The sequence below is a fragment of the Haemophilus haemolyticus genome, from assembly GCF_003493685.1.
Taxonomy (GTDB): Bacteria; Pseudomonadota; Gammaproteobacteria; order Enterobacterales; family Pasteurellaceae; genus Haemophilus; species Haemophilus haemolyticus_O.
This window is the reverse complement of record NZ_QQJW01000015.1, coordinates 1-44,951: the sequence shown is the minus strand read 5'-3', so window position 1 is coordinate 44,951 and position 44,951 is coordinate 1. Positions and strand designations below refer to the sequence as shown.

The 44,951-nt window shown below is 42.7% G+C and carries 70 protein-coding genes, 1 other RNA gene and 1 pseudogene; 34 read left to right on the top strand and 38 right to left on the bottom strand.

All coding sequences use genetic code 11. From position 1 onward, the window contains the following. From DV434_RS09830 to DV434_RS09790, 9 genes are all read left to right on the top strand, one after another. Window positions 1-404 (top strand): YmfL family putative regulatory protein (locus tag DV434_RS09830; protein WP_239992786.1); only part of this gene is annotated, 404 nt, incomplete at its 5' end. 52 nt (window positions 405-456) lie between these two features. Beyond that, window positions 457-1,176, top strand: coding sequence for a phage antirepressor KilAC domain-containing protein (locus DV434_RS09825; protein ID WP_118785997.1), 720 nt, complete (start codon window positions 457-459; stop codon window positions 1,174-1,176). Next, a complete protein-coding gene (locus DV434_RS09820; RefSeq protein ID WP_118785996.1) occupies window positions 1,176-1,925 on the top strand; it encodes a replication protein in 750 nt (249 codons plus the stop codon). The genes DV434_RS09825 and DV434_RS09820 overlap by 1 nt, the downstream gene beginning before the upstream one ends. Further along, window positions 1,922-2,542 carry a replication protein P gene (locus DV434_RS09815; RefSeq protein WP_118785995.1) on the top strand — a complete coding sequence of 207 codons (621 nt, stop codon included), beginning with the start codon at window positions 1,922-1,924 and terminating at the stop codon, window positions 2,540-2,542. The genes DV434_RS09820 and DV434_RS09815 overlap by 4 nt, the downstream gene beginning before the upstream one ends. Further along, window positions 2,539-3,120, top strand: coding sequence for a DNA N-6-adenine-methyltransferase (locus DV434_RS09810; RefSeq protein WP_118785994.1), 582 nt, complete (start codon window positions 2,539-2,541; stop codon window positions 3,118-3,120). The genes DV434_RS09815 and DV434_RS09810 overlap by 4 nt, the downstream gene beginning before the upstream one ends. After that, window positions 3,110-3,529, top strand: a complete 420-nt coding sequence (locus DV434_RS09805) for a recombination protein NinB (RefSeq protein ID WP_118785993.1) — start codon at window positions 3,110-3,112, stop codon at window positions 3,527-3,529. The genes DV434_RS09810 and DV434_RS09805 overlap by 11 nt, the downstream gene beginning before the upstream one ends. Window positions 3,530-3,617: 88 nt before the next feature. Further along, window positions 3,618-3,902: a DUF1364 domain-containing protein gene (locus DV434_RS09800; RefSeq protein WP_118785992.1), complete on the top strand. Its 285-nt coding sequence runs from the start codon at window positions 3,618-3,620 to the stop codon at window positions 3,900-3,902. After that, window positions 3,899-4,264, top strand: coding sequence for a RusA family crossover junction endodeoxyribonuclease (locus DV434_RS09795; protein ID WP_118785991.1), 366 nt, complete (start codon window positions 3,899-3,901; stop codon window positions 4,262-4,264). The genes DV434_RS09800 and DV434_RS09795 overlap by 4 nt, the downstream gene beginning before the upstream one ends. Further along, window positions 4,257-4,982, top strand: a complete 726-nt coding sequence (locus tag DV434_RS09790) for a TIGR02642 family protein (RefSeq protein ID WP_118785990.1) — start codon at window positions 4,257-4,259, stop codon at window positions 4,980-4,982. The genes DV434_RS09795 and DV434_RS09790 overlap by 8 nt, the downstream gene beginning before the upstream one ends. A 73-nt stretch (window positions 4,983-5,055) precedes the next feature. Here the strand turns inward: DV434_RS09790 and DV434_RS09785 are convergent, their stop codons facing one another. Beyond that, complete coding sequence (locus DV434_RS09785) at window positions 5,056-5,697, bottom strand: hypothetical protein (RefSeq protein WP_118785989.1); 642 nt, start codon at window positions 5,695-5,697, stop codon at window positions 5,056-5,058. Between the two features lie 573 nt (window positions 5,698-6,270). Between DV434_RS09785 and DV434_RS10870 the strand changes: the two genes are divergently transcribed. Both DV434_RS10870 and DV434_RS09765 read left to right on the top strand, forming a co-directional pair. Continuing rightward, complete coding sequence (locus tag DV434_RS10870; protein WP_192881523.1) at window positions 6,271-7,140, top strand: P22AR C-terminal domain-containing protein; 870 nt, start codon at window positions 6,271-6,273, stop codon at window positions 7,138-7,140. A gap of 560 nt (window positions 7,141-7,700) precedes the next feature. Continuing rightward, the gene (locus tag DV434_RS09765) at window positions 7,701-7,964 is read left to right on the top strand and encodes a hypothetical protein (protein ID WP_105892471.1); all 264 of its coding nucleotides are present in this window, start codon (window positions 7,701-7,703) and stop codon (window positions 7,962-7,964) included. Window positions 7,965-8,005: 41 nt separating this feature from the next. Here DV434_RS09765 and DV434_RS09760 read toward each other — a convergent pair whose 3' ends face one another. From DV434_RS09760 to DV434_RS09645, 26 genes are all read right to left on the bottom strand, one after another. After that, window positions 8,006-8,851 carry a hypothetical protein gene (locus DV434_RS09760; RefSeq protein ID WP_046067534.1) on the bottom strand — a complete coding sequence of 282 codons (846 nt, stop codon included), beginning with the start codon at window positions 8,849-8,851 and terminating at the stop codon, window positions 8,006-8,008. 56 nt (window positions 8,852-8,907) lie between these two features. After that, a complete protein-coding gene (locus DV434_RS09755; protein WP_005641687.1) occupies window positions 8,908-9,027 on the bottom strand; it encodes a Com family DNA-binding transcriptional regulator in 120 nt (39 codons plus the stop codon). 175 nt (window positions 9,028-9,202) lie between these two features. Then, window positions 9,203-9,691 carry a hypothetical protein gene (locus DV434_RS09750; RefSeq protein ID WP_061723348.1) on the bottom strand — a complete coding sequence of 163 codons (489 nt, stop codon included), beginning with the start codon at window positions 9,689-9,691 and terminating at the stop codon, window positions 9,203-9,205. After that, window positions 9,684-10,307: a hypothetical protein gene (locus DV434_RS09745; RefSeq protein WP_105895016.1), complete on the bottom strand. Its 624-nt coding sequence runs from the start codon at window positions 10,305-10,307 to the stop codon at window positions 9,684-9,686. The genes DV434_RS09750 and DV434_RS09745 overlap by 8 nt, the downstream gene beginning before the upstream one ends. Then, window positions 10,307-11,239, bottom strand: coding sequence for a phage tail fiber repeat family protein (locus DV434_RS10865; RefSeq protein WP_005658749.1), 933 nt, complete (start codon window positions 11,237-11,239; stop codon window positions 10,307-10,309). The genes DV434_RS09745 and DV434_RS10865 overlap by 1 nt, the downstream gene beginning before the upstream one ends. A 1-nt stretch (window position 11,240) precedes the next feature. Then, window positions 11,241-11,825 (bottom strand): putative phage tail protein, encoded by a 585-nt coding sequence (locus DV434_RS09735; protein ID WP_005658750.1) that lies wholly within the window; start codon window positions 11,823-11,825, stop codon window positions 11,241-11,243. Further along, window positions 11,813-12,883 carry a baseplate J/gp47 family protein gene (locus DV434_RS09730; protein ID WP_005658752.1) on the bottom strand — a complete coding sequence of 357 codons (1,071 nt, stop codon included), beginning with the start codon at window positions 12,881-12,883 and terminating at the stop codon, window positions 11,813-11,815. The genes DV434_RS09735 and DV434_RS09730 overlap by 13 nt, the downstream gene beginning before the upstream one ends. Beyond that, entirely contained in the window at window positions 12,883-13,302 is a 420-nt protein-coding gene (locus DV434_RS09725; RefSeq protein WP_005658754.1) for a phage GP46 family protein, read from the bottom strand. The genes DV434_RS09730 and DV434_RS09725 overlap by 1 nt, the downstream gene beginning before the upstream one ends. Window positions 13,303-13,307: 5 nt before the next feature. After that, window positions 13,308-13,832, bottom strand: a complete 525-nt coding sequence (locus DV434_RS09720) for a phage baseplate assembly protein V (protein WP_005658756.1) — start codon at window positions 13,830-13,832, stop codon at window positions 13,308-13,310. 3 nt (window positions 13,833-13,835) lie between these two features. Further along, window positions 13,836-14,264, bottom strand: a complete 429-nt coding sequence (locus DV434_RS09715; RefSeq protein ID WP_118785988.1) for a phage baseplate assembly protein — start codon at window positions 14,262-14,264, stop codon at window positions 13,836-13,838. A gap of 136 nt (window positions 14,265-14,400) precedes the next feature. Continuing rightward, complete coding sequence (locus tag DV434_RS09710; protein WP_118785998.1) at window positions 14,401-14,778, bottom strand: Mor transcription activator family protein; 378 nt, start codon at window positions 14,776-14,778, stop codon at window positions 14,401-14,403. Beyond that, entirely contained in the window at window positions 14,778-15,164 is a 387-nt protein-coding gene (locus DV434_RS09705) for a regulatory protein GemA (RefSeq protein WP_118785987.1), read from the bottom strand. The genes DV434_RS09710 and DV434_RS09705 overlap by 1 nt, the downstream gene beginning before the upstream one ends. Continuing rightward, window positions 15,161-15,535 (bottom strand): hypothetical protein, encoded by a 375-nt coding sequence (locus tag DV434_RS09700; RefSeq protein WP_118785986.1) that lies wholly within the window; start codon window positions 15,533-15,535, stop codon window positions 15,161-15,163. The genes DV434_RS09705 and DV434_RS09700 overlap by 4 nt, the downstream gene beginning before the upstream one ends. Then, window positions 15,511-15,990: a hypothetical protein gene (locus tag DV434_RS09695; RefSeq protein ID WP_118785985.1), complete on the bottom strand. Its 480-nt coding sequence runs from the start codon at window positions 15,988-15,990 to the stop codon at window positions 15,511-15,513. Before DV434_RS09695 ends, DV434_RS09700 begins: the two co-directional genes overlap by 25 nt. A 44-nt stretch (window positions 15,991-16,034) precedes the next feature. After that, entirely contained in the window at window positions 16,035-16,442 is a 408-nt protein-coding gene (locus tag DV434_RS09690) for a hypothetical protein (protein WP_118785984.1), read from the bottom strand. Next, window positions 16,439-16,597: a hypothetical protein gene (locus tag DV434_RS10860; protein WP_192881522.1), complete on the bottom strand. Its 159-nt coding sequence runs from the start codon at window positions 16,595-16,597 to the stop codon at window positions 16,439-16,441. Before DV434_RS10860 ends, DV434_RS09690 begins: the two co-directional genes overlap by 4 nt. Further along, entirely contained in the window at window positions 16,594-16,815 is a 222-nt protein-coding gene (locus DV434_RS09685) for an ANR family transcriptional regulator (protein ID WP_112082759.1), read from the bottom strand. Before DV434_RS09685 ends, DV434_RS10860 begins: the two co-directional genes overlap by 4 nt. Further along, window positions 16,815-17,336: a host-nuclease inhibitor Gam family protein gene (locus DV434_RS09680; RefSeq protein ID WP_118785983.1), complete on the bottom strand. Its 522-nt coding sequence runs from the start codon at window positions 17,334-17,336 to the stop codon at window positions 16,815-16,817. The genes DV434_RS09685 and DV434_RS09680 overlap by 1 nt, the downstream gene beginning before the upstream one ends. 3 nt (window positions 17,337-17,339) lie before the next feature. Beyond that, window positions 17,340-17,540, bottom strand: coding sequence for a hypothetical protein (locus tag DV434_RS09675; RefSeq protein WP_118785982.1), 201 nt, complete (start codon window positions 17,538-17,540; stop codon window positions 17,340-17,342). After that, on the bottom strand, window positions 17,533-17,736 hold the full coding sequence (locus DV434_RS09670) for a hypothetical protein (protein ID WP_005640647.1): 204 nt from the start codon (window positions 17,734-17,736) through the stop codon (window positions 17,533-17,535). Before DV434_RS09670 ends, DV434_RS09675 begins: the two co-directional genes overlap by 8 nt. Window positions 17,737-17,744: 8 nt before the next feature. Beyond that, window positions 17,745-18,917, bottom strand: a complete 1,173-nt coding sequence (locus DV434_RS09665) for an AAA family ATPase (RefSeq protein ID WP_118785981.1) — start codon at window positions 18,915-18,917, stop codon at window positions 17,745-17,747. A gap of 61 nt (window positions 18,918-18,978) precedes the next feature. Then, on the bottom strand, window positions 18,979-20,799 hold the full coding sequence (locus tag DV434_RS09660; protein WP_118811595.1) for a DDE-type integrase/transposase/recombinase: 1,821 nt from the start codon (window positions 20,797-20,799) through the stop codon (window positions 18,979-18,981). Between the two features lie 9 nt (window positions 20,800-20,808). Then, window positions 20,809-21,789, bottom strand: a complete 981-nt coding sequence (locus tag DV434_RS09655) for a hypothetical protein (RefSeq protein ID WP_046067731.1) — start codon at window positions 21,787-21,789, stop codon at window positions 20,809-20,811. Between the two features lie 9 nt (window positions 21,790-21,798). Beyond that, window positions 21,799-22,098 carry a helix-turn-helix domain-containing protein gene (locus DV434_RS09650; RefSeq protein ID WP_005661855.1) on the bottom strand — a complete coding sequence of 100 codons (300 nt, stop codon included), beginning with the start codon at window positions 22,096-22,098 and terminating at the stop codon, window positions 21,799-21,801. After that, on the bottom strand, window positions 22,095-22,247 hold the full coding sequence (locus DV434_RS10855) for a hypothetical protein (protein ID WP_005661856.1): 153 nt from the start codon (window positions 22,245-22,247) through the stop codon (window positions 22,095-22,097). The genes DV434_RS09650 and DV434_RS10855 overlap by 4 nt, the downstream gene beginning before the upstream one ends. An 84-nt stretch (window positions 22,248-22,331) precedes the next feature. Beyond that, window positions 22,332-22,565 carry a DNA-binding protein gene (locus DV434_RS09645; RefSeq protein ID WP_032827590.1) on the bottom strand — a complete coding sequence of 78 codons (234 nt, stop codon included), beginning with the start codon at window positions 22,563-22,565 and terminating at the stop codon, window positions 22,332-22,334. A gap of 64 nt (window positions 22,566-22,629) precedes the next feature. On the opposite strand from DV434_RS09645, the gene DV434_RS09640 reads away from it, so the two are divergent. The 10 genes from DV434_RS09640 (at window position 22,630) to DV434_RS09600 (ending at window position 27,272) form a co-directional block, all read left to right on the top strand. Then, window positions 22,630-22,914 (top strand): hypothetical protein, encoded by a 285-nt coding sequence (locus DV434_RS09640; RefSeq protein WP_005661862.1) that lies wholly within the window; start codon window positions 22,630-22,632, stop codon window positions 22,912-22,914. Between the two features lie 193 nt (window positions 22,915-23,107). Then, on the top strand, window positions 23,108-23,473 hold the full coding sequence (locus tag DV434_RS09635) for a helix-turn-helix domain-containing protein (protein ID WP_046067732.1): 366 nt from the start codon (window positions 23,108-23,110) through the stop codon (window positions 23,471-23,473). A gap of 29 nt (window positions 23,474-23,502) precedes the next feature. Beyond that, window positions 23,503-24,366, top strand: coding sequence for a hypothetical protein (locus DV434_RS09630; RefSeq protein ID WP_046067733.1), 864 nt, complete (start codon window positions 23,503-23,505; stop codon window positions 24,364-24,366). Window positions 24,367-24,376: 10 nt separating this feature from the next. Further along, entirely contained in the window at window positions 24,377-24,598 is a 222-nt protein-coding gene (locus tag DV434_RS09625) for an excalibur calcium-binding domain-containing protein (protein ID WP_046067734.1), read from the top strand. A 21-nt stretch (window positions 24,599-24,619) separates the two neighbouring features. Beyond that, window positions 24,620-25,672 carry a hypothetical protein gene (locus DV434_RS09620; protein WP_005661870.1) on the top strand — a complete coding sequence of 351 codons (1,053 nt, stop codon included), beginning with the start codon at window positions 24,620-24,622 and terminating at the stop codon, window positions 25,670-25,672. Between the two features lie 84 nt (window positions 25,673-25,756). Next, on the top strand, window positions 25,757-26,305 hold the full coding sequence (locus DV434_RS09615) for an N-acetylmuramoyl-L-alanine amidase (protein WP_105872564.1): 549 nt from the start codon (window positions 25,757-25,759) through the stop codon (window positions 26,303-26,305). A gap of 3 nt (window positions 26,306-26,308) precedes the next feature. Continuing rightward, the gene (locus tag DV434_RS10850; RefSeq protein WP_162836964.1) at window positions 26,309-26,449 is read left to right on the top strand and encodes a hypothetical protein; all 141 of its coding nucleotides are present in this window, start codon (window positions 26,309-26,311) and stop codon (window positions 26,447-26,449) included. A 1-nt stretch (window position 26,450) separates the two neighbouring features. Further along, window positions 26,451-26,807, top strand: coding sequence for a hypothetical protein (locus tag DV434_RS09610; protein ID WP_005661702.1), 357 nt, complete (start codon window positions 26,451-26,453; stop codon window positions 26,805-26,807). Continuing rightward, window positions 26,791-27,018: a DUF2644 domain-containing protein gene (locus DV434_RS09605; protein WP_005661700.1), complete on the top strand. Its 228-nt coding sequence runs from the start codon at window positions 26,791-26,793 to the stop codon at window positions 27,016-27,018. The genes DV434_RS09610 and DV434_RS09605 overlap by 17 nt, the downstream gene beginning before the upstream one ends. Next, window positions 27,015-27,272: a DUF2681 domain-containing protein gene (locus DV434_RS09600; RefSeq protein WP_005661698.1), complete on the top strand. Its 258-nt coding sequence runs from the start codon at window positions 27,015-27,017 to the stop codon at window positions 27,270-27,272. Before DV434_RS09605 ends, DV434_RS09600 begins: the two co-directional genes overlap by 4 nt. On the opposite strand, the gene DV434_RS10845 is transcribed toward DV434_RS09600, so the two are convergent. Beyond that, the gene (locus tag DV434_RS10845; protein ID WP_005661696.1) at window positions 27,235-27,396 is read right to left on the bottom strand and encodes a hypothetical protein; all 162 of its coding nucleotides are present in this window, start codon (window positions 27,394-27,396) and stop codon (window positions 27,235-27,237) included. The two genes, DV434_RS09600 and DV434_RS10845, sit on opposite strands and share 38 nt — an antisense overlap. Here DV434_RS10845 and DV434_RS09595 point away from each other — a divergent pair. The 6 genes from DV434_RS09595 (at window position 27,389) to DV434_RS09570 (ending at window position 32,887) form a co-directional block, all read left to right on the top strand. Then, complete coding sequence (locus DV434_RS09595; RefSeq protein ID WP_005661694.1) at window positions 27,389-27,697, top strand: hypothetical protein; 309 nt, start codon at window positions 27,389-27,391, stop codon at window positions 27,695-27,697. The genes DV434_RS10845 and DV434_RS09595 overlap by 8 nt on opposite strands. Continuing rightward, window positions 27,694-27,996 (top strand): hypothetical protein, encoded by a 303-nt coding sequence (locus DV434_RS09590; protein ID WP_005661693.1) that lies wholly within the window; start codon window positions 27,694-27,696, stop codon window positions 27,994-27,996. Before DV434_RS09595 ends, DV434_RS09590 begins: the two co-directional genes overlap by 4 nt. Window positions 27,997-28,005: 9 nt before the next feature. Further along, window positions 28,006-28,548: a DUF3486 family protein gene (locus DV434_RS09585; protein ID WP_005661691.1), complete on the top strand. Its 543-nt coding sequence runs from the start codon at window positions 28,006-28,008 to the stop codon at window positions 28,546-28,548. Continuing rightward, window positions 28,548-30,044, top strand: coding sequence for a terminase large subunit domain-containing protein (locus DV434_RS09580; RefSeq protein ID WP_005661689.1), 1,497 nt, complete (start codon window positions 28,548-28,550; stop codon window positions 30,042-30,044). The genes DV434_RS09585 and DV434_RS09580 overlap by 1 nt, the downstream gene beginning before the upstream one ends. A gap of 97 nt (window positions 30,045-30,141) precedes the next feature. After that, complete coding sequence (locus DV434_RS09575; protein WP_118785980.1) at window positions 30,142-31,599, top strand: DUF935 domain-containing protein; 1,458 nt, start codon at window positions 30,142-30,144, stop codon at window positions 31,597-31,599. Between the two features lie 13 nt (window positions 31,600-31,612). Continuing rightward, on the top strand, window positions 31,613-32,887 hold the full coding sequence (locus DV434_RS09570) for a phage minor head protein (RefSeq protein ID WP_118785979.1): 1,275 nt from the start codon (window positions 31,613-31,615) through the stop codon (window positions 32,885-32,887). A gap of 261 nt (window positions 32,888-33,148) precedes the next feature. Here the strand turns inward: DV434_RS09570 and DV434_RS09565 are convergent, their stop codons facing one another. Beyond that, window positions 33,149-33,382 (bottom strand): hypothetical protein, encoded by a 234-nt coding sequence (locus DV434_RS09565; protein WP_118785978.1) that lies wholly within the window; start codon window positions 33,380-33,382, stop codon window positions 33,149-33,151. Window positions 33,383-33,447: 65 nt separating this feature from the next. Here DV434_RS09565 and DV434_RS09560 point away from each other — a divergent pair, with 65 nt between their 5' ends. The 3 genes from DV434_RS09560 (at window position 33,448) to DV434_RS09550 (ending at window position 36,192) form a co-directional block, all read left to right on the top strand. Beyond that, window positions 33,448-33,906, top strand: a complete 459-nt coding sequence (locus DV434_RS09560) for a phage virion morphogenesis protein (protein ID WP_118785977.1) — start codon at window positions 33,448-33,450, stop codon at window positions 33,904-33,906. A 235-nt stretch (window positions 33,907-34,141) separates the two neighbouring features. After that, window positions 34,142-35,254, top strand: coding sequence for a peptidase (locus DV434_RS09555; RefSeq protein WP_118785976.1), 1,113 nt, complete (start codon window positions 34,142-34,144; stop codon window positions 35,252-35,254). 11 nt (window positions 35,255-35,265) lie between these two features. Then, the gene (locus tag DV434_RS09550) at window positions 35,266-36,192 is read left to right on the top strand and encodes a major capsid protein (RefSeq protein WP_005640653.1); all 927 of its coding nucleotides are present in this window, start codon (window positions 35,266-35,268) and stop codon (window positions 36,190-36,192) included. A gap of 67 nt (window positions 36,193-36,259) precedes the next feature. Here DV434_RS09550 and DV434_RS10840 read toward each other — a convergent pair whose 3' ends face one another. Genes DV434_RS10840 through DV434_RS09535 form a run of 4 tightly spaced genes read right to left on the bottom strand, consistent with a single transcriptional unit; the run spans window position 36,260 to window position 38,187 of the window. Then, window positions 36,260-36,406 (bottom strand): hypothetical protein, encoded by a 147-nt coding sequence (locus tag DV434_RS10840; RefSeq protein ID WP_192881521.1) that lies wholly within the window; start codon window positions 36,404-36,406, stop codon window positions 36,260-36,262. Window positions 36,407-36,414: 8 nt separating this feature from the next. Further along, on the bottom strand, window positions 36,415-36,927 hold the full coding sequence (locus tag DV434_RS09545; protein WP_118785975.1) for a host-nuclease inhibitor Gam family protein: 513 nt from the start codon (window positions 36,925-36,927) through the stop codon (window positions 36,415-36,417). Window positions 36,928-36,943: 16 nt separating this feature from the next. After that, window positions 36,944-37,270: a hypothetical protein gene (locus DV434_RS09540; protein ID WP_111327794.1), complete on the bottom strand. Its 327-nt coding sequence runs from the start codon at window positions 37,268-37,270 to the stop codon at window positions 36,944-36,946. Then, on the bottom strand, window positions 37,270-38,187 hold the full coding sequence (locus tag DV434_RS09535; protein WP_118785974.1) for an AAA family ATPase: 918 nt from the start codon (window positions 38,185-38,187) through the stop codon (window positions 37,270-37,272). The genes DV434_RS09540 and DV434_RS09535 overlap by 1 nt, the downstream gene beginning before the upstream one ends. Before the next feature lie 33 nt (window positions 38,188-38,220). Here DV434_RS09535 and DV434_RS10730 point away from each other — a divergent pair, with 33 nt between their 5' ends. Next, window positions 38,221-38,721 (top strand): hypothetical protein, encoded by a 501-nt coding sequence (locus DV434_RS10730; protein ID WP_153065692.1) that lies wholly within the window; start codon window positions 38,221-38,223, stop codon window positions 38,719-38,721. A gap of 47 nt (window positions 38,722-38,768) precedes the next feature. Here DV434_RS10730 and DV434_RS09525 read toward each other — a convergent pair whose 3' ends face one another. Together DV434_RS09525 and DV434_RS09520 are read right to left on the bottom strand one after the other, a co-directional pair. Continuing rightward, entirely contained in the window at window positions 38,769-40,739 is a 1,971-nt protein-coding gene (locus DV434_RS09525; protein WP_118785972.1) for a transposase domain-containing protein, read from the bottom strand. A gap of 16 nt (window positions 40,740-40,755) precedes the next feature. Continuing rightward, window positions 40,756-40,965, bottom strand: coding sequence for a helix-turn-helix domain-containing protein (locus tag DV434_RS09520; RefSeq protein WP_118785971.1), 210 nt, complete (start codon window positions 40,963-40,965; stop codon window positions 40,756-40,758). A gap of 192 nt (window positions 40,966-41,157) precedes the next feature. On the opposite strand from DV434_RS09520, the gene DV434_RS09515 reads away from it, so the two are divergent. Continuing rightward, window positions 41,158-41,898, top strand: a complete 741-nt coding sequence (locus tag DV434_RS09515) for a helix-turn-helix domain-containing protein (protein WP_118785970.1) — start codon at window positions 41,158-41,160, stop codon at window positions 41,896-41,898. Window positions 41,899-42,113: 215 nt separating this feature from the next. On the opposite strand, the gene DV434_RS09510 is transcribed toward DV434_RS09515, so the two are convergent. Together DV434_RS09510 and ssrA are read right to left on the bottom strand one after the other, a co-directional pair. After that, window positions 42,114-42,446: an integrase arm-type DNA-binding domain-containing protein gene (locus DV434_RS09510; RefSeq protein WP_118785969.1), complete on the bottom strand. Its 333-nt coding sequence runs from the start codon at window positions 42,444-42,446 to the stop codon at window positions 42,114-42,116. Between the two features lie 197 nt (window positions 42,447-42,643). Continuing rightward, window positions 42,644-43,009, bottom strand: a transfer-messenger RNA (tmRNA) gene (gene ssrA / locus DV434_RS09505). A 173-nt stretch (window positions 43,010-43,182) separates the two neighbouring features. On the opposite strand from ssrA, the gene dinB reads away from it, so the two are divergent. Beyond that, window positions 43,183-44,250: a DNA polymerase IV gene (gene dinB / locus DV434_RS09500; RefSeq protein ID WP_118785968.1), complete on the top strand. Its 1,068-nt coding sequence runs from the start codon at window positions 43,183-43,185 to the stop codon at window positions 44,248-44,250. Between the two features lie 32 nt (window positions 44,251-44,282). Further along, complete coding sequence (locus DV434_RS09495) at window positions 44,283-44,819, top strand: elongation factor P hydroxylase (protein ID WP_118811594.1); 537 nt, start codon at window positions 44,283-44,285, stop codon at window positions 44,817-44,819. Window positions 44,820-44,847: 28 nt separating this feature from the next. On the opposite strand, the pseudogene DV434_RS09490 reads toward DV434_RS09495, so the two are convergent. Further along, window positions 44,848-44,951: pseudogene (locus DV434_RS09490) on the bottom strand (IS1595 family transposase); the annotation flags it as partial.

Sequence of the window (44,951 nt, the reverse complement as noted above, 5' to 3'; positions counted from 1 at the left end):
TTCCTGGGGGGAGAAGTGCGGTAGCTGGATTCCTAGGTTTTACCGAAAGTGAATTAAAGAATCGCCTTTATCAAATAAAGGGCCAACGATTCAAAAATGAAGAATTGATTGCACTGCAACTTGAGTACGGATGCACTGATTTTATCGATGAGCTTTGCCGAAATGCTGGCGGGTGTTTTGTACCGGCACCAGTCGCAAGCGAATTGGATTCGGTAGAAATCTCAACTTTACAACTGCGTGAACTGTCCGCTCGTGGATTGTTGTTTGAGGCGTTAGAAAAAGCGCTGGCGGACGGTGAAATCACAAGCGCGGAAGAAGATTTAATCCGCAAATTATTAAACAAGCATTTATCAGCAACACAACACTCAATCGAGTGCGTGATCTCGCTAAATAAACGGCAATAAAAAACCACGGCGGCAACCGTGGCTAATTAATAAAGTGTTAAACGAGGTAATTATGGCAAATCTAATTGAGATTAGCAACAGTAAAATCAACAATTCTGAAGTTAAAACGGTAAATGCGAGAGAATTACATTCCTTCCTGGAAGTTTCTACAAGATTCTCAGACTGGATTCAAAGACGAATCTCAGAATATGAATTTGTTGAAAATCAAGACTTTGTAGTTTTACTCAAAAATGAGAAAAACCCTATCGGTGGTCGCCCTCAGAAAGAAATTCAGATTTCCATTGATATGGCAAAAGAACTATCAATGGTCGAGCGAAACGAAAAAGGAAAGCAAGCCAGACAATATTTTATTGAGATGGAAAAAGTGGCGAAATCTACCGATCCTATGATGTTATTAAACGACCCAGTTTACTTGCGTGGCGCGCTTGCAACGTACTCTGAAAGAGTGATCGAGCTTACCCCTAAAGCGGAAGCATTTGACCGTCTAGCAACCTCAACCGAGGGCGCGATGAATCTCACTAACGCCGCTAAACACCTACAAATGCAACCGAGAGCATTTACCCAATTTTTATTTGCTAACGGGTGGATTTATAAGCGCACTGTTGGATCTGCTTGGATTGCTTATCAAGACAAATTGCAACGTGGTTATTTAGAGCATAAAGCACACCCTGTCACACAACCTGACGGCACGGAAAAAATCTACCCTCAAGTATTAGTAACTGCAAAGGGTTTAGCCAAACTATCAACAATGCTTAATAAGGCGGTGGCGTGATGAGTAACGATTATTTTATCCCAAATTCTTTCCAGGTCCCGAATGCGTTAGTTGATGACTTAATGGCGGAGCTTGGCGGCGTAGAGCTTAAATGTTACTTGTTTGTTATTCGTAAAACTAAAGGCTGGAATAAGGAATACGATGCAATCTCTTTAACTCAATTCATCAAGTTTACCGGAGCTGGTAAAACCGCAGTGGTTGATGCGTTAAAAAAACTTGTTGATCTAGGATTTTTAGTTAAAAAAACAGGAGTAAGAAATACATCCGTTTACGCAATCAACTTGTTCGGAAAACAGACTGGTTCAGAAAGTGAACTAGTTCAGAAAGTGAACATCACTAGTTCGGAAAGTGAACCAGTCACTAGTTCGGAAAGTGAACACACAAAAAACAATATTAAAAACACTATACAAAATACAAATAAAAAAAATACCAAAAAAAGCGATTTGGATTTACTTGCTGACTTTGGGATCACCGGCCAACTTGCTGACGACTTTATCGTTCTTCGCAAAGCTAAAAAAGCTCCTATAACTGAAACAGCCCTCAAAGGGTATCAGTCAGAGGCTGACAAAGCTGGCATCTCAATTTGTGAGGCGGTGGCAATCGCAATAAAACGAAACTGGCAAGGATTTAACGCATCGTGGGATTGGCGTGATGAGAAACTGCGAACATCCCAAGCGCAAAAAATGAGTTTTGAAGAAAAAAATGCGTTGCCATGGAATCGTCCTGAAGATTGGGAGAATGTACTGTGAACCAATTAACTCATCAATCATTGCATCAAGGTGTATCACCACAAGCGGAGAAATTTATTGATACGTTGTTCGATCAACTTTGCGCTAGTTGCCCTCAGTTGCTCAACCTCACTCCAGAGCGATTGCAGGTAGTAAAACGCCAGTGGATTTTAGGCTTTGCTGAAAATGGAATTACAAAAATAACACAAGTTAAACGAGGTATGGCAGAAATGCGTGCTAAGCCAAATGGGTATTTGCCAAGTGTAGGTGAATTTATTCAAGCATGCAAAGTTCTGGACTACCACGAATTGGGCTTACCGAATGAAGCGGAATTATACCAACGTTATAAAATTTTCTTAGGCTATGCCCGATTCAATCGGGATGAATTTCAATATCGTTCAAAAGTGGAATTTTGGTTGCTTAAAAATCTGTACGAAAAGTGCAAGAAAAAATCGGAAGAGGACACGTTGAAAGCTATTCCGAAATTACTCACAGAAGCGGCAGAAAAAGTGCGGTCGAATTTTTCTTTTGAGGATATTCCGAAAATGATTCCTGAAAAGTCAAGTTTTTACGATAAAGCGAAGGCTGATAAGGCGCGCGATAGCTTGATGGCAATGATGAAAGGGACATTGCAATGACAGAACAACAATTTGATAAAGATACATGGCAAACACCGCACTATGTCTTTAAATGGCTATCTCAACGTTTCGGTTGGTTCGATCTTGATGGTTGCGCAAATGCCAAAAACGCCTTGACATGTCACTATATCGGTGAATCTAACTCAGACAATGATGAGCATCAATCAATTGCAGATGACTTTCTAATGCCGATTGAGCAAATGTTAGATGTATTGTTGGACGAAGTAGCAGAACGTTGTTCGGCTCCGTTAAGAATCTATGTGAACCCGCCTTATTCCAACGTTACACCATATCTACAACGCGCAAAAGAATTATGTGATGCTGGTTATTTAGTCGTGATGTTACTCAACAATGATAAATCTACTCAATGGTATCAAAACCATATTCAAGGCGTGGCGAATAAAGTGATTGATATCACAGGCGGTCGTATTGCATTTATCAACCCTGTAACAGGGAAAGAAATCAAGGGGAATAGCAAAGGACAAATGATTGTTGTATTTGATCCATCAATGGAAGATTTTGTAATGCGTTCAGTAAGTCTTGATTTTGTTAAAAAGTGCGGTGGATATGGAATTTAAAAAACAATTCTTCCTTCGCTCAAACCAAGTGCGGTTGAATTGCATTGAGTTTATCAGAGAACTGCCAACGGATGATAAAAAACCGTTGGTAGTCAAAATCCAACCAATAACACGAAACCTTGAGCAAAACGCCAAGTTTCACGCTATGTGCCAAGATGTGGCGAACCAAGCGGAATTTATGGGGCGTAAGCTCACAATGGAGCAGTGGAAAGTATTGTTTATTTCGGGCCATGCAATCGCCACAAATCAAAAAGCAGATGTTGTGCCAGGTCTTGAGGGGGAATTTGTGAATATCCGTGAAAGTTCGGCTCAAATGAGCGTGAGCAGAATGGCAAGCCTTATCGAGTATGTGACCAGTTGGGGCGTGCAAAATGGCGTGAGATTTAACGATAGATGGGGATTTAAATGAAGCGTTTAAACGATGACGAGGTTCTAGAGCTAAAAATCGTACTTTGGATTGTAGCGGTTTGGGTAATTTTTCAGATGGTGTTTGGATAATGAGTAATTTTAGAAAAGAAGCTAAAGGGAGAGAGTGTCAAGTGCGGTTACCTGGTATTTGTAATCATAATCCTGAAACGACCGTATTAGCACATTATCGTATGGCAGGATTAAATGGAGTCGGTATGAAGCCCGATGATATTTTTGGTGCTTGGGCATGCTCATCTTGCCATGATGAATGTGACCGTAGAACTAGAAAAATGGATGCTGAAGATGTCCGCCTGGCACACGCTGAAGGAGTGTTACGAACACAGCAAATTTTGCGCAAGGAGGGCAAGTTATGAGTGATTGGCTAGAGATTGCCTTACCTTATCCGCCATCAGTCAATCACTATTGGCGACACACAAGAAGCGGACGGCATTATATCAGCGAAGCAGGGAGAAAATTTAAAGCCGAAGCATTGCAAATTTTACAACAATTCGATCCATTTATCGGTGCAGTTGCAGTGCATCTTGAAGTTTATTATCCCGATAACCGAAACCGAGATCCCGATAATATAAACAAAGGGCTTTTCGATAGTTTAGTTGCCTCAGGATTAATACAAGACGACAACAACAAAGTGATAAAAGATTTTCGCAGTAAAAATTGCGGAACCAAAAAAGGCGGAATGGTTGTAGTAAAAATTAGAGGGCTTGAAAATGAGTAAATCAATCGAATTGTTGGTGAAATTACATAATCCTAAATGCGTGAGTGTTGAAACTGTGGGCCGCGGTGGTGCTGCGTTGCTTTATCAAGATCAAATTATCTGCGCTTTTGCCAAAGCAGAAAGCGAATACATGTTCGGCTATCACTTGTTGATGTGTAAATATCGCCAAGATCCATTCTCGCGTGAATTTGTGAATAGTTATATTGAAAGCTGGTGCGAGGATCGCGGATTCCCTGAACACTCAACGGAAGCGATGAAATGCGTAGTTGATATGGTTTGCGATCTGCCCTTACCAAGCCAAATTAAACATATCAAAGCTCTTAGAAAGAGATACCTCCGATCGCAATATGCTTATCTTCCAACGATTGAAAAGGTGAATAAAATTGCCGAAGAAAATGGTTTGTCGATTAATGGTGTGGAAGCTCGTCAATTAAGAGTCCGTGAAATTAATGAATTGAGTAAATCAAATACTTGTCCACGTTGCCGTGGAACGGGGGTAGTCGGTCGAGTGCAAAAACGTGAATGTCCTGAGTGTCGCGGAAAAGGACAGTTACGCGCCAATATCTATCACTTGATGAAGTCCATTGATTGTACTGAAGCCTATTTCAAACGCTATCTCTTGGCATTGGTGGTGGATTTTGAACACCATTGCTATGAGGATATGAGTGGTGCGGAAAGTGTGATTAAGCAGAGATTAAATAAAGAAATTTCTGATTAATTGCAATTCTATTGGATCTTCAACAATGTGTAATGATTCTAGTGGAAATATCTTAAATATTAATCGATGGTAGTTATTTTTTATTATCTAAGCAAAATTTACACCACTTAGAAAGTCCATCAGCATAACGACTAGAAGGGTAAAAGCTGCTTTTCTTTCTATTTTGACCGCACTTTTCACAGATTTTCATACCGGACATATCGTGTGGCATAGGCGCGCCCTCAGACATGCAGAGAGAACACCACTTTGTTAAACCATCAGGTTGATGTTCGTTTTTCCCAAATTCGGAGAGAGGTTGTACGCGTCGGCAAGCTGGGCATTTTTTCACGGAAATTTGAATAGATGATGTTTTAAAAGAAAGTAGTTCTTTCTGGAGTGATTGGTTTAAATTGGTCTGATTTAGTACTTGAGTTTTTAAATCATTAATTTCATCATAGGACATAAACAAATCAAAAGAAGCCTTATCTAGTTTTTTCTCTAAATCGTAATATTCAGTCTCTCTTTTACGAATATAATTATCTTTTTGTTTAATACAATGTTCATACTCTTGTATTTTATTTAATAATTTAGCCTTTATTTCTAAATTATTTTTATCTATGATTTCATCAATCATGGAGGTTGGGGCTTCTTTATGATTTTCTCTATCGACAAGCCAAAGCAAAACAGCGAAAAAGATACATGCTATTCCAATTGATAAAATTGAAAACTCATCCATAATTCACTTTCCTTGAAGCAGGTATTTTAGCAATAGTATCTTATTTGAGTAGGTTTTCAATATGGTAGAATAAATATATTCAGCATTTGTGAATAAGCTCACAGTTATCCTTGAGATTCTTCCCTATAATTAGCTAAATTTGATGCATTGGAGGTAATATGAGTAGAGATTTAAGAGAGGTTTTACTTTGGGCTGGATTTATCCCAATAGCAGTTCCAACATACCTATTGGCATAGGTAAGTGTAAAAATTTGTCAAGATAAGAATAAAGCCTGTTTACAAAGCAGGCTTTTTTCATTATTATTTTTATCAAGGTGTCGTAGCCTTAAATCCAAAGCGGAAGTCCGCACCCGATAGCATAGCGGTTTTTTTATGCGTAAAATTTGTGATCTCGTTTAGTTTTATTGCCATTAAGACTTTACACGCATAAATCCAATTTCATCTATGCCGAGAGGGCGAGGAATAAAAGACCTTCGGGGAATAACTCCAGCCGACTTTGGACGGTTTACGAACCTCTTGGCACCCTATTTAGGGTAAATCTTAATTTCGTAAAAAAATCCAAAGGAGACATTTTATGTCTAATCAAACCCAACTCTCTACATTCAACTTTGAATCAAAATCTATCCGCACTTTAGCTATTAATAATGAGCCTTGGTTTGTTGCTAAGGACGTTTGCGATGCAATAGGTATTGATAACAATCGTAAGGCATTATTGGCATTAGATGAAGACGAAAAGGGTGTAACTTTAAGTTACACCCTTGGTGGACAACAAGAAATGAATATCATCAGCGAAAGCGGAATGTACACTTTGATCTTACGTTGCCGTGATGCAGTGAAAAAAGGATCTATTCCACACCGTTTTAGAAAATGGGTTACATCAGAAGTATTACCTACTATTCGTAAAACAGGAAAATATGAAAGCAAAACATCCGTCAATGACAGAACAGGGTTACGCAATGCCGTGAATATGCTCGTGAGCAGAAAAGGATTAATTTATTCCGATGCCTATCATTTAATCCACCAACGCTTTAATGTGGAATCAATCGAAGATTTGACATTAGAGCAGTTACCGCAAGCGGTAGAGTATGTTCACAGAATAATTTTAGAAGGGGAATTAATCACTGAGGCTGAATTGCCTAACCGTGAAAAGAAATTCTCTTTTGAATTTACTGAGTACGAACTCCAACAGCTTATTTGGTTATGGTTCGCTTTCAAACGTGGCGTCGGCACATTCCAATACATCGAAAAAGCCTTTAAGGCGCTAGGCTCAAATATGAGCGGGCAAATCTACGGACAGGCTTACGAATATTTAAGCGTGCTACGCTCAACAAACCAAATCTTAAATCGCATTACACAAGAGTTTGAGATTGATCCAATGACAAATTGGCGAGCATTAGAACACTTGCGCCAGTTTGATCCGAAAGCCATTAGAGTAGATTTTTAAAAAGGCTTTCAACTGTAAAGCAGATTGACATTAGCCAAAAACTGCACTAGAATTATTCCACACTAGCCAAAGTGTAATACATTTACATTTTGGCTTTTTTATATGCAAAAGAAAGCCGAGGTGAGGGAAACACTTCGGCTTTTTTATATCCACTTAATAGCGCTAAGAGGACATAAACTTTGGACATTATAGAAACAATTGTTCCAACATTCAATGTTGCCGCCCGCGAATTTTGAGAAATATAACCGTTAAAAGTGAGAAATCTGAAATCTTGGCTGTTTCCCATTTTAAGCGGTTAAAAATCGCTAAATTTGAGAAATAAAAACGCCCTTTAAATCATCATTAAAGGGCGTTTAAATTTTACACTTTAGATAAACTCGCACATTCTTGCTTTTTTTCATTTAATGAAACAGCGTTACATATCTGCACCTATTTAGCCCTCTATCCATCCCCAGCCTAATTTGACCACAGTCAGTCATTTTTCCGTAATGATGACTTGCTATATAAACCTAAGAGAGCAATCCTATGGCCAAGTTAAACAAACACAGGAAACCCACAAAATGACAAATTTTAAAATGAGAACCGAGCAAGAAATAATGACGGAGTTAGCTCTTGTTGCCGTAAAAGAACACGACGGTTTTATTGTAGACGGTTCGCAATATTCACTGCCTAACGAATGCGGGCAAACTTTTGTCTATAACACTGCATTTTTAGATGTGCGTTTTGTGGAAGACGGACGCAAAGATTGCGTGGTGAAATTTACGTCTACGCTCGCCCCTTTCGCCCCACCGTTTTATTGTTTGCTTTCCGAATTAGAAGACTAAAACAAAAAGCTTCGTGATTACACTCGAAGCCTTTGTTACTGCTAGAATTTATAGACTAAATTGTCTTCATACGCCACTTGGTAGTTCAGTTTGGCATTGACTGTAATCCGTTTGGCGTTTTCAAACGCCTGCCAATTATCCACCTTATCTTCCAGCATATAATTCACAAAGCGAATAAACTCCGACTTCGTCGAGCTAAAGAACACATACGGTGGTCGCGTAATATTGACCAGTCGCAAGAAATCAATCAAATCAAAATAGGTGGCTTGTTTGTAGCTTTCCTGCTTGGTGCAAAGGTAAGGCGGATCTAATACAAACAAGGCTTTCGGATTATCGGTAAACTTCGGCAAAAGTGTGTGAAATGATTCTCGCACAATTTCTACGCCGTCTAAATAGCCGTCAGCCTTTGGATAATCAGACTGACGAACGCAATGCCAAAAATCTTTCTTATACAGTTCGTCTAATGAGCTTACTTGTTGTCCACTAAACAATAGCCAACTCGTCAAGCAGTTTAAATCTTTGTAACCTTTGAATTGGTCGATGATTTTAATGATTTCTGCCTTTAACGACTTTGGTAAACGCTTATTCTTTGGCGTAGCGTTACCAATTTTTGCAAAGATTTGTGTGCGTAAGGCGTTAGTGTCGTTGATATATGCCAATCTTTCGGCATAGCCATCAAAATCATTGTAAATGATGCGGGCTTTCGGTTTTAACCGTTTGGCGGTGTGACTGAGTAAGCCTGAACCGCCGAATGTATCAATAATCGTCCAGCCTTCGCCATCGCCTTTTATATTCTCATTTAAAACTGTTTCAAAATGTTTAAGAAACATTCGTTTTTGTCCGATAAACGGCAATGGGGCTTGTTTAAAGGTGCTTTGATTTGCCATAGTTTTTCCTTTCTATGGCGTTCCGATGCTCAAGGCATTCTGACACTCAAATCAAATTAACGTGTAGTATTAACGGTTTTGCAACGAGGGCATTTGATTTCTAAATAACCAACTATCCCCACTTTCGCCAATAATTTGTTACAAAATGTGCAACGGATTGCTTTAATTGACTGCATATATTTCTCCTAATCAAAAGATTTGTTACAATCCGCCAGCCTTGCGCAAGGTAGGCGGCGTATGGCTATATGCAGGCTCGTTCTGCGTAGCTGGTAACAACGAGCATTCCTAGTGCCGTTGTTATCGCCGTCTTTTCTTTATTGAATTAAACTTTGTGCAGGGTAAACTCTCCTTTTAACTTTTCTCTTTATTAAATATAGCTGCTAGTTGATTTGGACTAAACCGCCAGCCATTTTCCCCACCGCAAATCGCATTAAAACACCACTCACTGCAAAAATATTTTGAGCGTTTTTGTTTGATGCCAAGCACAATCCCTAACGCACCCCACCAGTCATATTTTTTGCCAGAAGTGCGGTCAAAATAGGCTTTGATTTGCGCCTCGGTGACATCGTTGAATGGGATTAAATCCCATTTGGTATTATCGGACACATCAATCTGCTTGCAACGCACGCCGCCGTCTTGCACCGATGATGAGTAGCAGTCATATACTGTCACATGCTCATAATGATATCCGTTACCAAACTCAATACGCTCAATGGCAATCTCGCAATGCGAGTATTGGCCTTTGGTAAAAAATCGAGTGATGCGGTCTGCCATTGCTTTTACTGGCTCTTTTCGCCAGTCGCGCTTGTGTTTGTACATCGCCAAATAAACATTAGCCATTTTGGTATGCCTCCATCAAGTTATCCATTTGCTTGATGATGTCATCATGGATTGATTGCAACTGCTCAAGCGTGAGATTAGGGGCTTGGAGTTCATACTTGCGCATACGTTGGTTGGCAAGCTCCATTTGTAGTTTTTCCAGCCCCGCGGCTTGCGTCAAAATAAGATTTGTAGCTGTTTTATTATCTAGCCCGGCACGTTTAGCAAAATCGGTGATATAACGACTACACTCGCCTTGATAGTTTGCAGATTTAAATGCTTCTGCCGCTGCTTGTCGCTCACGATACTCGCTTTCAAATCGAGTCCATGTGCTATATATCGTGGCCGCGTGAGAGTCGATATTTGCAATAAGTTGATTCTGAGTTTCTGCCAAAAGTGCGGTCATTTTTTCGGGTGAAATTTCCCATTGCAATGTGTCAAGATTTAGCTCGTGCGCGGCGCTCGGTTGTGGGGCAATCAATACAGGGTTGCCTGTTTTGTCTGCGATGATTTGTTTACCTTGTGCCTGACCGTCTAGCAAAGTGCGGTATAAATCTTCGCTAATTTTTACTGCGCCTTCCGGCACAAATCCGCCGTCGGTGTCGTCATAAAAGCCGTTTTTGTAGTACATAGTCATTATTTCCATCTCCCAATAGCTAGAAAATCCCAGTTCATTGATTTGAAAGCTCCGTCATATTCATTGTTAAGCTCCCAATATGCGCAAACACTGCCACTACTTTTGAAATTATTAAACTTAATAAAACTATTAACAGTTACGGATACATTTGCGTTATCGTTAGCATTATCTGTGTTTTCATCTGAACTTTGAGATGCCCACACTTTAGGTTTATCAATAAATGAGACTGCCCAATTAAATTGATGTAGTTCGGTCCATCTATTAGTAATGCCTCGAGGATTTACTTTTTTATAGGTCTGAATCATCGTCCCATCAGGATATTTTCGTACTTCAAAATCGCCGATTTTTTGATAAGTAAATGCGCTATCAATTACGGCATTTACTGCTTCATTAAAATTCGTAATCTGATTGGTGGTATGCGTATGACTTACGTTTGCTTTCTTGCCAATCTCGGCTAATAACGTCGCCTTAACATTGGCGTCACCGGCAAGCGCATTCGCAATTTCGGATAAAGTATCCAACGTTGCTGGTGCCGTCCCGACCAATGCTGCAATCGCCGCTCGAACATAGGCGGTTGTAGCCACAGTAGTATCATTGACTGTTTGAGCCGGGGTCGGGGCTTTTGGAGTACCTGTAAATATTGGTGATGCAATAGGTGCTTTATCGTTCAATGATGTTTTTACAGATGCAGAAACAACCGCTCTAATTGCTTGCGTAATTTGATTAAATTGCCCCTTATCTGGCGTCATCCCAGCATCTGTTAAAATATTTAACAGTTCAGCCTGCACAATATTGAACCAGTCCGCTCCCGGATAGCTCGGCGCAATGCCATTTCCACCTTCGGTAAACCAACGCGGCGCATTTGGCTGGAACTGTTGATTTTTCACTTCTGGCATCACAACGACACCAGAATTATTGTCGAGTGCGTACATATCATTCCTCTTGATAAATAAAGATCATTTCTAGGTGAGAATAACAAAAACGCTTTAAAAAACATTCCACCTTAGAGCGTTCAAATAACACCAACTCTTGGCTCACATCTTCCAAACACGTTGCATTCCTAATAGATTTTGATGTCGTATAAATAAATACACGCCACGCATTTTCTTGCGGATGTAAAGGATAACCACAATCACGTAAACAATGGTGCGGATAGTGGTTTACCACCTTAATTTGATAACCATGGCGTATTGCTAATTCTTCTAAATAATATTTATTGAATGAGCCAACCTCATTATCTTTCGCTATCAACGCGGCACGGCGTGTTTCAATCGTATTGATTTCAGTACATTCTGGTAGTCCATAAAAAAACTCCCAATCATCTAGTAACAAAAATGCATTACTGAGCATTCGTTCTTTCACGAGCTGATGGGCAGTTTCATTGACTTGCACTAATTGTTCGGCACGAATGGATAAAATTTTCCCCATATTGCTATCAGGACTACGATTCCATGCCAAGCCAACTGGTAATAACTTTAATGCGGCGTCTAAATAATCCACTTGTGTTAGGTTTGCCATGTAATATTCCCCAACACTAAAATTTGATCGCGTTCCAGTTGAATATCCGATTGCAACGAAAGAATGCTGTTATCTGTTTCGCCAATCACATTAGAAACGGTTGCTCGCAAATGGGAAAGATATAAAAGCCCACCTGGTGCTAAGGTTTGAAACAAAGAAACTAATGTTGATTTGACCGCACTTTTTAGCGATTCTGTTGCTGGCACAAGACGAATGGTTAAATCTAATCGTTTCACTTTAGGGGCAAATACAAATAACTCATTGCCTGCTGGCATGCCTTCCCAAAGTCCCGTCACTGTGTTCTTGTGTCCACTGATATAGGCTTTCACTCGCTCGCAATCCTGAGTGGTAGGTAAAATATCTGCCTGATTGTCTAACACAATCGCCACGCCAGTTGTGCCGCCACCGTAATACCGCGGAAAACACCAAGCACGCGTCACCCCATTCACTTCCAATGCCCAACGCACATAATCATGTGGTGCACCACCTGCGGGCGGATGTTGTACACGTTGAATTAAACGGCTTAATAAAGCTGAAAGTGATTCCATTTCTGTGCCACCGCTCATTTTAAGCACAGTTGCATTAGGCTTTACCCCTAAAATAGCATTAGTCAAAGCAAGTTGAGTTTGCGCATTGATATTACCTTGGCTGCCGTTTTCTGTGCATTGCACGGCAATTTCGGCAAAGCCTGCTTGTACTTGTGTAGTCTGCACCGCGGCAAAGGTTAAATCGGAACGGCCATCACGCCACAGCGTGCCTTCGACAATTTCTGTCGCACTTACGACTTCAATACGAATCACGCCTTGTGCCGCATTGGCTGACTTTCGATAAATGCCCTTATAGGCACAATATTCCAGCAAATAATCTTCATCTGCTGTGGTGGGAATAATTTGGCGAGCTAACCAGTCGAGATGTTGATGCTCACTGGCACTTAACGCCGCATTAATGCGATTTAATACCGACACGACTGAATGTCGTTTAACATCTGGAAAACGGCTTAGAAATTGCTGTTCGCCCTGATTGACAAGTTGAGAAAGCGTTGGGGATTGATAAGGCATTACAGGCTCCATACTGCTGAAAACGTGCGTTGCTCGGTTTGCCCATTAGGCAACGTCACAACAACGCTTAACAACAGCACGGACTGTTCAGGATTGGTCGCCATCACGTCAATGGCAAGGGCGTGACCATCATCAATAAGCCACTGTAAGGCTTGTTCGGCATAGGCTTGCGCATCATCAAGCACATCGGCAAGTTGTTTAGAACGGGCAAGTGTCCATAGGCGAGATCCCATTTCCACTTGTTTTTCTTCATTCTGATTAAAGTCATTGCCCCACCAGCCGCGTTGATTATCTACGCGCGCATCGGTGAATAAGCTAATCACAATGGCATTGGTTAAGCTGTCATCCGTCAATAATGCAGAATCAAGCGAAACAACATCACCTTCGCCGTCTTTCCACATAATACTTAAATCTGACATCGCTTTTACACCGGTTTACCCACCCCTTTTTCGTGGTCGTGGTTCGCGCCACTCTTACCATTTGAAAGGTGATCTGCTGCTGTTGATGTTCCAATAATAGTCACATCGCCAGCAAATTGCGTTTGTGGAGCGTCAAAGTTAATCTCATCCGCGTTCACCGTAAATTTTTTACAGGTCAGAATGGCTTCGCCATTTTCGGTTAATAATAGCGTATGCCCCTCGGCGTGGTAAAGTACCGAATCACCAGGTTTTAAAGCAGTCGGGCGTACGCCTTTATCTTCGACAACAATCGCCACCAAATGTGAACGTTTACCACCCACAGAAAGCACAATAGCTTCGCCGCCCATTGGCACAGAAGAATGCCCATAATTTTGAAAACGTTCTACATCGTCCACCACTTCATCGGCTTGCACTCGTACCTGTAAATTTTGGCGACTGAATGAATCGGTGACAATAGACACTACCGCACGAGAAACCAACGACTTTAAACCGCGTTTAATTGGGGCTAAAACCTTGTTTAAACCGTCCATCAATTATTCCTTCTTAAAGTCAGTAAATTCTGTCACATTATCTTTCTTTGATTTTTTTGACTTTTTACCTTTTTGTACCTTATCCAAAGACTCATCAGGCTCATCAAAGGCATCTCGATGCATTAAGGTAAGCTGACTACGTGTGCCATTCTCATCAAGAGTAAAAACGACTTCCACTATCAAACGAGCCTGTCGTTCAAATCCCAACTCGGGTGCAGTAAGCCACACTATTTCATTGGGCAACCATAATGAACCATCAGGTTTCTGCCAGCCTTGCACAGTCGCTGTAGATTTTTGCGCTTCTGCCTTGTTACGTTTGAGTTCCCACATTGCCCGTTGATAACCGCTCGTCCCTGTCATATTATCGTCAGCGATAATCACCATCGGACGATAGCGCGTAATATCGGGATCTATTATAAACCCATCCAACATAACTACTAAAAATAATCCAACATAAATGGGAAAAATTTGGATGAAGTGGGAAGAAATGAAAAAGGCGAAATGAAATAGAGTTACACATAGAGAAAAAGAAAACCCAGCGACTTTTTACGGTCACTGGGTTTGTTTTTTAGGATTGAGCGAACATATCGAACTGTCGTTTGGCAATTTCTTCTTTCTGCACGCGTTTGACGATTTTGTAGATCCATTGCAAAGATAAACCATACTTCTTAGCAAGGTAGGCGTGATTATTGCCCGTGAACTCGTTGAAAATTTGTTTTTCACGCTCGCAGGCGAAAAGCGACATTGATTTCGGCACATACACATTCAAACCGCCCCAGTTATAGCCTGTTTTCAAAGCCACAATCATTCCGATATTTTCCGCCGTTTCCGCGTCCATTTCAGGGTAACATTCACGCACCGCTATCACCGTATATTTCGCCAAATCTGCCAATAAATCAGGGGCTTTGGTTTGAAAGTCATTATTGTCAAATTTGGCTTCGTTCATCATTTACCTACTCGTTTTTTCCACTGTTTTAACTGCTCAATAATAGATACCGTTTGCTCACTATCCAGCTCACGCCAGTCTGCAACGTCCGCATAATATCTAGCAACAAACGCATTCAACGCTGCAGACGTACTTTCATCGGCTGTAGCCTTCCAAACCGCCCACAATTTCCGCTGAACGGCAGAAAGTTGCGGTGTATCTCTTGGTAAGCGAATTTTTGCACCTTTTTGTTGCAGTATTTTGACCAGTTTCACTAGCTCTGAATAGCTTATATTTTTCGCAGAATTTTGGTAGAATTGCTGAGATAATAGACTTCGATAAGTCTCATCGTCCATTCCTAACTGACTTTTCCCAATATGCACCAGTTGTAATAATCGTTTTCTCATCGTTTCCCCCTTAAAATTGCTTTCAATCTTTGTAAATTACTTTCCGCTTGTGCCTTTTCCTGTGCCATTTCTTCTACACTTTTTGGCGGTGGTGGCGGAAGCTCAGGATATTCACGCTGTGGCAAGGCTTCTAGCAGTTGTTTTGGCGTAGGAAACCAATCACAAATTTGCCCAAGTGTCATAAATGCTGTCTCAAACCGCACCTTATCCAGCTCCATATCCCACGACTTTTTATAAGTGATTACCCGATACCATGCTTCCAGTGTTGGCTGTATCACATCTTCCGTTGGCGAATTTTTTAGGCGTAACAGCAATAACATTGCCACGCCTTGAGCTAGCACAGGTTTTAGCCATTGATTGTTTTGCCCCATTCCAATGCTCCTTTAATTGCGTTCATTTTATTACTTGCAAGCGGTCGATTTTGCTCAGGATTTTGCACAGCCACCGCTGTGCCGATAGGCTTGTAGCCTGCAATAATTTCCAACAAATAACCATGCGACTTCATCGGCAGGGTAAAATTGACACGGTTCGCCATCATTTGGTTAATGGCATAAATCCACGCCTCAGGCGGTGCAGGAAACTCATGCCCATCACGTTTGATAGTCTTAGCCTGTATCATCGGTGTGAGTTCGCCCAGCAAGGTTGCCACACGGTCGAACGTGAGCGAACTTTTCGAAGGACGAAACAGCCCCAAATAACGAATTAAGGCTTCGCCTAACTCACCACTCACCAACAATGCCGCATTTAACGCATCGCTGGCAGCTTTGTTGGCAATCAACGCGTCCAACGAATGCAACGCTCCACACGCACTACATTTCACTTTCATTTTCGGTTCTCCTAATACAAGAAAACCGCCCGAAGGCGGTTTAGTTAGCAAGTTGGATCAAAATGTTGAACATATTTAGGTTCTTCATTTGTTTCCAGTATTTTTTGAATAACAGGATCATCAGTAAAAATCATTTTTGCTAATCCCATCAATAATGGATCAATGCCTTCTTTTTTATCGATATGCCCATTAGTTGCCCAATCCCCATCTTCATCTCGAAAGAAATCAAAGTGAAGCGTAGCCATAAAACCATTTTCAATTTCGGGAGCTAACTTAATCATATCATTCCATGTTTTTGTTAGAATGACTGGCATTGTAGCCATTAAATCAGTCACAATATTGCTTACTGCATTCGGTGGCTTGGGTTTATAGTTAATACCTATTTTGAACATTAAATCGTCTTTTGTTGGTTCAAGTTCAATGTTGATGATAGAGATATAATGGTTTGTCACAGTCTTACCCCCATTTTCATCAAAATCCCTTTCGCATTACTTACATACACTTTGGCGTATTCCATCTGTTCTTTATCCAGTGATTTTTCAGCCTGTTCCAGCTGAATAATCGCTTGGCGAAGTTGCATTTTTAAGGCTTCTAGTGTGGAAATCATTGTCTTTTCTCCCGTTTACCTTGCCATGTTTTGCAGTAGGTTTTGCGCGTGTTGCACCACTCACGTTGTTTGAGTGTTACCGCTTGCTTTGCTGCTTCTCCCCACAATTCACTAGCTCGGGCATAATTGCCCGAACGTTCCATTGCTGCTGCGGTTTCCGTTGCTTCGCGATAGGCTTCTTCTAGAACATCGCGGTCGATTTTCGGTCTTCGCCCCATTAGCGCACCTCCTCATCATTCGGTTTGATGACAAATTCTTCCACATTCTCGCGAATGGTCACGCCCGAAATAGAGCGTGCAATATCAGGCTCGGCAAGCATCGCTTCCTTATTGAGCTCTTCTTTCGTGCGAATAAAGCGAAAAAGCCCCAAATTGCGCAGGCTTTCTAAAATGCCGTCAATGCCTTTGGCAACCACTGCAGGCGGTTTGGCGCGCCATTGTACTTCGCCGGTGGTAAAGTAAGCCGTCTTCTGTTTGCCTCCGTTAGTGAGTTCTAAACGACGACTTTCACAAAACGCTTGCACCGCTTTTTGTAACGGCTTTACTTGTTCTTTCAGCGCAGTCAATTGCGCCGTGTATTTTTCATCAACCGCTGCTTTCTCGTCTGCTTGCTGGGTGGTCAATCGCACCTGCTCACGCTCCAAATCACCAATTTGTTTAATCGCCAACGCCACTTCATCTTGGGTTTGCAAGGCAATTTCTTGTACTTCGCTTTTTACTCGTGTTGCTCGTTTAGCCATTCTTTATTCCTTAATTTTAAAAATATATTCAACAGAACCATCTGAAAATTCGTGTTTAAAGATAGATGCAATTTCAGATACTGGTAAGCCAGCTCGTTCTTCTTCCGTCCAATCCGCCGTTGCTGTTTCGTATTCTTCTAGAAATAATTTATTATCGTAATCAGAGTTCATTGTTACGGTAATGTCGGTCAGTTTTTTAGCCATTGTTTGTTACTCCTTTTTGGCAAGTATAAGGATAAAAATCTGCGTTAATTTTTGGGGTTAGGCTACCATTAGGAGAGCGGAGGTAAACTACACCGCTGATACAAAGTTCGGCATACGCCCACGTTTGCTTTTGTATCATTCCATCATCACAGCCAGCCAACAAAAATGCGGTTAAAATTAAGGTTGTTTTTCTCATATCGCCCCCTAAACCTGCATCACTACATCGCCGTTCACTTTCGGCACACCTAAACTTTCTGCCAAGTTCATCGCCGCAGTTAGCAAGTTATTTACTGCGAGCGGATATAACAAGCTGGTGGTGGTTTTATTTCGTCCCACCGCCGTTAAGCGTTGTCGCACCGCTAAAAACGCGTCTTCTTCAAAAATATCGCTGAGTTTTTTGCCCACTTTTGCTAAGCGGAACGCCACATAGTTTTCCAACTCTGCATCAAGTGGGGCGAGTTCAACCACCTCACAGCGTTGCACCACTTCACGCACTTCGGTGTTGCGTTCAGAAAGTTTCAACTTCAGCTCAGGCTGACCAATCAACACAATGGAAATCAGCTTTTTAAAACCATCTTCTAACTCAAAAAAGCGTTTTAAGTGTTTCAAGGTTGGAATCGGCAACGAGTGCGCTTCTTCAATAATCAGCACGTTGGAATAGCCTGATTTGCAACTTTCTTTCAACACTTGATGCAACTGGCGAAAACGTGCTTCAGGCGAACGCTTCACGCTTTGCAGTGGGGCAAGGGTGGAAATAATCGCTTCGGCAATATGGGCTGCTTTGAGCGTTTTGCCCTTGATGTCGTTGTCTTCCATCGCGATAATGTAAGGCTCAATCACCGCAATCGGAGCGTTTTCGGCACGAATGCGGTCAATCAAATCCCGTCTGAGTGTGGATTTACCTGCACCACTTTCACCCACCACCGCCATAAAACCACCGTGCTTGGCGGTTTGATAAAGCGACTCCCGCACATAACGAATGTCGCTGGTGACGAAAACTTCATCAGCCGAGCGAATATCGACGGAAAAAGGGTCAATCGGTAATAAAAAATGTTTCTTAGTGGCTGGAAATAAAGCCTGTTTTGCGAGTAACATAATCTCGTCCTTAATTTCTCGTTTGGTTTTAAGGGCGGAAGCGGCAGGCTCGGTCGCCAAACTTTCCCCTGTCGCTTCCTTTTCTAATAGCGTTGCAAGCGGTTGGTTTATCCCAATCTTTTGCAAAGACGCTATTAAACTCTTCTCAAATGCCGCCCACTCCCGCACCCGTTGATTATGGTTTATCAACTGAGAAATGGTTGCAGGCGACACATTCATCATCTGTGCTAACTGCCTTAAGCTCACGCCCTTATCAATCAGCACCTGTTTTAACTTCAGCATAAAATGCTCCTTCAATCAGTCCCCCTCTTTTGTAAAGAGGGGTTAGGGGAGATTTTGGTGGTTAAGCGGCAAGCAATTTCAAATGCGAGGTTTTAGGCTCTGGTGCCACAAACTCCGCTTTAAAATCTTCAAACCCTAAGCTCAACAGCCGTTCCGCTTCAAGTGGCGGCACGCCTTGTGGGTATCTGCCATTCACCCATTGATAACACTCACCGTTCCACAACTCACCCCAGCGAGCCTTGCCATTTTTGGCAAATTCCACCACCGACATCGGTTTTTGCTCCACCCGTCGGGCGTTGGTGGTGAGTTCGTGTTCTTGACCTTTTTTCGGCATATACCAATTTAAGTCCGTGTTCTCAATGTGTTGATATGGATTGATCTCCCCATTAAATAATGGTTTGTTGGCTTTCTTCGCTCGTTTCAACTCATCTTCGGTTTCCACACCATAAGCCAGTTGCTCCGCCTGTTCCTTGTTGGTTTCAAATGCCGTTTTGCGGTGGGCTTTGTATTCTTCGCCGATGATTGCAGCATCCACACGGAAGCCTAGTTCGTTGATTTTCACAGGCTCCAACACCACCCAGTAAGGTTTCAGGCTCATCGTGCCATCATCAGCAAACACTTGCTCAAAGCAGTGCACCTGCACACATTCAGGGCGATAAGGATTTTTGCCCACCGTGATTTTCTCGCCAATTTTCACATCAGGTACATCACGTACATCATATCGGTGATTTTTAAAGCTGATTTCCAACTTATCGGTCACCAAGCGTTCTGTGAGTGCAGTAATCATCAGTTCTTGGCAAATCTCACGGCTGGGTGGATAAATTAAATCCTTAGCGTGAATTTTCTGCCACGCGGAATAACGGGTCATACCGTGGCGGCTATGCACCGCTTTGGCGTTGAAATACCGCATCCACTGGTGAGCAAGCTGGTTTAACTCTGCCAAGCCACTCACATTCATAAACCGCAGCCCACTTTCAAATTGACGCTCTACAATATCATTGCCTTTTTCCACTTGCCCTTTGGCTCGGGCATTGTGAGCTTTCGGCACTTCAATTTTTACGTCCAACTGGTTCAGCAAGTGTGTAAACATTTGTGACGTATTGGCAGAACCACGGTCGAACATCAAAATTTTCGGCACACCGAAAAATGGCTCGGCAGGGTTCTCTTTCTTCTGAATGGCGTTAATAAAGGTTTCAGAAATGTTCTCCGCCGTTTCACCACCATACACATATTCCACATAAATCACGCCACTCGCATGGTCGGTAATGACATACCGCCACACCCGCTGTGGTTCGACTTTTACCACATTCGCTGGCTTGTTTTTGTAGAATTGCTCGGCTTCCATTACGCACAACCCATTGCCTTTGCCAGTCTCTTTCAGGTAATACAGCACACACAAAGACGGGTCAATTTGCCAAACGTGGTTCGGGTGTCGGCTTTGCAACTGCACCACAGGGGCAGGGCGTAACAGCTGGTCAGGGTGCAAATTGGCATTGCGTAATGCACGCTCCACTGAACTTGCCGAATAAGGGCGAACCTCGCCTGTTTTCTCGTCCACAAACTCCGCTTTCACTTTGTCATTGGCGCGCAATATGTCCAAAATCCGCTCCAACGTTGCCATGGTTTTGCCGTTTTTGCGCCGTAGGTGTAACCAGGCGGCACTAATCAATTTCAGCTCATTCGCATCCATTTGATGTTTCCCCTTGTCTGACCGCACTTTGCGACCACTCGCTGGGCGGTAGGGTTTAATTTGCCGAAGAAAGGTGGCTCGGCTTAAACCGGTGAATGCACAGCCTTCTTCAATAATTTTTTCCTTCTCGCCAAAGCCTGCTTTCTCCACACGCTCGGCATATTGGGCGAGAACGCTCGGTAGTATTGCCATTGCATTTCCTTAACCCACCACTTCCGCATCTTGAATGTGAGCATCATGCTCAATCTCGTCCAAAATGCTCGTTACACTTTCATCTAACTTGCCGTCAGGTTGATAATCTTCTCGCGCCCATTCAGGTAAGGCTTCGCCGCTTGGTGTATCATCTAAGCCAAAGCGTTCTTTGAGTTCCGACAAAATCAACTGATACTCGGCAAGCACGCCACTCATAAACTGCTTGTGGTCAATGCCTGTGGCTTCCGTGTGAGCGGTTAAGGCTTCAAAGGCTTGGAATACTTGCCCTCGTAGCACGGCTTCTGCTTTGTAAGAAATCGCAGCGGCTTCTTCGCGTAATACGCCACCGCGTTGTTCAGGCGTTTGGGTTTCAATCGCTTTGGTTTTCTTCGCTAGCTCCAAATCTAAGTGGTTAATCCGCTCGTTTTTGGTGGCAAGCACTTTCGCTTGCGCTTCATAATCGTCCGATTTGCGTTTCAACTGGGCTTGTAAGGCTTCTTTTTCCTTGGCGTGTTTTGCGGTTAAATCTTCGATTTTCTCAATCAAATCTTCTTTATCTGTCGCTTCCGAATAATCTGCCTCCACAATCTCCGTACGAGCTTCCTCAGGCAGTTGGCGAAGTTTTCGCATTTCGCGGTAGCCTAAGCCGAGGCGTTGGCTAGTTTCAAAGAACTCTTCGCCTAATGTATTTAGGTTTAAAAGATCGGCATCAATTTTTTCAACGCTAAAGCCAAGTGCAGTACAAAAATCTTTAAAACTCGTAACCGTTACGAGTTCTCCATCTCTATTTAATAGTTCTAACCCTTTATATTGCTTAGATTGTTTGATTTCATTGATTGTCTTCAAAGTCGTAACCGTTACGAGTTTTTGAGTAAAATCAAATGCCTTTAACATTCCCACCAATTCATAAGCCTGAGCCTTATCCTGTGTCATTGCCTTACTTGCCAATGCCACCGCATCTTGCTGTTCACTTAATCTTAAATCTGTCATCGCTTACTCCTAAAAACCGCCTGTTGCCACACGGTGTCGCATTTCATTAAATCGCTCATTCACTGCCTGCATATCTTGCTCATAGCACACCGCAAGGTTGAGCAGGGCAAAACTGAGTGTCCAGTTGCCTGTGGGCAATTTGCGCAAAAAGCCTTCGCTTTCTAAAATCGCCGTGGCACGAGTGATATTCACCGGCGTTTCATCAATCGCTTCGCACAAATCTTTGTTGCTTAAGCCGTCCATCGTTCGCCCCTTCAGGGCTTTTAAAATCCGCAACGCACGCTGCGTGCCGTTAATTTTCTCTTTCATTGTAAAAATCCTTTCTCTTTCAACCGTGCCACCACATTCGGATCACGCATAAACGCTGGCGTGGATAAATCAATTTGGGTAATTGGGTCAATTACTTTGTAACCTTGTTTTCTGAGTAGGTAACTCATTAGTCTGTTTAACAGTTTCATCTTGTTCTCCTATTGTTTTCTAAAATAAAGAGCGGTTAGATTTTTCGCTGTTTTTTCCAAATTGTTAAAGAGCAGGTTGCGTGATTAAGCCGCCGCTTTGTGGTCTGGGTTAGGCTTTAAACCCAACAACACCGCTGTTTTATGGGCTTCGCCCCAAGTGCCTTTCAGCTGTCCGCGAAGTAAATCGGAAATCGCTTGCTGATCCACACCAAAGTGCCTTGCCCATTCGCTACGGTTAATCCCGTGCAGTAAGAAATAAGCCCTTGCACTCTCTAGCGTTTGCGGATACGGCAAGGGGTGAAATACCTTGTTTGTCATTTCTTCTCCGTGTTGTTTTGTGGTAAATTATGGCAATCAATTTTTATTTGCTAAGGAACAAAAAATGGAAAATCAGATTGCCGAATTAAAAAACGAAATTGAACAATTAAGAACCGAGCAAGAAGAACTCACACTTCTTTTATCTACTCAATCTCTCTTACTAAATACTGTTGCTTCTGCCGCATTAGGCAGTAAGGAAAAACAAGCTGTGAGCCAAGTTATTCGAGAGATGTTGGATACCCACGCCGTTTTCGCTGTTCAAGGACGCGTGCCAGAAGTTGTTCAAAATCGTCTAAAGACGTTTGCAGATTTAATGGCTCGCCAGGCGGGCGAGCAATCTCCCGAATAACCTTCGCCACCTGTGGCTTTTTCAAAAAATAAATCAATAAACGGCTGAACATAAACACCTCCTTCTTTCTGTTGCTTTATGGTTCGTTTGTTGTTGATGTGGTAAAATATAGCGGAATAATTCCGAAATAACAAGTGAAATTTCCGAAAAATCTAAATTATTTTCGGATCATTTCCGATAAAAGGCTAAAAATATGACTATTGGGGCAAGAATTAAGCAATTACAGAAAGAATTAGGTTATTCAAGTGCAGAAAAATTTGCAGAGGCTTTAGAAAAAACGACCGCTTCACGCTTAAGTGATGTTATTAGAGGTAAGCAAAAACTGCCTGATGACTTGATGTTTGAACTAATCACCAAGTTTAATGTGAATGCAAATTGGATTATTGCTGGAATAGGAGATATTTTTATCGGAAAAATTCCGAATAATGAACTTTCACCCTCAGAACAAACCCTGCTCGAAGACTACCGAGAAAGCAACGAGCAAGGCAAAGAAGCCATAGAGAAAACCGCAAGTGCTCTGGCGGAAGCGGCGGCACTTACGGCTCGTAAAGTAGCGTAGAGTTTTTTACCAACCATAAGGAAACCATTATGATCAATTTTATTCCACTCATCTTATTTGTTGTGTTTTGGTATGCAGTTGCAAAACATTTCAAAGCCAAGGGCAAAGGAGCGTTCATTCGCCACATTACAGGCTTTTTAGTCGGAGCTTTAGGATTGATAGTCAGTGCTATTATCATCGCTCCAAAGCCTGATGCAACAGCAACAACTGAAACAAAAACAGAGGTTGTAGCCTCAAAAGAAACTGTTAAAGAGGAGCAAAAAACAGTAACTGAAGTGGTAAAAGATGAGCCAAAAGCAGAAGAACCAGCTAAAACAGAAGAGCCTAAAAAGCAAGAGCCTGTCGTAGCTGAAACACCAAAAGCAGCAGAGCAACCCGCAGAAGAAAAAGCAACAGAAACGGCTAAAGAAGAAGCAGAAGAAGAGCCGGCTCACGATATTGGTATGAATCTCTCTCAATTTTCTCAAATTGTAAATACAAACTTTAAAGAAATGAGTTCACCATTCAAAATGCCTAAAAAGCCAAAATTTGAGAAAAATGATAACTATGATCTAATGAGTTACTCTTTTTCAAATAATTTTGCTATGAATATCACTTTGCAAAAGAAAACGCATAATATCATCAGTGTTGTAACAATCATTACACCATCTCAAAACACTACAGATAACCTTGTGATGCTATTCTCAAATTCAGCGTTATTATCTGCTGCCGAAGGTAAAGGTGGAATGAAAACAGCAGGAAAGAAATTTATTCAAACACAAACCGCACTTTCGGAACAATTCACCACTGAGCAAAAAAGTGTATCAGACAGCTTCATTTATAACGGCAAGAAATATGAAGTCGGCTTCATCAATGGTGTAGGTATTATGTCATCTGTTGGCTCTGCCGAGTAAGGAAGTATAGATGAAAAAATCCCTCAAATATGCCGCTTTTGCCTTATTAGGCGTGGCGGCTGCCGTATTTGCTAAAGAACAATTCCAATGCGAAGGCAAACGCACCTGTAAAGATATGGATAGCTGCGAAGAAGCCCGTTTCTACCTTACCCAATGCGACGTAAGTAGCCTAGACCGCGACAAAGACGGCGTACCTTGTGAAAGTATTTGTGGTGGGAAGATAAAGAAATAATTGAGGAACTGAGGAATTAAGATGACAACTGAACAACAAAACGATAAATTAGACATCGTTATCCGTAACGAACAAGATGCTTACGATTTTCTGAAAAAACTTTCAGATGATGAGCTTCCCGAATTAGATAATCTAAATATTCAATTTATCGATTGGCCCGTAATACAAATGAAAGTTGTTGGTGAACGTTATCATTCAACAATCACTCCACCGATAATGAAGGCATTTTTAAAACTTCAAGAAGGGATATATAGAGCGTATGCTATTGCAGTATATGGTGAACCAAAGCGTTTATCTGAAGCAGAAAAGAAACAACTAGAGCTTGTGATTAAGGTTGCCGAAGGTTGTTCTGAATTTGGTGACGGCGGTAGTATAAATTGGACTGAACTTTTTAAAGCACTTATAGCGAAAATGCCAAGTAAATATTTGTTAATAGGAATAATGACATTTCTTGTTCTTTATTTTGGTGAAGGATTCTACCAAGATTATTTGGGAGATCTTAAGCATCAAAGAGAACTCTCTGCGACAAAAGAAACAGAAAAAGCACTAATACAGGCAATATCTATTCAAACTGAATTAACCAAAGAAACACTTGAAGCCAATAAAGAAATAGTGAATAAGGTACTTGATCGACACCCAACATTAGAAGCTATAAAAATACATTCTCAAGAAACACAGAATGAATTTTTGCGTAGTGCGTCTGATGCCGATAAGGTACAACTTCAAGGTGTATCACTAACAGGTGCGCAAGCTAAAGTATTAGCTTCAAAACCAAGAGAAATTCAACCTGAGTTTAAAGATGTTCGTTTAGATGGAATGTATAGAATAATTACTGTTCACACCGAACTAAAAACCGGATTTAAGGTAAAAATTAGGAATGAAACAACTGGAAATGAACTAACAGCGGAAGTACAAGACGATACCTTTGAAAATCAATACAAGCAAGCAATTCAGAACGGTACTTTTGAGAAACGTCCTGTAGAATTAACCATTAATGCTAAGCAGAAAGTCAAAGATGGCTTAATTAGTGATGCAGTAATTATTAAAGCGGTATTACATCAAAAGCAAAAATAATTATCTAAACCAGTTTAAAATCAGTTCCCACCTATATTCAGTACACTCCAGTTATCAAGTAATCCTTTATAACTGGAGTTTTTTATGCACACCTCACCCATCACCAAAATCGTGATCCACTGCTCAGCCACTCAAAACGGCAAGCAACTTCGCACCTCTACCCAAACCGCTGCTCAACGCATTGATGACTGGCACAAACAGCGTGGCTTTCAGCGTTTAGCTGGCAATTACAAGCAATTCAATCCGCACTTACAACATATCGGCTACCACTTCGTGATTGATACCGACGGTACAGTTGAAACTGGTCGTAAAGAGGGCGAAACAGGCACACACGTCAAAGGACATAATTTAAACAGCCTTGGCATCTGCTTAGTCGGCGGTATTACCAAAGACAAACGCAATCACGGCGAATATACGGAAGCCCAATGGAAAGCTCTGCACCACTTGCTTCGCCAATTAGAAGCCAAATATCCCAGTGCTCGCATTTGTGGACATCGTGATCTAAGCCCCGACCTCAACGGCGACGGCACAATCAGCCCAAACGAATGGATTAAAGACTGCCCGTGCTTTGATGTGTGGAGCTGGCTGGATAGCGAAGAGGTCGTGAATGTTGAGCATTTATTTAAGGGATAAACGATGAGTGCATCAATACGTTTTCCAAATCATCAGAAGCAATTTACACGAGGTTGGCGAATGAGTAGCAACGCCAAACGAAATCGCAAAATCAACGGTGGCACAACCGCTGCTACTGCCTTTTACTTACGCTGGAGTTACTAAAATGAAACGAGAAATTCGCGGAATTACCTTTTTCTCTTTGGTATGGGAAATCATTATTTTCGGTGGTTTTATTTCTGCCAATGAATTAGGCATTAAAAACCTTGTACAAGCCTATGAATGGTTCTTTTACTTTATGACCGCACTTGCGATATTGGCAATATTCTTTGGCTCTTCAAAGCCGAGATTCCAATACACCAAAGCTAAGTATCATTGGGAAATGATCACAAATACTTTGCTTGGCATTATGTTGGCATATTACGGCTACTTTGTTTGTGCAAGTATCCTGACTTTCTTTGGCTATGCTTCAGCCCAACAAAACTATTTCAACAAGGAAAAAGAAAATGAAAAAACTGAGTGAGTTGATTACCAACGACAACGGTCGCCTTTCCACCACTGCCTTTATTCAATTTTTTGGGGCGTTATTGATGGCTGGCATTTTGATTTATGCCGTGTGGTTAGACCGAGCCTATGTAGGAGAACTCTTTAACACCTTCGCCCTATTTTGCGGTGGTGGCGTGGCGACCAAAGGTTTTGCTAATGCGTTAAATAATCGGGGGCAAGAAGAATGATAGCTTACTTAATTTTAGGTGGGGTTGCGGTAGTTTTGGTCAGCGGTGCGATTGCCTGTTACAAAATTCGCAAAGCTCAACAGGAAATCGACCGCTTGTTTAAGCAAAACGAGCAACTGCAACAGGAAAAGACAGTGGCTCAAACCCAAGTCAAACATTTTGAAGTGAGAAAGAAAAATGAAGAAAACACTCGTGGCTCTCGCCGTGATGATGTCATTAACCGCTTGCAACAGTCGGGCGATCTCCGTGATTAACCCCAGCTGTTCGGGCTTTGGCATAATCAAAGCCAGTCGCCAAGATACCACCGAAACGCTCCGTCAAATTGCGGTGCATAACGCGACCTATCGGGAAATCTGCAAGGAGACGAACAATGACCATTAACGTGGAATTTTGGCACTTGGTCGGGTTGTTGTTGTCGTTTCTTGGTTGCTGTTTTGGCTTTGCCAAGATTTTAGTATCGCAGTTTCAAAACAGTTTGAGTGAACGCCACCAAAACCAGCTCAAAGTAAACGACAAAGTGGAAGAATTGGAAAAGCAATTCAACCAAATGCAGTCGAGTCTGCCGCTCGTTTATGTCCTGCGTGATGACTACATTCGCGGACAAACAGTGTTGGAAGCCAAAATGGATGCCCTACACAAAACCTTAAGTGATTTATACAAAATGGAGAGTGCAAAATGATGGAAAAAGCCCGCCGAGAAGGTATGCGTTGGCACTTGCTCAATACTTTACACAAAGCGATGCCATACACCACCAGCGAACAATTTTTGCGTGATGTGATGGCAGGCATTTACCCAAATGTCACGCCGCACGAAATCCGCCAGCAGTTGGAATACCTTTCCGACCGCAAACTGGTGGAACTGACCAAACAACCGCACGGCGTGTGGTTTGCCGATATTAACCGCTTGGGCGTGGATATTGTGGAATACACCATCGACTGCCAAGCAGGAATTGCACGCCCTGAAAAGTATTGGGCATAGGGGGAAATCATGGCACCTCGCTCAAGTATTGAAAAACTGCCTGAAGATGTCCGCCGTTGGCTGGAGCGTGCCTTAACCGAGAATGGCTTTTCCGGCTATGTCGAACTGGAAAACCTACTGCGTGAAAAAGGCTACCAAATCAGCAAGTCGGCAATTCATCGCTATGGGCAAAAAATTGAACGCCGCTTTAAGGCAATCAAAGATAGTACCGAAGCCGCACGTATTATCGCTGAAGGCGCAGAAGATAAGGAAGATAAACGCAGTGAAGCCTTGATGGGGATGTTGCAGTCGTCTTTATTTGATGCCTTGGTCGATATTGAAGAAGCCAAAGATGATGAGATGACCCCGATGGAGAAATTCCAAGCCCTAAGTTTTGCAGGCAAAAATGTGGCATCACTCATTCAAGCAAGTACTAAGCTCAAAGTCTATCAAGCCGATGTAAGAAAACGAGCAGAGCTTGCTGCTGAAGAAACGGAAAAAATTGTTATTCAGGCGGGCTTATCAGCCGAAACTGCCGACAAAATCAAACAGCAAATTTTAGGTATTGCATAGTGAAAGATCTCATTCCCTTTGACCCAAACGAGCTACTGTTGGGCTATCAAAAACGTTGGATAGCAGATAAATCCCAGCTCAAAATTGCCGAAAAATCTCGTCGAACAGGTTTGACGTGGGCAGAAGCTGCTGATGATGCTTTGATTGCCAGCCTTGCTAAAAAAGATGGTGGCTCTGATGTGTTCTACATTGGGTCAAACAAGGAAATGGCACGTGAATTTATTGACGCGGTGGCAATGTGGGCAAGGGCGTTTAACTATGCAGCAGGCGAAATTCAAGAAGAAGTGTTGCAAGATGAAGATAAGGACATTCTGACCTATGTAATCTATTTTGCATCAGGCTTCAAAGTAAAAGCCCTTTCCAGCAACCCGAAAAACTTACGTGGTATGCAAGGCGTGGTGGTTATTGATGAAGCAGCCTTTCACGAATACCTTGCGGAAGTATTAAAAGCCGCTCTTGCTCTCACTATGTGGGGTGCAAAAGTGCGGTTGATTTCTACCCACAACGGTGCGGACAACCTTTTCAATGAGCTGATTTTAGATAGTCGGGTAGGCAGAAAACGCTACTCAGTGCATACGATTACCCTTGATGATGCCTGTGCTGAAGGGTTATACCAACGTATTTGCCAAGTCAGCAAGCAAGAATGGACAGCCGAAAAAGAAGCAGAATGGAAAGAAAACCTACTCAATGACACGGCAACCAAAGAAGATGCGGAAGAAGAATACTATTGCGTGCCGAAAAACGGCACAGGCTTATGGCTCTCACGAGCGTTGATTGAACGCCAAATGAACGAAAACACGCCCGTAATCCGAATGACGGCAAAAGATGGCTTTAGCCTTGTACCTGAGCCGACACGCTATCAGGAAATGCTGGATTGGTGCGAAACCACGCTTCAGCCGATTTTGCAAACCTTAGATGAAACGCAATTACATTTTTTAGGCGAAGACTTTGCTCGCAGTGGCGATATGACGTCCTTTGTGGTGTTAGCACAACAGCAAAACTTAACCAAAAGCGTTCGATTGATTGTGGAGCTGGGCAATATGCCTTACAAGCAACAAGAACAAATTGTGCTGTTTATTCTCAAGCATTTGCCACGCTTTGCCGGTGCAGCTTTTGATGCACGTGGGAATGGGGGCTATTTAGCTGAAGCTGCTCGTGATGCCTTCGGCTCATTGGTGGATTGCGTGCAGTTATCGGAAAAATGGTATCGCGAACACACCGCCCCATTTAAAGCCGCGCTCGAAGATGGCGAACTCGACAGCATTCCAAAAGATGCCGATATTCTTGCCGATTTGCGTTCATTCCAAGTGGTGAAAGGCGTGCCACGCATTCCCGATAAACGAACCAAAAGTGCAGACGGCAAAAACAAACGCCACGGCGACACCGCAATTTCTTTATTGCTTGCTCATTATGCTAGCCGTCAGTTGGTGCAGTTGCCTGTGAAAGCCCACAGTCGCAAACCAAGAGCCAGCCGAAAATTAACGCAAGGATATTAACCATGATCGCATTTGTAACTTTAACCATTTCCGCCGCTGTTGGTGGGTATTTTTATTGCTTGCCGCCTTTGTGGATTATGAAAAATAAGGAAAGCCAATGACACCAAAAAAACAAGACCTAATCCGCGTCATCGCCAGCCGTGCCAACGCCATTGACTATTGGTCGTTTATGCACTACCTGCCGAACCCTGATCCTGTGCTGAAAAAAATGGGCAAGGATATTTCGGCTTACCGTGAAATCCTATCCGACAGCCACGTTGGAGGCTGTGTTCGCCGTCGCAAAGCGGCAATCAAGGGGCTGGAATGGCGAATTACTCCGACAGGTAATGAAAAAACGGATGAGATTTTAACCGCACTTTTCGACCGCTTGCCGATGAGCCAAATCATCAGTGAAATACTTGATGCCACGTTGTTTGGTTATCAGGCGTTGGAAGTGATGTGGGAAAGCGAGAACGGCTTACTGTTGCCAACGGCAATCGTAGGCAAAACGCAAGAGTGGTTCGTCTTCGATGAAGAAAACCAGCTTAAACTTCGTACCAAAGAGAACATCAACGGCGAAGAACTGCCGCCTTATCGAATGTTGCTTGCCACACAAAATGCGACCTACATCAACCCGTATGGCTTGGGCGATCTCTCGCTCTGCTTCTGGGCGGCAACGTTTAAGAAAGGAGGCTTTAAATTCTGGTTGGAATTTATGGAAAAATATGGCAGCCCGTGGCTGGTCGGTAAACACCCACGCCAAGCCCAAATTCACGAAATTGATGAACTTTTGGATAGTATGGAAAAGATGTTGGGAACCGCCGTAGCTGCCATTCCTGAAGATAGTTCCATTGATTTAAAAGAAAGTGCAAGCAAAGGGGCAAGCTCACAAGTATTCGATGATTTCTTACGTTACTGCAAATCAGAAATCGCCATTGCGTTACTCGGTCAAAACCAAACCACTGAAGCGGAAGCTAACCGAGCCTCTGCCACCGCAGGGCTAGAAGTGACGCGTGATATTCGCAACGATGACGCCAGCCTTGTGGAAGGCGTGTTCAATCAGTTGCTGGCGTGGATTTGTGAACTCAATTTCAGCGTGGACACCTTGCCAACCTTCGAGCTATTCGAGCAAGAAAGCATTGACAAACTGCAGGCGGAACGTGACAAGATTTTGACTGAAATCGGCGTGAGCTTTACCGAGCAATATATCCACCGCACTTATGGTTTTGAAGACGGTGACATCATTATGCAAGCGGTCGAAAAAGCGGAAAAATCTGCCAACACTGCCGACTTTGCCGAACCTATCCCGAAAAGCGTGATTGAGACCATCGGCGAACAGTTAGAAGTAGAGGGCGAAGCCCACGTTGAACATTGGTTGCAAAGCATTCGCGACCAATTAGGGCAAGCCGAAAGCCTTGAAGATTTCCGCAATCAGCTGGATAGCCTTATTCCTGAATTAAGTTTTGCGGAATATGGCGAACTGCTGGCGTGGGGTTCAACGGCGGCACAATTTGCAGGGCGACAATCTGTAGAAGATGAGCGTGCGAAGTCCCCCTCTTTAGTAAAGAGGGGCTAGGGGAGATTTACCAATGAAATTCACCTTTGAAAATCAAGTCAAATACTTTGAGAAAAAGCTCAATCTACCGACCAACAGCTACCTTGACGTATTAGGCGATGAACACGACTACTTCTTTATGGTGGCAGGAGCCAACCGCAATGAGGTGCTACTTGCCTTTCGTGAAGCGGTAGATGAAGCCATCAACAACGGCGAAACACTGGAAGGCTTCCGCAAGCGTTTTGATGAGGTTGTCGCTCGCAAAGGCTGGGATTACAACGGTGGCAGAAATTGGCGAACCCGTATTATTTACGACACCAACGTTTATGCTGCTTACAATCGCGGACGGTTGCAGCAGCATTTAGACCTTGCCGATGTGATGCCTTATTGGGAATATCATCACCACGACAACGCCCATCCACGCCAAGAGCATATTGATTTGGACGGCACGATTTTGCCGGCAAGCGATCCATTTTGGCGTTATTACTACCCCATTAAAGCCTATGGCTGCCACTGCACCGTGACCGCCCACGATGAGGATGATTTGAAAGAGATGGGTAAAACCGTCAGTCCATCGCCTGAAATCAAATGGGAAGAAAAACTAGTAGGCACACGTTCCGGCAATCCACGAATGGTACGTGTACCGAAAGGCTATGATGTAGGATTTCAACCGCATAATTTTGAACGCTTGACTGCAGGGCGAAATACGGACGTGGATCAGCTGTTGTTCAATAAGTTCGTCAATGCCGAGCCAAAACTTGCCAGCCTACTGATTGAAAACGTGTTACAAAATCCGCGTGCCGTGATGATGTTAAACGGCGCGATGAAGTCGATGGTAGATACCGTTGCCACCGAAAAAATGGCACGTGGACAAATGAAAAACGTGGGCATAATCCCAGCCAAAGTGATTGATAAATTGACCGCACTTGAAAAAGCTCCGCAATCTGCCGTGATTGCCGTGCGTGATGAAGATGTATTGCACGCCTTGCGTGATACCAAACAAGCCAAAGGTATTAACCTGCCGATTGAGTTTTGGGAGCAATTGCCAGAGAAGTTGAGAAATCCAAAGGCGATTTTGTTACAAGCAAAAGAACAGCAACGCAACAAGAATGCGGGCGATGTGCTGCTATTTATCTATGAAACTGAGAAAGGTAAGGTTGCTATCAAAATGGATTATGAAGTCAAAATCAAAGATGAATTAAGTGGCAAGAAACTCGCTCAAAAATTAAATGTAGTGAGAACAGCAAGTGCGGTTGAAGATTTTACTCAATTAGGAGCATTTGAAGTGTTATGGGGTTCATTGCAGTAGTTTGCCTGATTCGAACAGGATAATCAGCCGTCTTTCGACCCTGGACCCTTTCCAGTTGGTAACCCCTACTGCAATGGTTTTACTATACGCCCAACTTATTTTTTAATCAATAGGAGAAAATATGCAATTACTTATTCAAATGAGCGAAGCCGCTTTAACCCTTCAAGAAAGAGAAAAGCAAGCCCCAAGTGAAACAATGCAAGTTATGTTTGAACGCACGCTTGCTTTGCATCGCTCAGAGCTTGATGATAGCGATTATTTTTATCTGTCGGTATTACTTGAGGTATTGAGCTCTGCTAAAAATCGCTCAACTGCAAATGAAAATGCCTTCTTGCGATTCGGTGCAGTAGCCCACGCTTGCAATGAATTAACATCAAGCACCTCCTGCTGACGCAGTTTTTCTTCTGCCCATTCAGCCAGAGCAAGCATTAACGATGAACGATAGCCTGATTCTTTTACACGCTCAAGCATCGAATCAATTTTTTCTTTATCCATATTCGTTTCCTTATAATGAAGCGTGGCAACATTACCACGCTTGCATTTTAGAGAGGAATAACGCCATGATCAAAATCACCCTCAACGACATCCAAGCAGCCGCAAAACTCCACAGTATTGCCCAACAACTGCAACACCCTCGCAAGCTCTATGGCGTGCTGGGCGAAACCTTGAAGAAAATCCATGCAGAACGGTTTAAGCAGGAAGTTGATCCTGAAGGCAATAACTGGCAGTCGCTTTCGCCAAAAACCTTGGCTTGCAAACAAAAGAAAGGCAAGTCCACCAAAATCCTGCGTCAAGACGGTTATTTGTCGGAGAAAACTGCCTATAACTATAACGACCAAAATGTCGAGTTTGGTTCAGATGCTAAATATGCCCGTTTGCACCAATTCGGCGGTAAGGCGGGGCGTGGGGGTAAAGTCACCATTCCTAAACGTCCGTGGTTAGGCGTAAGCGAACAAGACGAGCAAAAACTCTTGCGAAAAGCGACCGCTCTTTTGCAACGCCAAATCGACCAAAGTTAGTCACTTTGTCTAAAATTCAAAAATAACGCATAAAACGCCCTCTTTGGCGTTTTAAATTGGATTCGATAAATGATTGCTCGAAATCCCTTGGGCGTGTTTATAAACACCCGTAAACACGCAAAAACACGCCTTTTCTCCTTCTTCCCATTTCAAATTCTCTTTTTCAATCCTTAAACCAGTTTAAAAGCTACAAGCGGTCGTTTTTTCTATGATGTGTGCAAACAAGGAGAACGAAATGACCTTTATTGAAATTTTCAAAGCCGGCAAACGACTAGATGCAAATGGCGTAGAAGTGGAAATTACCATCGATGATTTGCAACAAGCCGTCAATGCCTACGACGTAAACTTTCACGAATCCCCCGCGGTAGTTGGACACCCAAAACACAATGCACCTGCCTATGGCTGGGTAAAACGCCTTGAGTTGGACGGTGATGTACTCAAAGCCGAGTTCGACCAAGTGGATCCTGAATTTGCCGAAATGGTGGAAAAAGGACGATTTAAGAAAGTGTCGTCTTCGTTCTATCTTGCCGATAGCCCAAACAATCCTTGCCCAGGCAGTTTGTACTTACGCCACGTCGGTTTCTTAGGGGCAATGCCACCCGCCGTAAAAGGCTTGCGTAACCCTGAATTTGCCGAAAACGAACAAGGCGTAGTGGATTTTTCCGACTGGGCGGAAGCAGGTTTGTGGCGACGTTTGCGTGAATGGCTGATTGGCAAACACGGACAAGATGAAGCCGACAAAGCATTGCCTGATTATTTAGTCAATAGCGTGGTAGAAGAATCTATCCGCAATGATTTGAAACGGTATCAACAAGATGAAGCCGGTTTTCCTGTGCCGAATTTTAATGAACCGAATAACCCAACTTCAGACCCAGCTCAATCAACCGAAGGAGAACTTGAAATGACACCTGAAGAAATTGAACAGCTCAAGGCAGAAAACGAAAAATTGAAAGCCGAAAAAGCTGAAACCGCGCTCAACCAAGCCAAAGCCGAAAATGCCGACTTTGCTGAAGGTTTAGTGAAAGCGGGCAAACTTGCCCCGATTGCTAAACAGCAAGCGGTAGATTTATTGAACTATGCTTCCACCACAATGCAAGGTGGTGTAGTTGAATTTAGCGAAGGCGAAAACCTACACAGCAAACTCAAAGCCTTTTTGGGTGCTCAGCCACAAGTGGTGAACTTTGGTGAAGTCGCCACCAAAGACAAAGCGGCAGCACCGCAAGATGGTACGGTGGAATATGCCGAAGGCACAAACCCAGCCAGCATCGAAGCTGACCAAAAAATTATGGCGTATGCCAAAGAACACGGCGTGAGCTACACCGCCGCTTTTAACGCAATTTATCAATAGAAGGGAAATTTATGACTGCTCACAATCTCGCAGCACTCCGTGTGCAAGATCCTGTTTTAACCAAATTGGCACAGGGCTATCACAATTTAGAACTCATCGGCGAAGTGTTAATGCCGACCGTCGAAATCGACAAAGAAGCGGGCAAAATTCCGAAATTTGGTCGCCTTGCATTCCGCTTACCAAGTACGGTGCGTAACTTACGCGGTACATCCAATCGTTTAGACCCTGAAGACATCACGGCAATCGACGTGGCGTTGGAAGAGCACGATGTGGAATACGCCATCGACTACCGCGAAGAAAACGAAGCGATTTTCTCGCTCCGTCAGTTCGCACTCAACACCACCCAAGATGTGATTGCACTCGGTCGTGAAAAAGAAGTGGCAACGCTGGCATTAGATGAAAGCAAATATGACAGTGGCAACAAAGTCACGTTAAGCGGTACATCGAAAATCACTAGCAAACAAGCAGACATCTTTGCGATGTTCGACACGGGCATTCGTGCCGTGAAGCGTGCGATTGGTCGCAAACCGAATGTATGCGTGATTGCAGGCGATGTGTGGGCAGCATTAAAAGAACACCCAGCTGTCATTGAAAAACTCAAGTATTCACAAGTGGCAATTGTAACGCCTGAAGTATTCGGCAAGTTGATTGGCATTGATACCGTAAAAATCGGCGAAGCGGTGTATGAAGAAAGCAATCAACTTAAAGACATCTGGTCTGACGCCATTGTGCTTGCCTATGTTGCGCCACGTTCAACCGAACGCAAAGGCACAGTGTATGAGCCGTCTTATGGCTACACCGTCCGTCGTCAAGGTGGCTTATTTGTGGACACTTACAAAGAAAACGGTGGCAAACTTGAAGTCATTCGCACCACGGATATTCACAAACCGCACTTACTCGGTGCATCGGCTGGTTATTTGATTAAAGGTTGCCTATAACCCCAAAAAATCTCCCCTCTTGAGTAAAGAGGGGTTAGGGGAGATTTAAAGAGCGTTTAAATAGGTTTTAATTCTGCGTATCAAACAGCTTTTTCAATTCGTCAAAAATCCATTCATAAGCATCATTCAAACAACCGCACGCAATCGCATCTTTATCTTGTTTGGATTGTTGATAGAAGCGATAAGCCCGTTCAAGCTCTGTTGTATCTTTCATCACGCCACCTATTGCTCAAACGGCGTAATCACAAAGTCTTCCACGCCTGTTTTAATCGTGACGCCCGCTACCGTTGCCGCTAATTCAGGCTCATTTAACATGGCCTCTTTGTTCACTTCTTCTTTGGTGCGGATAAAGCGAACCAAGCCTAACGTGTGCAAACTTTCAATCACGCTCTCTGTGCCGCGAATACCGACTGACGGTGGGCGTTGTCGCCATTGCACTTCGCCTGTATTAAATGCACCGGTTTTGGTTTTGCCGTTTAATGTCAATTCATCGCGGCGGCTTTCACACCAGGCTTGCACCGCATCTTGTTTTGGCGCGAGCTTTTCTTTGATTGCGTTCATCTTTGGTGCGTATTCTTCGGTGATGGCGGCCAAGCGGTCGTTTTGTTCAATCGCTAGGCGTTCTAATTCGCGGTTTAAATCGCCGATCTCTTTAATTGCCACTTCCACCTCATCGCGTGTTTGATAACGCACTGCAAAGGTGTCGGTTTTAATTCGGGTTGTTTTTTTTGCCATTTTTCCCTCCTGGTTTTTAGTGTAAATAACTGCGCCAAATTACCTTGATGCCTTCGACCATCATTTGATATTCGGCAAAATGCACGCCGTCGTTGCCTTGGATATACGCAAGCGCCTGGCCTGTTTTTTCAAATTTCTTCGTTAATGCGTTCGGTTCAATGCGCACGCGTGGTTTGATTTTGTCAAACTCAATGCTTAATACATGCAACCCCATTTTGTTTAACTCAAACACGCATTTTTGCGTTTGTGATAAGTAACCTAGGGCGATTTTGTTGCAACCACCAAACACTGGATGTGGTTTAGTTTGCTCGCGCAAGGTGTTGTTTTTTGTAATGCTTGTCATTAATTCGCTCCTTTCATTTGTGCTTGGGCGGTTAAAATGAGGTCTAGTGTGATCACCGTGCCTTGTCCTTTCGCCGTCATACCGGCAAGGCGTAAATATTGCGTTAAAGCGCGTAAGCCGCCCGCCTTGCCGCCGATGTCATAAAGGACGGTCATTAAATCCTTGTCGGCTATATCAAGCCCCCAGGCTTGCCCGATGGCTTTAATATCGCCTTTTGTGCTAGCTTTAACGCCGCAGTTGTTACCAATTCGTGACCAAAGACGCGCGTATTCATGCGCCTGGTTTACGCCGCCTTGGATGCGGGTGTAAACTTTATCGTTACCAATTAGTGCAAAGCCTACTTCGGCTTCTTCTTGGATAATTCGGATCTCTTCTAACGCGTCATAAGGAAGGTGGTCGCTTTCATCAATGATGACCAAACCCTGTGTGCCTTTGAGCTTTTTAGTAATTAGGCGTGATAAGCGGTCTTTACGGCGTGGTGCATCGTTGATGCCTAACTCAAGAGCCAACTCATACAAAATACTGCTTAATGTGGCGCGCGCTGGGCTTGCGGTAATCATCCACACGTTTTGGTTCACTTTTTTGTATTCTTGGCATGCTTTGGTTTTGCCCACACCGCTTGCGCCGTAAACGGTCACCATGGTTGGTAAAATTTTGGCCATATCTAAGGCTGAAAAAACTTTCTTGGCGGTCGGAATCTCAATAAAGTGCGGTGCTTCCACAAACACTTTTTCTTTCTTCTCACGGGTGGCGAGCCAGTTGTTTAATGCGTATTCAACCTTTTCTACATTGCCAGCATAAGTGCCTTTTAAATACGCACTTAATGCCCCAGGATTCACGCCTGATTGCGCAGCAATCTCGCGCTGGGTGTAGATTTGGTTGTCTAAGAGTTGTTTGATTTGGTTAATTAGTGTCATAATAATTGCCCTGTTTGTTTGCTAGGAGTATCTATGTTTAATCTTTGTCGATTGCCTATGGATGTTGAATACAAAGAGCTAGACTACTGCGCCGAATATGCCGCTCAGGTTATTTTTTCCGATTGGGATTCCAAGGATTTTGATGCGCTCTTTGTCTCGTTAAAGCACTATCCAAGCCTTGAAAAATATATTGAATTTGAAGAGGAACACCTTCGCCCTTATCTGCTTTCATTAATTGGTCTTCCCACCAAAGCGCGCAAGCAGCAAGAAAAGACGTCTTCTGAACGTTTTCGTCTTGAATCGACTTATGCCCATTGGCGGATGGCAACGATTGCACTAATGATTCAAAACAGGCTGTTAGAGTTAAAAACCGTTCGGACTTCATCAGCTCGGAAAACTGTTGAAACGTCGCTGAACTTTCTGTCTGATTTAGATCTCTTTTATACATTTTCACCCGTGTGGCTTTCGCAATTTGGCGATTCTTCACCGTTTCTGAACGAAGCTGGTGAAGAAATGTGGTATCCTGATGATTAAGATTAGTTTTCATTTTTCATCTCCTATAAATCGGCTTTAAACTTGTTTTAAAGCCCTTTTTCTTTCTTAAGCATGGTCAATCCTTTTTGCCAGCCTTGTTCAAAATCGTTGGTATCTTCATCGTCATCTAATACCGCTTCGTGTTTGCGCACTGCGTTACCTTCTTGTCGGAATAGCTCGATGATTTTCGGTTCTAGCGGTGCTTCTTCCTCGAATTGAGGCTGATAACGCGCTGCTTCTTGTGCATTCATCGTGAGTGTGGCTTTCGCTACCGCTTTCACCGCTTTCACCATTTGTTTGCGTGCTTTATCGTGCTCACGACCTTTCGCTTTATCACCAAATGCCACCGCTTCAGTACATTTCGCTTCGGCTAAGAACACGCCATCCAAACCGTAAACCCACACTTTGTTGTGCAAGTCTTGCGGGTCGAATTTCACCACCACCTTGCGGTGTGCGGTGGCAATCAGCTCGCTCGCTAAATAGCGGTTTTTGCGATTATTGACCTTACCACCAGCATCTAACTCAAATGTGCCGTCTTTTCTCAATGTAACGGCTTCGCTCATCAACATTAAAAACCGCATTTGTTCTGCGCTTGCCTTGCGAATTTGCGCCTTGGCGTAATCGCGTTCAAATACTTGGCTAAAACTGTAAATGCCTTGGCAAATTTCCGTTTGTCTGCCTTCGCGTTCATTGAAAGTGCGGATGCCATCTTCTATGGCTAAAATAAATGTGTCGTAATCTACGCCGTCTTTCCCGCTGTTGTAGTTATCGGGCTTGTTATAAACGTTCTCGCCTGCGTAAAAGCCTGCAAGACTTGGGTGTTTATCGACTAATTCGCCTAAACCACCGTGTGAAAACGCACGTTCGATTGGTTTTGCTTGCCCGTGACCTTTGCCAAATTGCACCGATGTCCACAACAATTCGATGCCAAGCATCGGGATAATCCCAGTCACATCATCTTCTTTTACTTTAAAGCGATAGCGGTTCTTCACGCCCCCAGTCATCCATTTATTTGCCGCCGCGCGGGTGTTATCAATGGTGCATTTTTTCGGGATGCCGTATTTCCAAATCAAATCCATTAAGCTCAAGCGAATGGTGTCGCTGTTTTCGCTCAAATCCACACGGTAAGCTAAGATTTTGCGGGTGCGAATGTCTTGCCAAATCCAGGTTTTAGGGCGGACAATCTCTCCGTTATGCCAACGCACGAACACGTTGTGTTGGTAGCCGTCGCCGTTGATCCATTCAAGGGCTTCAATTTCCGCCACGGTGCGGCGCATGGATGGGTAATACTGCATCACAGCATGATCACCTTCGCGTAATTGCACTTGCACCAATTTCGGCACTTCACGCTCAATTTTGCGTTTTATGCTACTTGCCGATGGGATGTTCCAGCCGTTTTCCCTTGCAGCACGTTTTAAACGCTCGTAGCAACTGCCGAATTGCGGTTGTTCGTTACGGAAATAATCTGCTTTAAAGGCTTCCCAGGCTTCTTCCGTAAATGTCGCTTCCTTACCAGATTTCTTGTTATTGTGTTTAGCAATCAATAACGGTAACCAATCTGGGCGTTCAAACGACCGCACTTGGTAATACCAACGTTTGAGCGATCCTTTCGCAATGTCGCATTCTTCCGCGACAGCATCCAAAGCAGTCATCAATTCCAAGCCATTTCTCACTAAATCGTCTAATTTATGCAGTGGCGCAAGTTTCGCTTTGGCGTGTTCCCTTTGTTTATCAGTCGCCTTTTCATAAGGTTTCCAAATCACTTCGGGGAGATAGTTGAGTTCTTTTTTGGTTTTCGGCTTTTCAACCACCACCGAACTCACATCTTGTTTTAATAAAATCTCAGCTTGGGTTTCTTGGGGGAGAGAGGTGAAGGCATATTCGTAAGTTCTTCCCTTAATGCCATCACGTTGGCGTTTTTCCCAATTCTCTCTGTCTGCCTTTTTCATAATTCCACGGTCGGAACTAGGCAAAGATTTAAGCCCTAAAAGCTCTTGAATAGAGAACCAAGTTTCCATAAAAATTCCTTACAAGCTAGTAACGCTCAGGCCATATTTCTTGAGGTGGAATACCGATGAAATCAGCTATGATTTTTTCCCCTTTTGGATACTTGCGATCTAGCGCATTGCTTAGTGTTCTCGGGCTTAAACCTGCGTCTATTGAGAGCTGGCACAATGTACTTCCTTTCTCTCTAATTGCTGCGATGATGTATGCTCGATGCATATTTTTTTTACTCTTTTTCATAATGTGCTATCCTTACGATTTTACTTAATACGTTAAACTTATTCTTGTGAGTAACTGAAAAGAACTATACAACTATTTTGTAAGGAACTCAATAGTTCTTTTCAAAAAATTTAATTTTTTGCCAGTTCCTTATATGTCAAGAGGTTAGATTCTCGCAGCTTGAAACGAATTGAGTTCCTTACAAGGGTTTTTATGAAGAACTCCAAAGAGTGGTTCTCTATAAAAGAACTCATGGATGAAAATTTGAATTTACCTTCATCTGATAAAGGGATTGTTAAGAAGGCAGAAAGAGAAGGCTGGAAAAAACGCCAACGAGATGGTGTAAAAGGAAAGACATTTGAATATCACTATTCATCACTGCCAAAAGATGTTCAGAAACAGCTAGGCTTTGAAACAGCAATAGAAAAAAAGGGGGGGGTGTCGTTTATTCATGGAGCGGCTGTGTTGAGCGCTGCTGCTGCTAGTATTGTCGGGAAAAAAGCCGTTAATTTAGTTCATAGCGTGAATGATGATGTCATCATGATTGATAGCTATTCTTCTATCAACGTTTCAGCAGGCTTCGGCAGTTTTAATGAGGGCGTAACAAAGCCTGATGAGCAAACGCCTTATTCTGCCGCGCTCTTGCGCAAACTGGGCGTAACCCCACGCTATGCGGCAGTATTTTGGGCAGACGGCATTTCAATGCGCCCAACCATTGATGACGGCGATCAGATGTTGGTGGATTTAAAAAGAAAGGAAATCAAAGGCGATAAAATCTATTTAGTGCAAAACGGAGCAAGCGTGTGGGTGAAACGCGTGAAAATTCGTTGGGACGGCGTGGAGCTGATTTCAGACAATAGAGAAGAATATCCCCCAATCATACTTTCAAAGGATGAAGCCGAAAATCTTCAAGTTATAGGACAACTCGTCCACCTCGGCAAAAATATGATTTAAACACCATTTAAACCCGCTTTAACGTTTCCCAAATTTAGCGGTTAAAGCGGCGAGTTTTGGAAATTTTTTCCCATTTCATTATTTCTGTTTTTCTTCCAATAAAAAAGGGGCTGGCACACCGCCAAGCCCCGTTTTATCTATATCCATCCCACTTATTCCCGAAAATTTCCGCCCAATCCCTATTTGTTTCTTTGTTTCTCATTTTAAGTGGTTGGTTACATTTCCGCCATTTCCTTAAATGTTATAGCTTGAATTTCCGCTTGCTGGGTTTTCTCTTTTTCGTGCTCTATCGGGTTAATCCCTTGCGCTAAACGTTCGTTATAAGTTAATGCAATTTTTAACGCCTCATCGCGTGATAAAAGAGGGTATCGTTTCTTAAACGTATATTTAATCCGTTTTTTTGTAACAGGATCAGTAAAAACATAAAGCCAACTATAAGAGCCTTTAGCTTGATTGGCTTTAATGTAAAGATTTTCGACAAAATCGCCTTTAGTTTGGCCTGGTTTAAGAGAGCGGATCACGGTATCCGTTAGTTTTTGATTAGCCATTAGTTTTAAGCCTTTGAAAAATAAAAATTTATCTTCAAACTGTTACTCGGTTTTATCTCAAAAATAAGAGAGTAACAATAAAGTAACAGTTACCAAAAACTAAGGTGAACAGAAAAAACAATAAAAACGCCTAAATGGTTGTTTTTATTGAACAGTTAGAACAGAGAAAACACAAAAAACGTTAAAAAACAAATAATTGGTGGAGCTGGGGGGAGTTGAACCCCCGTCCGAAATTACTCTACCTTCAGTACTACACGTTTAGTCTCGTCTTTAATTTCACTTAAGCATGCGGACAGACACGCTAAACTTAAGCTAGTTTGATTCAATTTAGTGCTTCGATCCTCAAACGGCGGCTTCCACACGATCTCGTTTTGGTTTGACTCCGCGTTATCCCCGTCTTACGAGCGGAAGCTGGGGCGCGAAGGCTAAATGCAGGTTATTAAGCTGCTAAAGCGTATTGTTCGTCGTTTGCGACTATTTTTTTGCGGTTTATTTACGAGGCCTACCGCACCTCGACGTGCACCTTGGGCTTCGCTAATCCCGTCGAATCCAGAATCAGCCCCCAAATTGCGTGTTAGTCTAACAAAAAAAGAAAAGTAGGGAAAGTTGAGATTGATTGAATTGCTGCTTTAAAGGGCATTTATAAAAGGTTAAATTGCAAGGCTATTAATTTTAATGTATATTTAAACAGTTATTTGCTTAATTAATATTAGAAAATATTTAACCGCACTTTTTTATGCTACAAGATAAAAAAATTATTCACATTGATATGGATTGTTTTTACGCATCAATTGAGATTCGTGAAAATCCTAATTTGCAGGGAAAGCCTGTTGCTGTGGGTGGTTCTTCTCGTCAACGTGGTGTGTTAACAACTTGTAATTATGAGGCGAGAAAATTTGGTTTGCATAGCGCAATGCCAACGGCTAAAGCCATAAAAAAGTGCCCTAATCTCATTCTTGTGCCTGTGAATATGACGTTGTATAAACAAGTTTCAGCACAAATTCATCAAATCTTCCAGCGTTACACCGATATTATTGAACCACTTTCTTTAGATGAAGCTTATTTAGATGTTACGCACTGTCAAAAATGTTCTGGCTCAGCGACTTGGATTGCGCAAGAAATTCGCCAAGCAATTTTTGATGAGTTGAATTTAACTGCCTCCGCAGGCGTGGCGCCTTTAAAATTCCTTGCCAAAATTGCCTCGGATATGAATAAACCTAATGGGCAATTTGTGATTAAGCCGAACGAAGTCAGTGAATTTATTAAAACCTTATCTTTAAATAAAATTCCTGGTGTGGGTAAAGTGACATCACAACGATTATTCGATATGGGATTAGAAACTTGTGCTGACATTCAAAACTTTGATCAAATCGTCTTATTAAATCAATTTGGTAAAGCGGGTAAACGTATTTGGGATTTTAGTCATGGCATTGATGATCGTGAAGTACAAGCTCATCGTGAACGTAAATCAGTTGGCGTAGAACAAACGTTGATTGAGAACATTCACTCAGTTGAGCAAGCTTTAGCCTTATTAAATAATCTTTATCAAGAGCTAATTCGTCGCCTTGAACGTGTTAGTCCTAATATACCGTTATCTGCATTTCGTAAAATCGGCGTAAAGCTTAAATTTGAAGATTTTCAAGTAACTACTTTGGAGAAAACAGGTTTGCCACTTTCTTTGGAGAGTTTTCAGCAATTACTTCCTCAAATTTTTATGCGAGCAAAAGGGCGATCGATTCGTTTGATTGGGTTACATGTCAATTTACCTGAAGAAAATAAACAAGAACAAATGAGCCTCTGGTGATATAATCTCGCGGTTTTTTAGGAGTCGATACCATGGAACATAAATTAGAAGATATTATCGCGATTTTTAATCAATGTTTTGAAGAGGAATACAACACTCGCTTAGTCAAAGGCGGTGAAGAACCCATTTATTTACCCGCAAATGATGAAGTGCCTTATAACGCGATTTATTTTGCGCGAGGGTTTTACAGCAGTGCATTGCACGAAATTGCCCATTGGTTAGTGGCAGGCAAAGAACGTCGTAAACTAGAAGATTTTGGTTATTGGTATGAGCCAGATGGACGCTCTGAAGAACGCCAGCGTGATTTTGAAAAGGTGGAAGTGAAACCTCAAGCATTGGAATGGATTTTAGCTATAGCGGCGGGTTTCCGTTATTTTGCCAGTGCGGATAATTTGAATGGCAATCCGGGCGATACACAGCCTTTTAAACAAGCCGTGTATGAACAAGTGAAAACCTATGCGGAAAAAGGTTTACCAAAACGAGCTGAAACGTTACGCCATGCTCTTGCTATGTTTTATGGCACAGAAGATCGTATTGATTTAAGTAAATTTGATGTGGCACGCATTTAAAATTAGGGGCTGTACTAGATAACTAGATCTAAATCCCCTTAACTAATTGTTTTAAAATGGAAATTTGAGATTTTATTTCACTGTTGTTAAAACGCCATTCACATTCCTTTAAATATAGCTCAAAATGCTCTT

What these genes read in the sequence shown, in the direction of transcription:
- DV434_RS09825 (WP_118785997.1), top strand. Translation starts at nt 457, where the DNA reads ATGGCAAATCTAATTGAGATTAGCAACAGTAAAATCAACAATTCTGAA.
- DV434_RS09820 (WP_118785996.1), top strand. Translation starts at nt 1,176, where the DNA reads ATGAGTAACGATTATTTTATCCCAAATTCTTTCCAGGTCCCGAATGCG.
- DV434_RS09810 (WP_118785994.1), top strand. Translation starts at nt 2,539, where the DNA reads ATGACAGAACAACAATTTGATAAAGATACATGGCAAACACCGCACTAT.
- DV434_RS09805 (WP_118785993.1), top strand. Translation starts at nt 3,110, where the DNA reads ATGGAATTTAAAAAACAATTCTTCCTTCGCTCAAACCAAGTGCGGTTG.
- DV434_RS09800 (WP_118785992.1), top strand. Translation starts at nt 3,618, where the DNA reads ATGAGTAATTTTAGAAAAGAAGCTAAAGGGAGAGAGTGTCAAGTGCGG.
- DV434_RS09795 (WP_118785991.1), top strand. Translation starts at nt 3,899, where the DNA reads ATGAGTGATTGGCTAGAGATTGCCTTACCTTATCCGCCATCAGTCAAT.
- DV434_RS09790 (WP_118785990.1), top strand. Translation starts at nt 4,257, where the DNA reads ATGAGTAAATCAATCGAATTGTTGGTGAAATTACATAATCCTAAATGC.
- DV434_RS09785 (WP_118785989.1), bottom strand. Translation starts at nt 5,697, where the DNA reads ATGGATGAGTTTTCAATTTTATCAATTGGAATAGCATGTATCTTTTTC.
- DV434_RS10870 (WP_192881523.1), top strand. Translation starts at nt 6,271, where the DNA reads ATGTCTAATCAAACCCAACTCTCTACATTCAACTTTGAATCAAAATCT.
- DV434_RS09765 (WP_105892471.1), top strand. Translation starts at nt 7,701, where the DNA reads ATGACAAATTTTAAAATGAGAACCGAGCAAGAAATAATGACGGAGTTA.
- DV434_RS09760 (WP_046067534.1), bottom strand. Translation starts at nt 8,851, where the DNA reads ATGGCAAATCAAAGCACCTTTAAACAAGCCCCATTGCCGTTTATCGGA.
- DV434_RS09755 (WP_005641687.1), bottom strand. Translation starts at nt 9,027, where the DNA reads ATGCAGTCAATTAAAGCAATCCGTTGCACATTTTGTAACAAATTATTG.
- DV434_RS09750 (WP_061723348.1), bottom strand. Translation starts at nt 9,691, where the DNA reads ATGGCTAATGTTTATTTGGCGATGTACAAACACAAGCGCGACTGGCGA.
- DV434_RS09745 (WP_105895016.1), bottom strand. Translation starts at nt 10,307, where the DNA reads ATGACTATGTACTACAAAAACGGCTTTTATGACGACACCGACGGCGGA.
- DV434_RS10865 (WP_005658749.1), bottom strand. Translation starts at nt 11,239, where the DNA reads ATGTACGCACTCGACAATAATTCTGGTGTCGTTGTGATGCCAGAAGTG.
- DV434_RS09735 (WP_005658750.1), bottom strand. Translation starts at nt 11,825, where the DNA reads ATGGCAAACCTAACACAAGTGGATTATTTAGACGCCGCATTAAAGTTA.
- DV434_RS09730 (WP_005658752.1), bottom strand. Translation starts at nt 12,883, where the DNA reads ATGCCTTATCAATCCCCAACGCTTTCTCAACTTGTCAATCAGGGCGAA.
- DV434_RS09725 (WP_005658754.1), bottom strand. Translation starts at nt 13,302, where the DNA reads ATGTCAGATTTAAGTATTATGTGGAAAGACGGCGAAGGTGATGTTGTT.
- DV434_RS09720 (WP_005658756.1), bottom strand. Translation starts at nt 13,832, where the DNA reads ATGGACGGTTTAAACAAGGTTTTAGCCCCAATTAAACGCGGTTTAAAG.
- DV434_RS09715 (WP_118785988.1), bottom strand. Translation starts at nt 14,264, where the DNA reads ATGTTGGATGGGTTTATAATAGATCCCGATATTACGCGCTATCGTCCG.
- DV434_RS09710 (WP_118785998.1), bottom strand. Translation starts at nt 14,778, where the DNA reads ATGAACGAAGCCAAATTTGACAATAATGACTTTCAAACCAAAGCCCCT.
- DV434_RS09705 (WP_118785987.1), bottom strand. Translation starts at nt 15,164, where the DNA reads ATGAGAAAACGATTATTACAACTGGTGCATATTGGGAAAAGTCAGTTA.
- DV434_RS09700 (WP_118785986.1), bottom strand. Translation starts at nt 15,535, where the DNA reads ATGGGGCAAAACAATCAATGGCTAAAACCTGTGCTAGCTCAAGGCGTG.
- DV434_RS09695 (WP_118785985.1), bottom strand. Translation starts at nt 15,990, where the DNA reads ATGAAAGTGAAATGTAGTGCGTGTGGAGCGTTGCATTCGTTGGACGCG.
- DV434_RS10860 (WP_192881522.1), bottom strand. Translation starts at nt 16,597, where the DNA reads ATGATTTCCACACTAGAAGCCTTAAAAATGCAACTTCGCCAAGCGATT.
- DV434_RS09685 (WP_112082759.1), bottom strand. Translation starts at nt 16,815, where the DNA reads ATGGGGCGAAGACCGAAAATCGACCGCGATGTTCTAGAAGAAGCCTAT.
- DV434_RS09680 (WP_118785983.1), bottom strand. Translation starts at nt 17,336, where the DNA reads ATGGCTAAACGAGCAACACGAGTAAAAAGCGAAGTACAAGAAATTGCC.
- DV434_RS09675 (WP_118785982.1), bottom strand. Translation starts at nt 17,540, where the DNA reads ATGGCTAAAAAACTGACCGACATTACCGTAACAATGAACTCTGATTAC.
- DV434_RS09670 (WP_005640647.1), bottom strand. Translation starts at nt 17,736, where the DNA reads ATGAGAAAAACAACCTTAATTTTAACCGCATTTTTGTTGGCTGGCTGT.
- DV434_RS09665 (WP_118785981.1), bottom strand. Translation starts at nt 18,917, where the DNA reads ATGCTGAAGTTAAAACAGGTGCTGATTGATAAGGGCGTGAGCTTAAGG.
- DV434_RS09660 (WP_118811595.1), bottom strand. Translation starts at nt 20,799, where the DNA reads ATGGCAATACTACCGAGCGTTCTCGCCCAATATGCCGAGCGTGTGGAG.
- DV434_RS09655 (WP_046067731.1), bottom strand. Translation starts at nt 21,789, where the DNA reads ATGACAGATTTAAGATTAAGTGAACAGCAAGATGCGGTGGCATTGGCA.
- DV434_RS09650 (WP_005661855.1), bottom strand. Translation starts at nt 22,098, where the DNA reads ATGAAAGAGAAAATTAACGGCACGCAGCGTGCGTTGCGGATTTTAAAA.
- DV434_RS10855 (WP_005661856.1), bottom strand. Translation starts at nt 22,247, where the DNA reads ATGAAACTGTTAAACAGACTAATGAGTTACCTACTCAGAAAACAAGGT.
- DV434_RS09645 (WP_032827590.1), bottom strand. Translation starts at nt 22,565, where the DNA reads ATGACAAACAAGGTATTTCACCCCTTGCCGTATCCGCAAACGCTAGAG.
- DV434_RS09640 (WP_005661862.1), top strand. Translation starts at nt 22,630, where the DNA reads ATGGAAAATCAGATTGCCGAATTAAAAAACGAAATTGAACAATTAAGA.
- DV434_RS09635 (WP_046067732.1), top strand. Translation starts at nt 23,108, where the DNA reads ATGACTATTGGGGCAAGAATTAAGCAATTACAGAAAGAATTAGGTTAT.
- DV434_RS09630 (WP_046067733.1), top strand. Translation starts at nt 23,503, where the DNA reads ATGATCAATTTTATTCCACTCATCTTATTTGTTGTGTTTTGGTATGCA.
- DV434_RS09625 (WP_046067734.1), top strand. Translation starts at nt 24,377, where the DNA reads ATGAAAAAATCCCTCAAATATGCCGCTTTTGCCTTATTAGGCGTGGCG.
- DV434_RS09620 (WP_005661870.1), top strand. Translation starts at nt 24,620, where the DNA reads ATGACAACTGAACAACAAAACGATAAATTAGACATCGTTATCCGTAAC.
- DV434_RS09615 (WP_105872564.1), top strand. Translation starts at nt 25,757, where the DNA reads ATGCACACCTCACCCATCACCAAAATCGTGATCCACTGCTCAGCCACT.
- DV434_RS10850 (WP_162836964.1), top strand. Translation starts at nt 26,309, where the DNA reads ATGAGTGCATCAATACGTTTTCCAAATCATCAGAAGCAATTTACACGA.
- DV434_RS09610 (WP_005661702.1), top strand. Translation starts at nt 26,451, where the DNA reads ATGAAACGAGAAATTCGCGGAATTACCTTTTTCTCTTTGGTATGGGAA.
- DV434_RS09605 (WP_005661700.1), top strand. Translation starts at nt 26,791, where the DNA reads ATGAAAAAACTGAGTGAGTTGATTACCAACGACAACGGTCGCCTTTCC.
- DV434_RS09600 (WP_005661698.1), top strand. Translation starts at nt 27,015, where the DNA reads ATGATAGCTTACTTAATTTTAGGTGGGGTTGCGGTAGTTTTGGTCAGC.
- DV434_RS09595 (WP_005661694.1), top strand. Translation starts at nt 27,389, where the DNA reads ATGACCATTAACGTGGAATTTTGGCACTTGGTCGGGTTGTTGTTGTCG.
- DV434_RS10845 (WP_005661696.1), bottom strand. Translation starts at nt 27,396, where the DNA reads ATGGTCATTGTTCGTCTCCTTGCAGATTTCCCGATAGGTCGCGTTATG.
- DV434_RS09590 (WP_005661693.1), top strand. Translation starts at nt 27,694, where the DNA reads ATGATGGAAAAAGCCCGCCGAGAAGGTATGCGTTGGCACTTGCTCAAT.
- DV434_RS09585 (WP_005661691.1), top strand. Translation starts at nt 28,006, where the DNA reads ATGGCACCTCGCTCAAGTATTGAAAAACTGCCTGAAGATGTCCGCCGT.
- DV434_RS09575 (WP_118785980.1), top strand. Translation starts at nt 30,142, where the DNA reads ATGACACCAAAAAAACAAGACCTAATCCGCGTCATCGCCAGCCGTGCC.
- DV434_RS09570 (WP_118785979.1), top strand. Translation starts at nt 31,613, where the DNA reads ATGAAATTCACCTTTGAAAATCAAGTCAAATACTTTGAGAAAAAGCTC.
- DV434_RS09565 (WP_118785978.1), bottom strand. Translation starts at nt 33,382, where the DNA reads ATGGATAAAGAAAAAATTGATTCGATGCTTGAGCGTGTAAAAGAATCA.
- DV434_RS09560 (WP_118785977.1), top strand. Translation starts at nt 33,448, where the DNA reads ATGATCAAAATCACCCTCAACGACATCCAAGCAGCCGCAAAACTCCAC.
- DV434_RS09555 (WP_118785976.1), top strand. Translation starts at nt 34,142, where the DNA reads ATGACCTTTATTGAAATTTTCAAAGCCGGCAAACGACTAGATGCAAAT.
- DV434_RS09550 (WP_005640653.1), top strand. Translation starts at nt 35,266, where the DNA reads ATGACTGCTCACAATCTCGCAGCACTCCGTGTGCAAGATCCTGTTTTA.
- DV434_RS10840 (WP_192881521.1), bottom strand. Translation starts at nt 36,406, where the DNA reads ATGAAAGATACAACAGAGCTTGAACGGGCTTATCGCTTCTATCAACAA.
- DV434_RS09545 (WP_118785975.1), bottom strand. Translation starts at nt 36,927, where the DNA reads ATGGCAAAAAAAACAACCCGAATTAAAACCGACACCTTTGCAGTGCGT.
- DV434_RS09540 (WP_111327794.1), bottom strand. Translation starts at nt 37,270, where the DNA reads ATGACAAGCATTACAAAAAACAACACCTTGCGCGAGCAAACTAAACCA.
- DV434_RS09535 (WP_118785974.1), bottom strand. Translation starts at nt 38,187, where the DNA reads ATGACACTAATTAACCAAATCAAACAACTCTTAGACAACCAAATCTAC.
- DV434_RS10730 (WP_153065692.1), top strand. Translation starts at nt 38,221, where the DNA reads ATGTTTAATCTTTGTCGATTGCCTATGGATGTTGAATACAAAGAGCTA.
- DV434_RS09525 (WP_118785972.1), bottom strand. Translation starts at nt 40,739, where the DNA reads ATGGAAACTTGGTTCTCTATTCAAGAGCTTTTAGGGCTTAAATCTTTG.
- DV434_RS09520 (WP_118785971.1), bottom strand. Translation starts at nt 40,965, where the DNA reads ATGAAAAAGAGTAAAAAAAATATGCATCGAGCATACATCATCGCAGCA.
- DV434_RS09515 (WP_118785970.1), top strand. Translation starts at nt 41,158, where the DNA reads ATGAAGAACTCCAAAGAGTGGTTCTCTATAAAAGAACTCATGGATGAA.
- DV434_RS09510 (WP_118785969.1), bottom strand. Translation starts at nt 42,446, where the DNA reads ATGGCTAATCAAAAACTAACGGATACCGTGATCCGCTCTCTTAAACCA.
- dinB (WP_118785968.1), top strand. Translation starts at nt 43,183, where the DNA reads ATGCTACAAGATAAAAAAATTATTCACATTGATATGGATTGTTTTTAC.
- DV434_RS09495 (WP_118811594.1), top strand. Translation starts at nt 44,283, where the DNA reads ATGGAACATAAATTAGAAGATATTATCGCGATTTTTAATCAATGTTTT.